Raw genomic sequence first — 57539 nt, forward strand, 5'->3', positions numbered from 1 at the left:
GCGGGCGTCGGCCACTTTCACCTCCCGGCGCAGAGTGGCGTAGCCTGCCAACGGTGCCAAAGCCCCCGCCTCCAGCGCCGCTTCCACGATGCGGTTAGCGCGGCCGGTATGCACCGAGGCGAGCGCCACCTGCCCATCCGCTTGGGGCAGCTCGATAAACTCCCACGTCCAGGCAAGCTTGCGCTTGGGGTTATCGCTGGGTGACAACCACACTCGGCACCCTGGCACGTTCACCGCCTTCATCGAGCCGGTATTGGGGCAGTGGGCGACGACTTCGCGACCATCATCCAAACGCACATCGGCGAGAAAGCGCTTATAACGCTTGATCAGCGTGCCCGGCACCAGCGCCGGATAAGTCAGCATCACAGCCTGCCCACAAAGCGTGTAATCCGCGCCACCGCCTCTTCCAGCCGGGCCACATCATTGGTGAACGCAATGCGCACATGGTGTTCGCCGCCACGTACAGCAAAATCAATACCCGGGGTAATCGCCACGTTTTCTTCCTGCAGCAGGCGCTCACAGAAGGCCTGGCTATCCCGGCTGTAGCGGGAGATATCCAACCACAAATAAAACGCCCCCTGGGGCGGGAGATCCGGTGCCAGCCCCAAGCCTGCAAGGCCCTCCAGCAGCACCTGGCGGCGCTCTTTCAGGGTTTCACGGCGCTGTTCAAGAATACCCCGGCACTCGGGCGTAAACGCCGCCAGGGCGGCATGCTGCGAAGGCGTCGGCGCGGCCAGAAACATGTTCTGCGCCAGCCGCGTTAATGGCTCCACTGCATGCTCTGGCGCCACCAGCCAGCCCAGGCGCCAGCCGGTCATACCAAAATATTTTGAGAAGCTGTTGACCACAAAGGCGTTGGCGGAGAGCGAGGTCGCTGAGAGCGGTGCATTGTCGTAGTTGAGGCCCTGGTAGATCTCATCGACGATGACCTCGCCTTCGCGCTCAGCGACCGCTGCCAGCACTGCAGAGAGCTGTTGCGCGCTCAACGTGTGGCCGGTAGGGTTAGAGGGCGACGCCAACATCGCTAGGCTTGTGTCCTCACGCCAATGCTGGGCGACCAGGGCAGCGTCCAACTGCCAGCCGCTATCTCGCCCCACGGATACCGCATCAATCTCAGCGCCAGCTAGCGCCATAAAGTGACGATTGCAGGGGTAGTTAGGGTCAGCCATCAGCACCCGCGAGCCGGTTTCGACTAATAGCTGGCTTGCCAGCAGCAGTGCCCCTGACGCCCCGGGCGTTACCAAGATACGTGCAGGATCAACCGTAGCGTTAAAGTGCTCTGCATAGTGCCCGGCGATCGCCTCACGCAGCGCGGGCAGCCCAGCTGCTGGGGTGTAGCGGGTATGGCCACTGGCCAACGCCTGCTGCCCGGCAGCGATAATTGGCTCGGGGGTAGCAAAATCCGGCTCGCCTACTTCCAGGTGAATCACATCGTGGCCGGCGGCTTCCCGCGCCTGGGCCATTTCCAGCAAATGCATGACCCGAAAAGGGGCAACGTGATCGACACGCGAATTCCAGGCCATAACGGCTCCTTCATCTAATCATTTTTGAAACTGGACAAATATTGAAAAACTAACTAAAACATGGCGCTAGTCATATTCAAGGCCAAACAATCGTCGACAGCTCACCATTATGCTTGCAACCCAGTCATTTTTCAGCTAAACAAGCATCCCTTTGGCGTGAGATCGTGACAATCGCTCATGGTCGATCAGTAGTCACATATGTAAGGGGCAGTCCCATGCCAGTAGCAGAAAAGAAACCGGAAGCGTCCAAGTCCTTCACTCCGTATGAGCCAGCGCCGGGTGAAGAGTATATGAACGAGCAGCAGCTAGCGCACTTCCGTCAGCTGCTGCTGGATTGGAAACAGGACCTCATGGAAGAGGTGGATCGTACCGTACGCCACCTGCAGGAAGATGCGAACAACTACGCCGACCCCGCCGACCGTGCTACCCAGGAAGAGGGCTTTAGCCTGGAACTGCGTACCCGGGATCGCGAGCGTAAGCTGCTCAAGAAAATTAACGAGACGCTAGATAACATCGATGATGATGATTATGGCTTCTGCGAAGCCTGCGGCGTTGAAATCGGCATTCGTCGTTTAGAAGCTCGCCCCACCGCCACCCTTTGTGTGGATTGCAAAACCCTGGCGGAACTCAAAGAGAAACAGCTAGGCGGCTGAGCGCTAAAAGACCGTGCTACTCGAACGCGGGCACCTTAGGGTGCCCGTTTTTGTGAATGGCTTTTTGTGAATAGCTTTTTGTAAATAACCAGCCCCTCTCAACAATGACGCTACCATGATTGATTTTGCTCGCTACCGGGGGCGCTTTGCCCCTACGCCCTCTGGCCCGCTGCACTTTGGCTCTTTGGTCGCCGCCTTAGGCAGCTATTTAGATGCCCGCGCGGCCGATGGGCAGTGGCTGGTGCGCATTGAAGATATCGACCCACCGCGCTGCCCTGAAGGTGCGGCGAGCACTATCCTTCGCCAGCTGGAAACCTTCGGGCTGGAGTGGGACGAAGCGGTAATGTGGCAGCACACTCGCGGCGATGCTTACCAACAGGCGCTTGACCAGCTTGTCCAACTCGGCCTGGCCTATCCCTGCAGCTGTTCGCGCAAGCAGTGGCAGGCGTTTGTTATCTACCCCGGCTGGTGCCGCGATGGCGTTTGCGATGCGAATAAACCGGTGGCCTGGCGGCTGCGCAGCGACCGTGGCGAACGCCCTATCCGCTGGCAAGACCGGCTGTTCGGCGAGCAGCAGTTTGACCCGGCTGAACTAGGCGATGTGGTATTAAAGCGCAAAGATGACCTATGGGCATATCAGCTCGCCGTGGTAGTGGATGACGCCGAGCAGCAGATTACCGATGTGGTACGCGGGCTCGATTTGCTCGATAACACCCCTTGGCAGCGCCAATTGCAGAGCGCACTTCAGCTACCGCAGCCGCGTTACCTGCATCTGCCACTCATTGTGACCGCTGAAGGGCAAAAGCTCTCCAAGCAAAACCTGGCCCCGGCCCTGGCAGAAGACGAGCAGAAAGTGCGCCAGCAGCTCTTTCAGGCGCTGGAAGCGCTTGATCAAGCGCCGCCACAAGAACTGGCCTCAGAGCCCTCCGCGACTCAGCTACACTGGGCGGTAGCGAACTGGTCGTTGGCACGTTTAAACCCAACGGCACACCGTTTAAATCCCTCTTCACCTCCAGTAGGAGATTGATATGTATGTCTATCGCATCATGCTGTTTTTGGTGTTTGGCGGCTACCTGCTCTCTCCGCTGCTGATGAATGGCTGGAGCGACCCTGAGGCCGCCTGGTACCGACCGTTTGCGATTTGGGGCGGATTGATTGCGTTAACCCTCTGGCTGGAGCAGAAGAGAAAGCTTGATGAACGTTGAGATGCACGTTGAGATAGTCGGCGTCCTACTGCTTGGGCTGGGTTACCTGGCACTGCTGTTTGGCTGCGGTTTTGCGGTAGAGCGCGGCTGGGTGCCGGTGCGTATTACCCGCCACCCGATTGTTTACACCCTTGCCCTGGGTGTTTATGCCAGCGCCTGGGCGATTTACGGCAGCGTGGAAATGGCTGCCCACGCGGGGTTTGGCTTCCTCGCCTACTACCTGGGCGCAGCGGGCGCCTTCTTGCTCGCCCCTGTGCTACTGGTGCCCATCCAGCGCATCACCCGCACCTATCAACTAACGTCATTGGCGGATCTGTTTGCCTTTCGCTTTCGCTCTCGTTGGGCGGGTACGCTGGTCACCATCGTCAGTCTACTGGCGGTGCTGCCACTGCTCGGCATTCAAGTCCAAATCCTGGGCGAAGCCATCAATATCATCACCGCCAGCCAAGCGGGAGGTAGCGTTGCGCTACTTTTTTGCGCCGTAATTGCCGCCTTTGCGGTTATTTTCGGTGCCCGCCACAGCCAGTCTCACGGCCGCCACGACACTCTGCTTAGCGCCATTGCGTTTGAATCCATTGTTAAACTGCTGGCCATGCTGGGGCTCGGCGTGGTGGCGCTATGGATGGTGTTTGACGGCCCAGGCGACCTGCAGCTGTGGCTGGAAGGCCCTGGCGCTCTCCTCCAACAACAGACACCCAAACTTGACCCGGCCCAGTGGCGAACTCTCCTGCTGCTGTTTTTTGCGGCGGCGTTTATGATGCCGCATTTGTTTCATATCAGTTTTTCAGAAAGTCTATCCCGGCATACCCTGCTACAAGCGAGCTGGGCGCTGCCGCTTTTCCTGCTGTTAATGGCGCTACCCGTGCCGTTGATTTGGTGGGCCGCGCAGTCGGTCAATCCCGACATACCCATCGCCGCCTATGCCGCCTACCTAATGACCGAACACTGGTGGGTGGGAGCACTGGCGTTTATCGGCGGGCTAGCCGCCGCCAGCGGCACCATGATTATGATTGCGCTAGCGCTTTCCGGCATGGTGCTTAATCATATTGTACTGGTAGCGAGGCCCCCGGAAGCGCGCAGTGATCTCTACGGCTGGCTGCTGTGGCTGCGCCGTGGGCTAGTGGTCGCTGTGATTATCAGCGGCTGGGTGTTTTACCAGTGGGTAGGTCGCCATCATGGGCTTATCGGTTTGGGATTAGCCGCGTTTGTCGGCATGGCCCAGTGCCTGCCTGGCATGCTGGCGCTGCTCTACTGGCCGGGCGCTAACCGTAAAGGCATGATTATTGGCCTCATCGCAGGCGTCGGCGTATGGCTATGGGGGCTATGGCTGCCGCTCATGTTCTCGCTACCCGTACCGACGCTGCCCTTTACCCCGCTTACCGACGCTGGTGCGCCGGTTTGGTACAACGTCACGCTGCTCTCGTTAGCGGTCAATATCCTGCTGTTGATTGTGATATCGCTGTTTACGCGTATTTCTGAAGGTGAGCAGTCCGCCGCGGAAGCGTGCTCCGTCGATGCCGTTATCCGCTCCAAGCGCTTTCCACTGGAAGCCGCCACGGCAAGCGATTTTTCGACTCACTTAGCCCATGCCCTCGGCGATGAGGCGGCTAGCCGTGAAGTGAAGCGGGCATTGCAAGCACTCAATTTAACGCCCCAGGAGCGCCGGCCCTACGCGCTGCGTCGCTTGCGTGACCGTATTCAGGCCAATCTCTCGGGCCTAATGGGCCCATCGGTGGCACGGGATATTGTTGATCGCTATCTACCCTACCGCCACGACGACACCCCTGAAACCGACGATATTCACTTTGTTGAAAGTCGCCTGGAAGCCTACCGTTCGCGGTTAACGGGGCTAGCCCGGGAACTCGACGGCTTGCGCCGCCACCACCGCCAAACCCTGGCCTATCTACCTGTGGGGCTGTGCGTGCTAGGCGATGACGATGAACTACTAATGTGGAATCAGGCGCTCTCTCAACTCTCGGGTATTAGCGGTGAAAGCGTGATCGGTTCACGCCGCGACAGCCTACCTGCCCCCTGGCCCGGCCTACTCGGTGGCGTGCTGGAAACCACGTCAACACCGCTCTACAAACAGGCGGTCACGCTGCACGGTAAAGACTATTTTTTGACCCTGCACAAAGCGATTCTCAGCGGTAGTGACAGCCGTGGCGGCAGCGTTATTCTGATTGAAGACCATACCGAAATGAAGTGGTTAGAAGATGAGTTGGTACATGCAGCACGCCTTGCCTCCATCGGCCAGTTAGCCGCTGGGGTCGCCCACGAAATTGGCAACCCGATTACCGGCATCTCGTCGCTGGCGCAAAACCTCCGCTACGACACCAACGATCCCGCCCTGCTGGAGACCGCCGACCAAATCCAGCAGCTAACCCAGCGGGTCACCAAAATCGTTAACTCACTGGTTGGTTTTGCCCATGGGGGACGCCAATCGGTACCGCTCCCTGCCTCACCTGTGGCACTTGCATCCATTAGCGAAGATGCACTGCACTTGATCCACCTCGCCCGCTCGGGAGAGGATGTTACCTTAACCAATGAAACGCCTGACGACGTGGTGGTACGCGGCGATGCCCAGCGATTAACGCAAGTGATGGTCAACCTGCTGAGCAATGCCCGGGATGCCTGCGGCCAAGGGGGAGAAGTTCACATGACCGCAGGGCGCCACGAGCAGCTTGCATGGTGGCGAATAACCGATAACGGTCAGGGCATCGACCCACGAGTGCGCGAGCACCTATTCGAGCCCTTTACCACCACCAAACCCGCCGGCGAGGGCACCGGTCTGGGCCTTTCATTGGCCTACCAGATTATCAATGAGCACCAGGGTAAAATAGACGTGGCTTCGCCACCCCCCGGACAGCCTCGCGGCACGGCCATTACGTTATGGCTGCCGCTTTACCAACAGGATGATCAGCCAACCCATGCCCAGGATTCTGATTGTTGAAGATGAAGCGATTATTCGCAGCGCGCTAAAGCGCCTTCTGGAACGCCACGACTATACGGTCAGCGAAGCAGGCAGCGCTGAGGAGGCCAGCCAGCTTGAGCTCGCAGGGTTCGACCTCATCATCAGCGACCTGCGTCTGCCGGGCGAACCGGGCACCTCGCTGATCACCGCCGCAGCCCCCGTGCCGGTATTGATCATGACCAGCTACGCCAGCATGCGCTCTGCGGTGGAAGCGCTCAAACAGGGGGCCGTGGACTACGTTGCCAAGCCCTTTGACCACGCGGAGCTATTGGAGACCGTTGAGCGGATCCTGCACAAGCAGTCGATGCAGCAGAGTCCGCCCCCGGATATCACCGATGCAGGCGGCAGCCGGCAAACCATGATCGGCAACTGCGTTGCCATGCAGAAGGTCTACACCCGCATTAGTAAAACCGCCCCGGCCGATGTCACCGTATTGATTCTTGGCGAGTCAGGTACCGGCAAGGAGCTGGTGGCACGCGCCATTCACCAGCAGAGCAAGCGCGCCAAGGCACCATTGATCTGCGTCAACTGCGCGGCGATTCCTGAAACGCTGATCGAATCAGAGCTGTTTGGCCATGAGAAAGGCGCTTTTACCGGCGCCAGCGCTGCGCGCACCGGGTTAGTCGAAGCCGCTGATGGCGGTACGCTATTTTTGGATGAGATTGGTGAACTACCGCTGGATGCCCAGGCGCGTCTGCTGCGCGTTCTTCAAGAGGGTGAAATCCGTAAAATTGGCTCGGTGGAAACCCGCCACGTCAATGTCCGCCTGATTGCAGCCACCCATCGTGACCTGCGAGCACTGTCAAAAACCGGCGAGTTCCGCCTTGACCTTTACTACCGACTGAACGTGATGCAGATCGAGCTGCCGCCGCTGCGCGAGCGCGAGGATGACGTGCTTGAGATCGCCGACATTCTGCTCGACAAGGCGTGTAAGCGCCACGAACGCACGGGCCTGCGTTTGTCCCGCGCAGCCCGCCAGGATCTGCGCGACTACCCTTGGCCGGGTAACGTTCGCGAGCTGGAGAATGCCCTTGAGCGCGGAGTGATTCTTGCCGAGGGGCATCTGATCCATCCGGATGACCTGGGTCTAGCGCCGACCACCCCACGCCCCCATCCGTCCTCTGGCGCGTCCAGCACACCTGCTGCCAGTGGTGGCGGTGATAAAAGTGCTGAAGAGAATGAAGATGATCTCTCTTTAGAAGATTATTTTCAGCACTTTGTCCTCGAACACCAAGACCAAATGAGTGAAACCGAATTGGCACAAAAACTGGGCATTAGCCGTAAAAACCTTTGGGAACGACGCCAGCGGCTTGGCATACCGCGCAAAAAAACCGCCCGGCGCCCAGGTTAAGCACCTGGGCATTGCTATCCACTCGCGCCTCCACACCACCCCTACGACCATCGTCTAATATACTGATTTAAATAAGAAATATTCTGCCTTTCGCTACCCAGGTACTGTTACCTTCCCACACAACGCCGCGCACAAACGGCCGCGAAAGGGGTAACACTTCTCGCGCCGTAAAGTTCCTCAGCGACTTAAAAAACTCCAACCTTCTGAAATTTATAATTTATTAAATAGGTGGCACAGGGCCTGCAGTATTACTGGGTAAGAAAAACAAACTGGGCATAGCGCCAGGTCACCAACAAAAACAACATGACCTCGCCACAACCTGAGCCACAACAAAAACAACAGGGCCAGGTAGAGATAACGGTACTAACAAGAACAACAGACTTGAATCTCATTACTTGCTTGCGCAGGCAACACAGGCGCAGCGAACAACAACAAAAGTTAGCAAGTGGCCCGAAAGGACGCGACGTACAATGTGACTTGGCATCCTAACAACAACAATAGCTGTCAGTGTGTACACCCCGGCGCCAATAATAATACCCCGGGGGGAGAAAAGTTCGCGGTTGGATTATTGTTTTGAATACGAGGCGGTCGGAACCATCGTGATCCTTACGCCTACCGACTGCGGTGCGTATTCAGGGCGATGTGCCATCATGAAGAAAAATAGCAGCACGGACGCTGATTAATTGCTTGATAGGGGAGGCTCTTTTAGCCTCCCCTTTCCGTGTTTGGAGCCTGGGTTTAAAACCTGTGTTAGCCCCCGCCAGCGTCAAGTGCTTTGCAAGCCGCTACTTTGCAAGCCATGAAGGGTCGGCTACACTCAGCCACTCGTGGTTTATGTTCAGTACTCGTTTGAAGTGTTTTCTAACGACTATTTTTACGACCATTTTTTCGTACCTGCGAGTTGAAATCGTCGCATGTTTAAAGGATTTACCCGTTTCCTACACAGCCCGGGGGAGCAATTGAAAACCTTGCTTGATCCCCAAGAGAGCACCACCAGCGCCCTCACTCCGCGCAACATCCCTCGGTCAGAGCACCCTGTTTCTCGCCAGCATATTAGCGATGCCGCGTTAAAAGTGCTTTATCGCCTTAGCGGCGCGGGTTTCGACGCCTATTTGGTGGGCGGTTGCATTCGTGATGCGCTGCTGGGCAAGATGCCCAAAGATTTTGATGTCGCCACCAACGCCACTCCAGAGCAGGTTCGCGATCTATTTCGTAACTCGCGCCTGATCGGCCGCCGTTTTCGGATTGTCCATGTGCGCTTTGGCCGCGAGGTCATTGAGGTCACCACCTTCCGTGGCAAACCCCAAGACGAGCATGGCGACCACATTGCCCACCAGTCCGATGAAGGGTTACTGCTGCGCGACAATGTATGGGGCAATATCGAAGAAGACGCGCTGCGCCGCGACTTTACCGTTAATGCGCTCTACTACAATATCGCCGACTTCAGCATCACTGATTTTGCCAATGGTGCCGAGGATATTAAGACCCGCACCCTGCGCCTGATTGGCGACCCGGCGACACGCTACCGCGAAGACCCGGTACGGATGCTGCGGGCGGTGCGCTTTGCGGCTAAGCTCGACTTCACGCTAGACCCCGCCACCGAAGCGCCGATGTACGATCAGGCACCGCTGCTGCTGCAGATTCCACCAGCACGGCTATTCGATGAAGTCCTCAAGCTGTTTATGTCGGGCCACGGTTTGGTCACCTTCCGGCTACTCAGCCACTACGGCCTGTTCGGCATGCTGTTCCCCGAGGCCGAAGAAGCCATGGCCGATGCCGCCTGGGCCGAAGAGCTGATTGAGCAGGCGCTGACCAACACCGATAAACGTATTGCCGAAGAGCGCCCCGTCACCCCGGCCTTCCTGCTGGCAGCGTTTTTATGGGCCCCGGTCAAGCATCGCCAGGAAGCGCTGGAGCAAGAGGGCATGCCGCCCATTCCGGCGCTTCAAGCAGCCGCTCAGCAGGTGGTCTCCCGTCAGTTAGAGTTCACATCGATTCCCAAGCGCTTTGGCATCCCGATGCGGGAAATTTGGGAATTACAGCAGCGCCTACCCCAGCGGCGCGGTAAAAAGGCCTTTCAAACCCGCGAACATTCGCGTTTCAGAGCGGGCTATGACCTGCTGCTGCTGCGCGAACAGGCGGGCGAGATACCGAGTGGTTTAGGCGAATGGTGGACGGCGTTTCAGCGCGGCGATGAGCACGAACAGCGCCGCTTACTGCAAAAAGTTGGCGGCGACCCCGCCAGCCAGGGCGACCGTCGTCGTAAACGGCGCCGAAAGCCGAGCGCGCCAGAGTAGTGGGTACTCCTCCCCAGCTCGCCTATATTGGCTTGGGTAGTAATCTAGAGTCGCCTATCGAGCAGGTTCGCGAGGCCCTCAACGAGCTGGCAATACTACCGCTAAGCCGATTGGTGGCAGCATCATCGCTTTACGCCAGTCGCCCGGTGGGGCCGCAGGATCAGCCGGACTTTATCAACGCGGTGGCCGCGCTGGAGACACGGCTCTCGCCGCTGGCGCTACTCGACCAGCTTCAGGCGTTAGAGCAGCAGCATCGCCGCCGCCGCCAGCGCCGCTGGGGGCCCCGAACGCTCGATCTTGACCTGCTGCTCTACGCTAATGACACTATTGATACGCCACGCCTACGCGTGCCGCACCCGCAAATAACTGCCCGGGCCTTTGTACTGCTCCCCCTCGCAGAGATCGCCCCCTCTCTAGACCTTCTCCAACAGCCGCTATCCACGTGGCTTGAGCAAGTTGATAACCAAGGCTTGGAACGCTTACCTAACGCCGAGTGTGCGGCTAACGCTACCATTTGACACAAATCTCGACACCGACACCCCATTCAGGTAACAATTGCCGGTTACGCCACTTCGCGTATGCAGGGATGCAGCATCAATAATGGTCGGCTGCCTATGTCGCAGCGGCCTCACGTAAAACATGAGAGCACGCCATGAAAACCGTCACCCTAAGCACGCTGCAGGCCTATAAGCAGGCTGGCGAGACATTCAGTTGCCTAACCGCTTACGACGCCTCCTTTGCCCATGCGGCAAGCCAAGCAGGCATTGATGTCCTGCTCGTCGGTGATTCGCTGGGCATGGTGCTACAGGGCCATAACAGCACTCTGCCCGTCACTATTGAAGACATCGTTTACCACACCCGCTGCGCTGCGCGTGGTAAAGGCCATAGCCTGTTGATGGTGGATCTACCTTTTATGAGCAACGCTACCACCGAGCGCCTGCTGGAAGATGCCGGTGCCGTGATGCGCGCGGGGGCGGAGCTGGTCAAACTGGAAGGCGAAGCGTGGATGGCCGATGGCATTCGTGAACTCACCCGCCGCGGCGTACCGGTATGTGCCCACCTGGGCTTAACCCCACAAACCGTGCATCAGCTAGGTGGCTATAAAGTGCAGGGACGCGACGCCGCTCACGCTGAGCGCATCATTAATGACGCAAAAGTGCTTGTCGAGGCGGGCGCCTCGGTGATTCTGCTTGAGTGCGTCCCTGCCAGCCTGGGCAAAGCGGTCACCGAAGCGCTGGATGTACCGGTGATTGGCATTGGCGCAGGGCCGGATACCGATGGCCAGATTCTGGTGATGCACGATGTGCTGGGCGTCACCCACGGACGCACACCGCGCTTTGTGAAAAACTTTATGGTTGAGGCGGACAGTATTCAAACTGCGTTTCAGCGCTACCATGAAGCGGTCAAAACACGCACTTTCCCAGCCCAAGAGCACTGCTTTTAAATATGACGGTTAAGACATCTAGTCTATCGACCACCTTTTGTCACTAATACGAAACGACTATGCGCACTTTGCGAGACATTGATCAGCTACGCAGCACGCTGCGAGATTACCGCCAACGCGGCCAGCGTATTGCCCTGGTACCCACCATGGGCAACCTACATGCCGGGCACCTAGCGCTGGTCGCCTGCGCGCGCCAGCACGCCGATATCGTGGTCGCAAGCCTGTTTGTCAATCCGATGCAGTTTGGCCCAGGCGAAGATTTAGACGGTTACCCGCGTACCTTTGATGCCGATCAAGCGCAGCTTATCGAGGCCGGCTGCAACGTGCTGTTCGCCCCGGCGGTGAGCTCGCTCTACCCCAACGGCTTGGACGCCCAGACCCGCGTGCATGTGCCCGTGGTGGGTGAGGGTCTGTGTGGTGGCTCACGCCCCGGGCATTTTGACGGTGTCTCCACCGTGGTTAGCATGCTGTTTAATTTGGTGCAGCCCGACGTCGCCTGCTTTGGGGAGAAGGATTACCAACAGCTTGCGGTGATTCGTAAGCTGGTGTGCGATCTGCACATGCCCATCGAAATTATCGGCGTGCCCATCGTACGCGCAGAAGATGGCCTGGCACTGTCATCACGCAATGGCTATTTAAGTAGCGAGGAGCGTGCAATCGCCCCTGCGCTTTACCGCACGCTGTGTACGCTTCGCGATGCGCTAGAGCGCGGAGAACCTATCGAAAAGGTACTACACCAGGGCAACACCGCGCTGTATGATGCGGGCTTTACGCTGGACTATTTGGAACTGCGCGATGTCACGCTAGGCCCCATTAACCTAGCGACCCGCCATGCGGTACTGCTGGCCGCCGCCAAGCTGGGCCCGGCGCGATTAATCGATAACCTCACTGTTCAACTCCCGGCCAGCGCTGCCACTACTGGCAGAGAATAAACAAACAACGGGTAAAAATAGGAACTCACATGCATACCATCATGCTCAAAGCCAAGCTGCACATGGCACGCGTCACTCACGCGGTACTCAACTACGAAGGCTCCTGCGCCATCGATGGCGACCTGCTGGATATGGCGGGTATTCGTGAAAATGAGCAGATCCAGATTTACAACGTCGAGAATGGCGAACGCTTTACCACTTACGCCATTCGCGGTGAGGAAGGCTCCAAGCTCATTTCGATCAACGGCGCTGCGGCCCACCTCGCCGCCCCTGGCCACCGGATCATTATCTGCAGCTATGCCCACTACTCCGAAGCCGAACTGGAAAACCACCAGCCTGCTCTGGTGTATCTCCAGGAAGGCAACCACGTCAGCCACACCAGCAATATTATTCCGGTACAGTTGGCCTGATCACAACTGGCCTAATCTTAGTGCCTCTAGTACTTTCTTCTGACGGGCCACATGTTGGCCCGTTTTTATTTGCCCATAAAGGTTTATTGCCGCAACGCACCACCTTCCCCTATGCTGAAGAGACGGCTGACAGAGTACGAATAAAAGAGTACGGCTGACAGAGCACGCCTATCGGGCATCTGGTATCAGACTGTCTGTTAATTACTCCAGGAGTCATCTTATGCAAGAAGTAGTCATTGTTGCGGCACGCCGCACCGCTGTGGGCGCTTTCGGCGGCTCCCTCGCAGGTATTCCAGCGAGCGACCTAGGCGCTTTGGTGATCAAGGATATCCTTGCCTCAACCGGCGTTTCTCCCGATCAGGTTGACGAAGTACTGCTGGGCCAGGTGCTCACCGCGGGCGTTGGTCAAAACCCGGCGCGCCAAGCGGCTATTAAAGGCGGCCTACCGGACTCGGTACCGGCCATGACCATCAACAAAGTGTGTGGCTCAGGCCTTAAGGCACTGCATCTCGCTACGCAGGCCATTCGCTGCGGCGATGCCGAGCTGATTCTGGCCGGCGGCCAGGAGAATATGTCCGCTTCGCCCCATGTACTGCCCAATTCTCGCAACGGCCAGCGCATGGGCGATTGGAAGGCAATTGATTCCATGGTGCACGACGGCCTGTGGGATGCGTTCAACAACTACCATATGGGCATTACCGCCGAGAATTTAGCCGAGAAATACGGTATCACCCGCGAAGCGATGGATGAGTTTGCCGCAGCCTCGCAGCAGAAAGCAGCTGCCGCCATCAAAGAAGGTAAGTTCAAAGGCCAAATCGTGCCGGTGGAAATTCCCCAGCGCAAAGGCGACCCGGTGGTGTTTGATACCGACGAGAATCCACGGGAAGTGACCGCGGAGAAGCTTGGCGGCATGCGCCCTGCGTTTAAGAAAGACGGCACCGTTACCGCCGGTAACGCCTCGGCGCTTAACGACGGCGCGGCGGTGGTTATGCTCTGCTCCGCCGAAAAAGCTAAGCAGTTGGGGCTAGAGCCACTGGCACGCATAGCGGCTTACTCCAACGCAGGCGTTGACCCTGCCATTATGGGTATCGGGCCCGCACCGGCCACTCGCCGCTGCTTGGAAAAAGCCGGCTGGAGCCTGGACGACCTGGACTTGGTCGAAGCCAACGAAGCGTTTGCCGCCCAGGCGCTATCTGTCAACAAAGAGCTCGGCTGGGATACGTCTAAAGTGAACGTCAACGGCGGCGCGATCGCTCTAGGCCACCCCATCGGTGCCTCCGGCTGCCGCGTACTGGTCACGCTGCTCCACGAAATGATCGCCCGCGACGCCAAGAAAGGCCTCGCGACGCTGTGTATCGGCGGCGGTCAGGGCGTAGCCTTGGCTATCGAGCGGCCTTAAAAACCCACCCTTCGCTCGCTTAGCTAAGAACTAATATAAGCCCTTGTCAATTGACGAGGGCTTTTTCCGTTCGGGATGCACAAACCTCTTTATCTTGTTCTACTAACATCATCATTACCGAGCTAAATGGCACTAGTCGCCATTGGCCATTGGCCTCTGACGCGACAAGAGAAAATCGTTGTTGAGTCACCCATCTCCCCTCAGTATTCACGATCAACGCAAAATTTTTGCAGTAACACTGAATCGCTCTCTGTTTCGCCATCAACAAACGCACCTCATCTTCTATTCGTTCGAGTGCCTCTGGCTCACTCTCTCTGGCGACGGTGAGGTGAGGTATGCTGCCCGTATGGAGACCACCGTAGGGTGGGTAGTCTGGGAAGGCATCGACGAATGCTTTAATCAGCGAGATAAAAGGAGCGCTAGGGCTTGGCTGAAGATACACCGTGTCCGTGAATCGGCCCACACCCGATAGCCAAAACTCAAAAGCAGTGGCTTGTTTAGCAATCGCTTTAAGCTTGCGAAGATCTTTCTCGACAATCTCGTTAGGTGATACAAAGGGATAAAGTAGTGTTATGTGCGCGGGCACGCCTATAGCCGCTGTGGCGTCATAGCGCTGACGAAGCTCGTCAACCACGGGTTCGGCTTCGCGAACAGGAACGATCAAGGCCGCTTGCGGTGCCACTCGGGTCATGTGCACATCGTCCAGTTAGGCCAGCCCGCAGGGCTGTTAGCGTGAATACCCCGCTCGCAGGCAGCAAGCGCCGCGGTGGCGCCAATAGCAAACGAGGATGGGAAAACGGGATCATGGCCGGTCAACGTGATCTTGTCCAAAGCCTCCGCCGGCAAACCACCCAGTGACCAGAGCGCAGTCAGTGCATCGCGTGCTGTCATCGTATGAAAACTCATGCTAATGCCTCCAACAACGCCCACCCCTGAGGCCACTCCCCCAACTGACTTGCGGCGTTGATATGCCCGCAGGCGCCCACGTCAACAAAGTCGGCTTGCCATGTCGCAGCCTGCTGCCGGGCATAGTCCGTCGTCGCGTAGGGGTCGTCACTGCTGGCTACAACCAGCGCTGGAAATGGCAGAGGCCGAGCAGGAGCGTTGCGGAAATCGCCCGCTTCGGGTGGGAAAGCCTTTGCGCCAGGGTCAGGTACTGCCACCAGCAACGCGCCGCTTACCTGCGCCACTCGATGAGCTCTCTCATCGCTGCTCTTCTTATCGCTAATAGTGACCTCCTGTACCCAGTGCGCCACCAGCAGGCACGCAAGACTGTGAGCAACGAGCAACACCGGTGCCTCAGCTTCATCAATGGCGGTATCCAATGCCTGCAGCCAATCGGTGAGATTCGGCTCATCCCAGGAGCCAGGCTGAAAACGGAGGCTATTAGGCCGCTTTAGCGCCCATAGTGACTGCCAGTGGTCGGCATCAGAATTGCCGAGACCGGGCAGAAATAGCAGCTGGGTCGCTGGCTTGTTAGTTGTCATTGCAGGTCTCCTTACGCGGTCGATAGCGCAGCTCGCCAGGAATAAGTCGTGGGCGGATTACCGGTGCGCAGCCACTCCATGGCAAGTGGCCAGAGCACGTCGCGAAAGCGCTTATGGAAAAAAGCGAAATGACCGATGCTTGGCTGGCCCACCACAGTTGGCGCTAGCCGCAGGTGATAGCGTTCGCTACTACTGTAATACTCTAGAAGGCGATCAAGCGCGGGACGAGTGCCGAAAGGGTCATCATCGATGCCCAGCGCCAAAATCGGTGCCTGCACACGCGCGAAGCCCCGCACCAGCATCTCAGCTTCGGGCTCGCCCTCAGGTGTTTCACGTTTACGCCGCACGTTGTGCTCAAAGCGCGGCCCCATTCGCGCCCAATCCAGTGCTACGCCTTTGGGTGTATCTTCCATCCACCCCAGACGCTTGGCGGGTACGTAGCCGATCAAAAGTGCCAACAGTGGCATCGCTAGATGCCAACGCAAGAACATAGATCGCCGAGCCTCGGGTGCGTAGTCCCGCCAGTAGGCATACTGTGCGCCCATGGTGAAGATGCGACGCACGCGATGGGCGGACTGGGCAAAGCCAATCACGAAACCGCCCGCAGAGTGACCCACCACATCGACAGGCTGACCAGGAAAACGTCTGGCGACGTAGCGTAGAACGCCTTCAAAATCATGCTGCCCCCAGTCGATCCAGTCGGCCTTGAGTTTGCGCAGCGAATGGTGGCGCGAATCGCCGATTCCCCGGTAGTCGTAGGTCACTACGTCCCACCCTTGCTGATACAAATAATCAGCAAAGGGCATGTAATAGCGGCAGCGCACCGAGGTGGCGGTGTTAATGATCACCACGGGGCCAGGGTGAGACGACGAAACACAAGATCGGCGCCATACCCACCCGCGCAGCGCATAACTATCCGCCGCGCTGATATAGACGGGCTCAGGCATCAATGTTCTGTCGCCTTGCAGCTATACCGTTCTTAGCCCCAGTAACCGTAGCATGAAAGTCCGCAATCAGTTGCTGGGTGACAGGGCCCACGGGCCATTCGGTCTTCGCCTTATCTTCCACCAATGCCACAACCGGCTGAAGCTCGACCGAGGTGCCGGCAGTCAACACTTCGGTTGCAGCACGCAGTTCCTCGAGTGTAACCGCTCGCTCCTCTACCGGCAGGCCTCTCTGACGTGCCAAACCCAACACATGGCGCTTGGTGATGCCATCAAGAAAACAGGTCGGCAGTGGGGTTACCAGTACGCCATCACTGACCAAAAGCAGATTAGTGGCTGTCGTTTCAGCGACTAAGCCGTCGTTATCGAGCAGTAACGCATCATCACAACCTACTGCTATGGCCGCATGGCGGGCTAGCGTGCCGATCATATACAGTCCAGAACACTTAGAGGCAGTAGGCGCCGTATTAGGGGGCGGGCGTCGCCAGTTGGCCAGTTGCAGCCGAATACCTACCTCTGCCCGCCCCTGGGACGCCGCCGTAGGCCAATCCCAAGCGGCAATCGCCACATGGACACGTGCTTGAGGCGCCGCGATAGACACACTATCCGCGCCACGCCAGGCGATAGGGCGGATATACGCATCGGTTAGCTGATTGGCCCATAGCACCGCGTCAATCGCTTGGCTGAGCTCGCGGTGCGACCAGGGCAGCCGATAGTCCAGTAGTGCGGCGGAACGCTCTAAACGCTCCAAATGCGCGTCACCCAGAAAAACACGCCGCCCGTAGGCACGCATGCCTTCGAATACCGCTCCCCCCATGTGTAACGCATGGCTAAGCACATGCAGGCGCGCCTCACGCCAAGGAAGCAGCTCACCATCGAGCCAGATCAACCCATCTCGGTCATCAAGAGCGTTTAGCATGGCACCCACCCAGTAGCAGATTATCGATATCGTCAGTCTGTCCCCTGTATGTTTTAAAAACGAGTGAGTAAATCTCAAACTGGGCTGAGTTTTGCTCAGCGATTTTTACAGCGTGGTCAGCGCGGCTTCTTGTATGATCTGTTTATCAACCTTCGAGGGTGGGGGTAGCGATTATGCGGATTCCTGTGCCATTAAATGCTCTACGCGCTTTTGAGGCGACGGCGCGGCATCTTTCAATCAAGGAAGCGGCCATGGAGCTTTCGGTCACTCCTTCGGCCGTCAGTCACCAACTGCGCATACTGGAGGAGTTGTTTGGCGTCGTGCTTCTGCGCCGAACAGGAACGCGTCTTGAGCTGACCGACGCGGGACACAAGCTAACACCCTACCTGCAACAAGGCTTTACGCAGATTGCCAAGGGGGTTGACTCACTTCGCCAAAAACGCCGTGACGGGCCGCTACGTCTCAACATGTTGCCTACTTTTGCAACCAACTGGCTGTCGCCACGGTTAAGCCTGTATCCCTTCGAGCGGCGTGGATTCTCGCTTGAGATATCCACTACGCAGGATGAGGTAGACCTTGCCGCGGGGGTGGCCGATGTGGGCATCTGGTACGGCAACGGGAATTGGCCGGAATTACAGGCCGATCTCCTCTTTGAAGCAACCATCGACCTTTATGCCCGTCCAGGCTTTGCTACCGGCTCCCATCGCGATCGCCTTGACCGTGTCAGCCAGGCCAATCTGTTTGTCTCCCGCCACTGCCTGACATGGCAACGCTGGATGGAGAGCCTTCCCGACGGCCCCTTCAAACCCGCTGTGGTCACGCAGGTGGATTCCGGAGGATTAACCCTGCAGGCCGCCGCCGATGGGGTGGGTGTATCGATAGTGGTCTGCGAGCTGGCCGATAGCGCCGTGCGATTGGGCCGGCTAACGTCGGTATTCGAACATCCAGTCAACGCAGACGTTGGTTTCTGGTTAGTCTACCCAGATGCACTGCGCGAGGATCGCCGTTTGGATAATTTGCGTAGTTGGCTGCGCGAGCAGCCAACATAGCCAGATACTTGCGCATTATTTATCGCTTACTTAACGACGCTTCTCCCCCACGATGCGTGACGGTGTTCGCCAGACCAACAGCGCCCCCAACAGGAATAATCCGGATGCGGCCCACATGGCAATGGGAAGGCTAGTGCCATCGACGATACGCCCGCCTAGCATAGCACCCAGGCCAATGGACATATTGAAGGTAAACGCCATCAACGCCGTGGCGGCTTCGGTATTGGGTGCAGTGCGTATAATCCAGGTTTGAATGCTGACTGATACGCTGCCAAACACCGCGCCCCACATCATGAGCAACATGACGCCGCTGCTCGGCTGAACACCCAGCAGAGGGAAAACAGCCACCACAATGAGCAGCAGGCTGGGAATCGCCAACACCGCGCGGTAAGGGTGGCGCCCGGCAAACATGCCTGCCGCAATATTGCCCACAATGCCTGCCGCGCCGTAAAGCAGCAGCAGGCTGCTCACATGGCGTTGGGAAATACCGCTGATCTCTTGCAGGATGGGGCTAATAAAGGTGTAGGCAGCAAAGTGGCCAACCACCACAAAAGCCGTGGTTAACACCGCCACCCGCACCCCGCGATTGCTAAACTGCTGCGCGAGCACTCGGAGCCGCACCGGTTCCCGTGGAGGTAACGGCGGTAGCCAAAACCACAGCGCAGCGGCCGTTAACAGGCTTAAACCACCCAGCGCTCCAAAGGCGACTCGCCAGTTGCTGAGATCCCCCAGCAGCGTGCCCAGTGGCACACCCAGCACCGAGGCCGCCGCGACGCCACCAAAAATCATCGTCATTGCTTTTGGCACCTGAGCCTCCGGCACTAGGCGTGGGGCAATACTGCCCGCCACCGCCCAAAAGCCACCAATGCTAAGCCCCACCAGCACGCGGGCGGCAAGCAGCAGGATAAAGCTGCTGGCCAATGCCGAGAGCACACTCCCGGCCACCATTACGGCCATCAATGCCGTGAGCATAATGCGCCTGTCCAAGCGCCCCACCGCTACCGGCAACAAAGGGGCTGAAAAGGCAGCGACCACACCGGGCACGGTGACCATTAAGCCTGCCATGCCGGGGGTAACGCCCATTGAATCGGCCACTTGAGAGAGCAACCCAATCGGCAGTTGCTCAGCGGTCACCAGTAAAAAAATGCCGATCATCACGGCCACCACCGCCCACCAACGCGGCGCTTGTTGCTGCTCCATCTGCTGCTCCCTGACTGTCTAAATCCCGGCGAACAAAGCGATACCTAACCACAAAACACTATCTAGCAAAAAAGTACTTAGCAAAAACATTACCTAGCAAAAACAAAGCCCCCGTAGCCAGAGGCTACGAGGGCGGTCTCAGAAACCTAGCTAGCGATTTAAATCGCCGCTTCGGTTTCCGCTGCTTCCGCGGTAAAAGCGGCTTTCTCTTCTTCGCTGATCTCTTTCATCGACAGCTTCACGCGGTTGCGGTTGTCGATATCCAGCACCTTAACGACCACGTCATCGCCTTCGTTCAAGAAGTCGCGCACGTTGTTAACCCGCTCGGCAACGATTTGCGAGATGTGAACTAGGCCATCGGTGCCGGGCATGATGTTAACGAACGCACCGAAGTCAGCAATACGCACGACCTTGCCGTGATATAGCTTGCCGATTTCCGCTTCAGCGGTAATCGCCAGCACGGTGTCGATGGCGCGCTTGGCGGCGGCTTTATCTTCCGCGTAAATACGCACGGTGCCATCGTCGTCGAGATCAATAGAGGCGCCGGTGTCTTCGCAGATTTTGCGAATGGTTGCGCCACCTTTACCGATAACGTCACGGATCTTGTCCGGATCGATTTTGATCGTTGCCATGGACGGCGCGTTGTCGGAGACATCGCTACGGCTCTGGCTGATCACGACATTCATTTGCTCAAGAATACTCAGTCGCGCGGTCAGTGCTTGCTGCAGCGCGAGCTCCATAATCTCTTCGTTGATGCCTTCGATCTTGATGTCCATCTGCAGGGCGGTGACGCCCTCTTCGGAACCGGCAACTTTAAAGTCCATATCGCCAAGGTGATCTTCGTCACCCAGAATATCGGTCAATACCGCAAAACCGTCCGGGTCTTTTACCAAGCCCATGGCAATACCGGCGACCGGTGCTTTTAACGGCACGCCTGCGTCCATCAGGGCCAGCGAAGAGCCACATACAGAGGCCATGGAGCTGGAGCCGTTAGACTCGGTAATTTCAGACACCACACGAATGGTGTAGGGGAAGACGTCTTCTGACGGCAGCATTGCCTGCACACCACGACGCGCTAAGCGGCCATGGCCGATTTCGCGACGCTTCGGGCCACCCATAAAGCCAGCTTCACCCACCGAGTAGGGAGGGAAGTTGTAGTGCAGCATAAAGCGGTCTTTACGCTCACCTTCCAGTGATTCGATTAGCTGTGAATCACGCAGCGTGCCCAGTGTTGCTACGGCAATCGCCTGGGTCTCACCACGCGTAAAGATGGCAGAACCATGAGCTTTCGGCAGCACACCGACTTCAATCGCCAGCGGGCGAACGGTTTGATTGTCACGACCGTCAATACGCGGCTCACCTTTTACCACCCGTGAACGCACAACGCGTTTTTCCAGGCTAGCAAAGGCACCTTTGACGTCATCTTTACTGAACTTGTCGTTAACCGGTTCGCCTTCATCGGCTGCCAGTTGTTCAATCGCCTGATCTTTCAACTCAGCCAATGCATCCTGGCGCTGCATTTTGTCGGTGATGCGGTAAGCATCGCCCACTTTAGCTTCAAACGCATCGGCCATGGCGGCTTTGAGCGCCTGGTTCTCTTCGGCGGCCTGCCACTCCCAACGCGGCTTGCCCGCTTCAGCAACCAGTTCGTTAATGGCACTGATCGCGACCTGCATTTCCTGGTGACCGAACAGAACGGCTCCCAGCATTTCGTCTTCGAGCAGCTCTTTGGCTTCAGACTCAACCATCAGCACGGCTTTTTCAGTACCGGCGACGACCATGTCGAGCTCAGAGGTGGCCAGTTCTTCAACCGTTGGGTTGAGGAAGTAGCCTTTCTCTTCGTTAAAACCAACGCGGGCTGCGCCAATCGGGCCACTAAACGGCACGCCAGAGATGCTCAGCGCTGCGGAAGTACCCAGCAGTGCGGCAATATCCGGATCGTGGTTACGGTCGGTGGAGAGAACGGTACAGACGACCTGCACTTCGTTCATAAAGCCTTTAGGGAACAGCGGACGGATTGGGCGATCAATCAGACGCGAGGTCAGCGTCTCTTTTTCAGTGGGACGACCTTCGCGCTTGAAGAAGCCGCCAGGAATCTTGCCCACTGCGTAGGTTTTCTCTTGGTAGTGTACCGAGAGAGGGAAAAAGGGTTGGCTCGGGTTTGCCTCTTTGCGAGCGACAACGGTACACAGCACGACGGTGTCATCCATGGTAACCATGACAGCGCCGGTAGCTTGGCGAGCAATACGCCCGGTTTCGAGCGTGACGGTGCTACGACCGTACTGGAACGTTTTCTTTACCGGATTCACAGCGACTTCCTTCAGCATTATCAATATCTACTTGTCTATTCGTTTAGGTCGTTTTGACTCGTTACCATTCTAGGCGCTGGAGCGCGATAGGGCTACCAGTTCCCTACTTGCCGTAAACACGAAACATAAAAAAACGGGCAGCTCACAAGGAGCTGCCCGTTTCTAATCGTTGCCGTTAACGCTTAACGACGCAGACCCAGACGCTGAATCAGGGACTGATAGCGTTCGAAATCTTTACGCTTTAGGTAGTCCAGCAGCTTACGACGCTGGTTAACCATGCGGATCAGACCACGACGCGAGTGGTGATCCTGTTTGTTGGTCTTGAAGTGATCCTGCAGGCCATTAATGTTGGCGCTCAGCAGTGCAACCTGCACTTCAGGGGAACCGGTATCGTTGTCGCCGCGGCCGTATTCAGTGACGATCTCGGCCTTCTTCTCAGCGGTTAAAGCCATCTGTCTCTCCAGTAAGCAATATGCCTAAAAATGAATGGGTGAGACCACGCATATTTGCAGTCTCAAGCTACTGTTTTCTACGTACACGTTTCGACGTGTACGTCGGATCTTGCAATTTTCACGTAGACGGTCGCCTCCTTGCAACGCTGTTTACGAGATAGCGACAGTGCTTAACAGTCGCTTAGGCGCCACTTCCTGAGCACCTTTCACTACGCCAAGGCCGATAAACGTCTCGGCGTAATAAAGTCGGGCTACTTCGTCCGCGGCTAATGCGCCGGTTTCGAGAGCAGCGGGCTGGCCATGGGCCAAACGAGAATGCGCGGTGTCGTCTACCGTCAGTAACGGTAAATGGTCCACCAACACATCCACGGGCATGAGCTCAGCTTCCAGTGCCGCTTGGTCGGCCAATGCTTCCAAGGCCTCTAGCGTCCACATCGCGTCGGCTAAAAAGGGCCCCGTTTTGAGCCTCCTTAGTTGACTGATGTGCGCACCACAGCCAAGCGCTTGGCCAATATCTTCGGCTAACGTGCGGATGTAAGTGCCTTTACTGCAGCTTACTTCCAGCTCAAAAGCAGTGCCTTCAAACGATAGCAGGCGCGCATCATACACGCTTACGCGCCGGGCTGCACGCTCTACCTGCTTGCCTTCACGGGCCAACTCGTAAAGTTTTTTGCCCTGATGCTTGAGGGCCGAATACATCGGCGGCACTTGGTCGATCTCACCGCGAAAACGGGTGAGCACAGCTTCCACGTCATCGACGCTTAGGCTGGGAACCTCATGCTGCTCAATAATCGTGCCTTCTGCATCGCCGGTATCCGTGATCACCCCTAGCTCTACCCGGGTGCGATACACCTTGTCGGCTTCCAGCAAGTGCGATGAAAACTTGGTCGCTTCACCTAGGCAAATCGGCAATAAGCCGGTTGCCATCGGGTCTAGCGTGCCGGTGTGCCCGGCTTTTTGAGCCTGGAACAGCCGACGTACACGCTGCAGCGCATGGTTGCTGGAAACGCCCTTGGGCTTATCCAGCAGCAGTACGCCATTAACCGGTAAACCGCGACGTTGACGCGCCACTAGCGAGTTTCCTCACTACCCTGGGCGTCGGCATCTTGGTCACTGCCCTGATCATCATCGCCTTGATAGCGTGCACGATCCGTCGTCACCGCTTCATCAATCAATGAAGAGAGTTGCTGACCGCGCACCACGCTTTCATCGAAATGAAAACGCAGCTCCGGTACGTGACGTAGCTTGATGCGCTTGGCAATCTGGCTTCTTAGAAAACCGGCAGCACGCTTAAGCACCTGCAGATTCTCTTTAATACGCTCGGGCTCTTGCTCACCCAACAGAGTGACGTAGACGTCGGAGTAGCCAAGGTCACGGCTAACGGTAACACCGCTGACCGTGACCATGCCCAAACGCGGGTCTTTCACTTCTCGTTGGATCAACACCGCCAGCTCCTTTTGGAGCTGGTCGGCTACCCGGTCGGTACGCTTAAATTCGCGCATGTTTAGCTCCTCGCAGCCTTACAGGCTACGCTCGACCTTCACTTGGTCGAAGACTTCGATCTTATCGCCGACTTGGACATCGTTGTAGTTCTTCACGCCGATGCCACACTCCATGCCGTTGCGCACTTCCTGCACATCGTCTTTGAAGCGGCGCAGCGATTCGAGTTCGCCTTCGTAGATCACCACGTCATCACGCAACACGCGGATCTTCTTATTACGATGTACGCTGCCTTCAATCACCATACAACCGGCGATGGCACCAATCTTCGGCGCACGGAAGACATCGCGCACTTCGGCAATACCGACGATCTCTTCTTTCCACTCAGGTGCGAGCATACCGCTCATCGCCTGTTTGACCTCGTCGATCAGCTGGTAAATAACGCTGTAGTAACGCAGATCCAGGCCTTCGCGCTCAACGATCTCGCGGGCAGCGGCGTCAGCACGGACGTTAAAGCCGACGACGATGGCTTCCGACGCAAGCGCCAGGTTGGCATCGGTACCGGTGATACCACCGACACCCGAAGAGACCACGGCGACTTCAACTTCACCGGTGGAGAGCTCTTCCAGGGCGCCTTTGATCGCTTCCAGAGAACCTTGAACGTCGGCTTTGAGGACGATGTTGACCTTGGCCACTTCGTCTTGGCCCATCTGGCTGAACATGTTCTCCAGCTTAGCCTTCTGCTGACGTGCCAGGCGCACTTCGCGGTATTTGCCTTGACGGAAGTTAGCCACTTCGCGGGCTTTCTTCTCGTCTGCTACGACCATGAAGTCATCACCGGCATCCGGCGTACCGCCCAAGCCTTGAATCTCTACCGGCATGGCCGGGCCAACCGCATCGACTTGCTGGGCAAGTTCGTTGGTCAGCGCACGCACACGACCGTAGTGCAGGCCAGCCAGGACGATATCGCCCTTTTTCAGCGTACCGTTCTGAACCAGCACGGTAGCGACCGGACCACGACCTTTATCAAGGCGCGATTCAACCACCACGCCTTTACCCGGCGCTTCCGGTACGGCCTTGAGCTCAAGCACTTCAGAGACCAGTTGGATGGCTTCCAACAGTTCTTCGATACCTTCACCGGTCTTGGCGGAAACGTGAACAAACTGGGTATCACCGCCCCACTCTTCGGAGATCACGCCGTGCTGCGAAAGCTCATTCTTGATGCGATCAAGATCGATACCATCTTTATCGATCTTGTTGACCGCGACCACCATGGGCACTTCAGCGGCTTTGGAGTGTTCAATCGCCTCAATCGTCTGAGGCATCACGCCATCGTCGGCAGCCACAACCAGAATAACCACGTCTGTCGCCTTGGCACCACGGGCACGCATTGCGGTAAACGCCGCGTGGCCTGGGGTATCCAGGAAGGTCACGCCACCGTGGTTATCTTCCACGTGGTAGGCACCGATATGCTGGGTAATACCACCGGCTTCACCGGTCGCCACTTTCGCTTTACGGATGTAATCCAGCAGCGAGGTTTTACCGTGGTCAACGTGGCCCATCACCGTAACAACGGGTGAACGCGTGATCTCTTCGCCTTCATAGGAGATGCCTTCGAGCATTTCCGTTTCCAGCGCGTCATCTTTAACCAGCTTCGGTGTATGGCCCATCTCTTCCACCACGATCGCAGCCGTATCCTGATCGATGGTTTGGTTGATGGTAACCGCCGCGCCCATGTTAAACATGGCCTTGATCACTTCATTGGCCTTGATCGACATCTTATCGGCCAATTCCGCCACGCTGATCGATTCAGGGATCGATACTTCACGCACGATCGGCTGAGTCGGCTTCTGGAAAGCGTGCTTGCCATTGCCGGTCTGGTTGCCACCACGGCGACCACCGCGACGCTGTTCGGCACGTTTTACCTTCTTACCGCCGCCGCGCTTGCGCTCTTCGCGATCACCACGATCTTCATCGTCACGGCGACCTTTGTTCTTCGCCGCCGTCTTCTTGGGCGGAGCGGTACGACGGTCAGTGCGGCCCTCTTTCGGCGGCGCTGGCGGCATATCGTCACCGGACGGCGTATCGTCGATTTCAAGATTCGGCACAGGAATGTCTGGCGTAGCCGGTGCTTTGGCTGCCGCAGGCGCTTTCGGCTTGGCTTCAGACTCTTTATTGCTACGCGCCGTGTTACTTTGCGCCGTCGCTTCAGCTTCTTTATTGCTACGCGCGGTGGCTTCCGCTACCTGTGCAGCGCGGGCTTTCTTAGCAGCGGCTTTTTCTTCGGCTTCACGCGCATCAGACACTTTGCGCTCAGCTTCGGCTTCCGCCATATCGCCCACTAGCTGGCGCGGGCCAGTATAGCTAGGCTCCGGCGCTTTCGGCTTCTCATCTTCAGCGCTTTTGACGTAGGTCTTTTTCTTACGTACCTGCACTTCAATGGTTTTGCCGCGCTCGCCGGTATTGATACGGCTACGGGTTTTGCGCGTCAGCGTGATGCGGTTTTTGCCCGCTTCAGGGGTGTCGCTACCGCCGTGGCTCTTCTTCAAGAAACTCAGTAGCTTCTGCTTATCTTCTTCAGACACAGCATCGCTTTCAGAAGCGTGCTTCAAACCCGCTTCTTTCATTTGCTCTAGTAGGCGAGGCACATCACGGCCCACCTTTCCTGCGAAATCTTTAACTGTCATATCTGACATATTGACCCTCCTCAGCCCGTGACCTGTTTACTGTGTGTTCGAATCCGATGCGTCATCGACTTCAAACCAGGGCGCACGGGCAGTCATGATCAGTGCCGCTGCGCGCGCTTCGTCCAACTCCTCGATATCGACCAGATCGTCGACAGACTGCTCGGCGAGATCTTCCATGGTAACGATGCCGCGACTGGCCAGAATGAAGGCCAGGTGGCGCTCCATGCCATCCATCTCCAGCAGATCTGCTGCTGGCTGGGCACCGTCTAGCGCTTCTTCCGTGGCAATTGCCATCGTCAGCAGCTCGTCTTTCGCACGTGCACGAAGCGCTTCGACTAAATCTTCATCGAACTCTTCGATTTCGAGCATCTCTTCCATCGGCACGTAGGCGACTTCTTCCAGGGTAGTGAACCCCTCATCCACCAACAGGCGAGCGACATCTTCATCCACATCGAGGTGCTGGATAAAAGAGTCCACCAGGCTATCAATCTCTTGATCGCGCTTAGACTCCGCTTCCTCTTCGGTCATGACATTAATGCGCCAGCCGGTAAGTTCAGAAGCCAAACGCACGTTCTGACCGCTCCGACCAATCGCCTGAGCAAGGTTATCCTGCGCCACGGCCACGTCCATTGCGTGGGCGTCCTCGTCCACAAGGATAGACCCAACATCGGCAGGTGCCATGGCGTTAATCACCAATTGGGCGGGATTGTCATCCCACAGCACGATATCAACGCGTTCGTTTTGCAGCTCCGAAGAGACCGCCTGAACGCGCGAACCGCGCATACCCACACAGGCACCGACCGGGTCGATGCGGCGATCATTGGTTTTTACCGCAATTTTGGCCCGTGAACCGGGGTCACGCGCAGCACCTTTGATCTCAATCAACTGCTCTGCGATCTCTGGCACTTCAATTTTGAACAGCTCGATGATCAGCTCGGGACACGTCCGCGATAGCTGAAGCTGGGCACCGCGTGCATCGGGATCCACTTTGACCAACAGGGCGCGCACCCGCTCGTTCATGCGGTAACGCTCGCCGTGAATCATTTCATTGCGCGGCAAAAACGCCTCAGCGTTTTCGCCCAAATCAATGATCAGGCCATCACGTGTGGTCTTTTTAACGATGCCCGCAACCAGTTCACCTTCGCGATCGGCATATTGGCGCACGACTTCAGCCCGCTCGGCTTCGCGTACTTTCTGTACGATCACCTGTTTGGCGGTTTGTGCAGCAATACGGCCAAACGACGCATTTTCGATGCTTTTTTCGACCACATCGCCTAATTTCAGCGGCGGATCGCGCTGCTCGGCGATGCTCTCTTTAATTTCATAATCTGGCGTTTCGAATTCGTCATCTTCCACAACGGTCCAGGTGCGGAAGGTTTCGTATTCACCAGTGCGGCGGTCAATATGCACGCGCACATTGGCTTCTTCTCTTTCAAAACGCTTGCGTGACGCACTCGCAAGAGCGGCTTCTACCGCCTCGAAGATGACATCACGTGGGACGCCCTTCTCATTGGAGATCGCGTCAACGACCATTAAAATTTCTTTACTCATGCGTATGCCTCGCCAGAAAACCTATCCTTATGTGCATCACCCCGGCAGCCTGCCGGCAGCGCCGCCACCCGGTCAATCGTCGAACTGCGGTACAATGTGAGCAGAATCAATACTCTCAATTGGAAAGCAGTACTCTTCGCCATCCAGTTGTAGCAGTACTTCATCCCCCTCAACACCGACCAAAAGCCCTTGATACTTGCGCCGCCCGTCAAAGGCAGTGCGCAATTTCAGCGCGACGTGATGACCTTGAAAGCGGGTAAACTGATCCAGGGAATACAAGGGACGTGCCATGCCTGGCGAGGAGACTTCCAACCGGTACTCACCGGGAATGGGGTCTTCTACATCCATAACGGCACTGACTTGGCGGCTAATATCTGCGCAGTCTTCCACGCTGACACCACTCTCGCGCTCGATATAGATCACCAGCCGCGAATTTTTGCCCTGGGAAAGATGGTCGATGCCCCATAGCTCAAAGCCCATGGCAGCAACAACAGGTTCGATCAGCGCGTGAAGCGCAGCGTGTTTAGTGGCCACAGACAAAGCTCCTATAGCCGTTGCATCAGGCACCTGGCCAGGAGTTATTAGAAAAGCTAGGTGGCTGATTGGCGTTACTTGGGAATGTGTCTCCGGTTTTCCGGACGACATCCGCTATTAAGATATTCGTGCTAACGATATTCTGGCTAACAAAGCGGGGGCGCCAATAAAACAGCGACCAGGCGCGCTTGCTAGCCAAAAGCTGCTAACAAAAAGCCCCTTCACTGGAAGGGGCTTTTTGAAAGAAACCTTGTGTACCATTTCTTAAGTACTACTTCCAGTACCGTCTTAGCAACATGTAACAGGCTGTACCTGAAATGACCGTTATTTCCAATACGTCTTAAAAATAACAATCTAGAACATGCTACTAGAAAATGGTAGCGGGGACCGGATTTGAACCGATGACCTTCGGGTTATGAGCCCGACGAGCTACCAGACTGCTCCACCCCGCATCAATCTAGGTCGACGATAATAGACACTAAAGCCACTTACGTCAAGAACTACTTGCTTCAAGAACCACTTACTTAAAGCTGTCTTTTTCGCCTCAGGTGCCAATGGGCATTCTGGTAACAAAAGAAACGTTCTGGGAAGCTGGCGTGCCAGCAAAACAGATGGTGCCGAAGGCGGGACTTGAACCCGCACGACCATACGGTCACTACCCCCTCAAGATAGCGTGTCTACCAATTCCACCACTTCGGCATCAGGGGAGGCTAAAAAACAGCAGCTGCTTACTCGCTGCTTTCCTCTAGCACTGGCGCGGTATTATCCACGTCCGCAGGCCTGTCGTCAAGCGTCGGGACGCTTTGCTGCTGCTCGATCAAGCGCGAATCGGGAATACCTGCTTCCGGTGCCTGGCCCGCCTGGGTGGCAAAGTAAGCTAGCGCCATTGAGGTGACGAAGAAACCCGCCGCCAAAATAGCCGTTGTGCGCGACAGGAAGTTACCACTGCCCCGCGAACCAAATACCGTTTGTGATGCACCGCCTCCGAAAGCGGCACCGGCTTCGGCACCTTTACCCTGCTGAAGCAGAATGAGTACCACCAGGGCGACCGCAATCACCACATGAATCATAAGAATTGCAACTTGCATGGCGTTATCCTGCTGACTGACAAATGGCATAAAAATCATCGATCTTGAGTGAGGCTCCGCCCACTAGACCGCCGTCGATATCTGGCTGAGCAAGCAGCTCAGCCGCATTGCTTGCGTTCATACTGCCGCCGTAAAGCAAACGCAGTTGCTCGGCGAGGCCCTTATCGAAACCCGCCTGGTAGGCACGGATGCCTGCCATAACGTCCTGGGCTTGCTCAGGCGTTGCCGTGCGCCCAGTGCCAATGGCCCAAACAGGCTCATAGGCAATCACGACCTGCTTACGCTGGTCGGGCTCTAAGCGGGACATTACATAGCCCACTTGACGAAGCACCACATCCATCGTGCGCCCTGCGTCGCGCTCCTCCAGGGACTCACCCACACAGAGGATCGGCGTGATATCCACGCTCAATGCTGCTAGCAGGCGTGCAAAGATCTGTTCATCGCTCTCTTTGTAGAGCTGACGTCGTTCAGAGTGCCCCACCAATACGTAAGAGACCGCAAACTCTTTTAGCATGCGACCACTTACTTCGCCGGTATGCGCCCCAGAGTGAATAGGGTTCAACGTTTGCGCGCCCAATGAAAGCACCGTACCTTCAAACGCGTGGCGCGCCGCATCCAAATAGGGGAACGGCGGAATGATAACGACATCCACGCTCGTTGGCGATACGGCGGCGGAGAAGGCCTGGCCGAATTCATTGATTAACGCCACGGAACCGTTCATTTTCCAGTTACCGGCGATTAAAGGCGTACGCATCGACTCTCCTCACTCAAGGTGGAGCGAAATGGTATAGGAGCGGCCTTGTCAAGACAACCGCTGTTATAACCACAAGCTGGGTTTACCAAACCAGTTTACCGAACCGGTTAGCTGAACACATTTAATTAAGTAGCGCCTGAACCTGATCGGCCAAGCTATGCGCCAATTGATCGACATCTAAATGGGCACGTCCTTCCACCATTACTCGAATAAGCGGCTCAGTACCTGAGGGACGTAGCAACACTCGCCCCTCATCACCTAACTCATGCTCTAACGCAGCCACTGCCTGCTGAAGCGGCGCAGATGCCATCACCTCTTTGGCGCTGGCATGAGCGGGCAAACGTACATTAACCAGCGCCTGGGGCACTTTCTCCAACTCTTTTAACAGTGTCGGGAGGCTTTTTTGCTCGCGCATCATCAGCGCCAATACCTGCAACGCGGAGACAATGCCGTCGCCGGTGGTCTGCACGTGGGCGCACACAATATGCCCCGACGACTCACCGCCCAGCTCCCAACCATTGGCGGCCATACGCTCCATCACAAAGCGGTCACCCACCTTTGCGCGCTCAAAGGGGATTCCCAGCTTATCCAGCGCCATCGACAGGCCAAAGTTTGACATCAGGGTGCCCACCACGCCGCCTTGAAGCAAGCCACGCTCGTGGCGATCTCGGGCAATCAGATAGAGAATATCGTCGCCGTCGACTTCCCGCCCGTCGCCATCTACCAGCAGCACGCGGTCGCCATCGCCATCAAAGGCGATCCCCAAATCCGCATTTTGCTGAATAACGGCAGCGCGTAGAGCCGCGGGGTGCGTTGAGCCCACCTGCTGGTTAATGTTTAACCCGTCAGGCGCAGAGCCAATGGTGGTGACATCAGCCCCCAGCTCGCGGAACACATTGGGTGCGATATGGTAAGTGGCACCGTGAGCACAGTCTAAGACGATTTTAAGGCCGTGCAGGCTAAGCCGGTCAGGCAAGGTCGATTTACAGAACTCGATGTAACGGCCTGCGGCGTCGTCGATACGCGTTGCCTTACCCAGCTGCGCGGCCTCGGCCGTGGTCAGCGGCGCTTCCAGCATCGCTTCGATACGATCTTCCGTGTCATCGGGAAGCTTCTTGCCCTCAGCGGAGAAGAACTTGATGCCGTTATCATCAAAGGGGTTGTGCGATGCCGAAATGACGATGCCTGCATCGGCACGGAAGGTGCGCGTTAAATAGGCAATACCCGGCGTGGGCATTGGCCCCAGCAGTGATACATCGACACCCGCTGCCGAGAGCCCCGCCTCTAGGGCGGATTCAAACATATAGCCAGAGATCCGGGTATCTTTGCCGATCAGTACCCGCGTTCGACCTTTATCACGGCGCAGCACCTGACCCGCCGCCCAGCCCAGCTTGAGCATAAAATCAGCGGTAATCGGTGATTTACCCACCGTGCCGCGAATACCATCCGTCCCAAAATAGCGCCTTGTCATGCGTCAAACTCCTTATTTAGCGGCGGCTCGCAGCCTTCTTGTAGTACCGCCCACGCCATATTGACTGCATCGACCGTTGCAGCCACGTCATGCACGCGCAAAATATTTGCCCCTCGCTCAACCGCCATGGCAGCGAGCGCCAAACCACCGGAGAGACGCTCCTCCACTGGTCGACCCAACACTTTTCCAATCATACTTTTGCGTGACATACCCACTAGCAGCGGGAGCTCCAGCGATTGCAGAGACTCCATGTATTTGAGTAAGCGTAGATTGTGTTCGACGGTTTTGCCGAAGCCAAAACCAGGGTCAACCAATAGACGATTGCGGCGCAGACCGGCCGCCTCGCACTCAGCAATCCGACGGGCCAAATAATCCGCCACCTCTTCTTCAATCGGGCGCTGATAAGTGGGCGACTGCTGCATATCCTGCGGCTCGCCCTGGCGGTGCATCAAACAGACGGGCAGCCCGCTACCCACCGCGGCCAGCAGGGCTCCCTCGCGCTCTAACGCACGCACATCATTAATCATACCAGCGCCCAGTTCGCTCGCCTCGCGTATAACCGTCGGGCAACTGGTATCCACCGACACCAACGCATCCAGCTCGCGTACCAGGACTTCCACCACTGGCGCCACCCGGTCTAGCTCCTCCTGGGGGCTGACGGGGGTAGCCCCAGGGCGGGTCGATTCGCCGCCCACATCTATCATCGCCGCCCCTTCGGCCAGCATCCGCTCAGCGTGGCGCAAAGCGTCATCCAATGCCACGTGCTGGCCACCGTCAGAAAAAGAGTCCGGGGTCACATTAAGAATACCCATTACCCTGGGAAAGGAGAGATCCAACAGATGGCGCCCGCAACGCAGTTGGAGAGCATTTTCTGCGTTTCGTGAAGAGGACGTGTCCAGAATTGATTTCATGCTGCAGCCTGATCAAGAAATGAAACATTGCTGTTATGTATACAGCATATCAAAAAAGGCGCCCCATGACGGGGCGCCTTTGGCTCATACGGCAGTGCTGGCTTATGAGCCTGCAGGGCCACCTAGCGGGTCTGAGGGACGGCGACGCGGCCCGTCGTCATCTTCTTCACTGTCACCACCGGACGCATCGCCTCCAGAAGCGTTTGAAGAAGCATCGTCTTCAGCCTTCGCTTGCGGCTTGTCATCGTTGACAGGCGTACCGCCACCGGATGAGTCACCGTCATCCCAACCTTCCGGCGGGCGCGGCTCACGACCTTCCATGATGTCCTTCAACTGCGTGGCATCAATGGTCTCGTACTTCATCAAGGCCTCGGCCATGGCGTCCAGCTTATCGCGATTATCGGTCAGGATTTGGCGTGCCTGCTCGTAGCAACCGTCGATGATTTTGCGGACTTCCTTATCAAGGCGCGTGGTGGTGTCACCAGACTTCATCTTGCCACCACCCTGACCCGGGCCGCCGAGGAACTGATGCGACTCATCCTCGTCGTACATGATCGGGCCCATTTCGTCCGACAAGCCCCACTTGGCAACCATGTTATGGGCCAGCTCAGTAGCACGCTTGATGTCGTTTGAGGCGCCGGTCGTTACACCATTCGGGCCTAACGTCATTTCTTCGGCAATACGGCCACCAAACAGCGAGCAGATCTGCCCCAGAATTTGCTGACGGGAGAGGCTGTAGCGATCCTCTTCCGGCAGGAACATGGTGACACCCAGCGCACGGCCACGGGGAATAATCGTTACCTTATAGACCGGATCATGGGAAGGCACGACCAGACCGATAATGGCGTGACCCGACTCATGGTAAGCGGTATTGAGCTTCTCTTTGTCGGTCATGACCATCGATTTGCGCTCAGCGCCCATCATGATCTTATCCTTCGCGAGCTCAAGCTCTTCCATGCTGACCAGGCGCTTATTGCGGCGCGCGGCAAACAGAGCGGCTTCGTTGACTAGGTTGGCCAAATCCGCACCAGAGAAACCAGGCGTACCACGTGCGATCAGCTGCGGTTTTACGTCATCACCCAGCGGCACTTTACGTAGGTGAACGCCCAGAATATGCTCACGGCCACGGATATCCGGCAAGCCGACCGTTACCTGACGGTCAAAGCGGCCTGGGCGCATTAACGCAGGGTCAAGTACGTCAGGACGGTTGGTCGCAGCAATAACGATGATGCCTTCGTTGGCTTCAAAGCCATCCATCTCGACCAGCAGTTGATTCAACGTCTGCTCGCGCTCGTCGTTACCGCCACCCATACCGGTGCCACGTGAACGGCCCACGGCGTCAATCTCATCGATAAAGATAATGCACGGCGCCTGCTTTTTGGCCTGCTCGAACATGTCGCGCACACGCGATGCACCGACACCGACAAACATTTCAACGAAGTCAGAACCCGAAATAGAGAAGAACGGCACTTTGGCTTCGCCCGCAATGGACTTCGCCAGCAGCGTTTTACCGGTACCCGGGGGCCCTACCATCAGCACGCCGCGGGGAATCATACCGCCCAGGCGCTGGAATTTGGTTGGGTCACGCAGGAAGTCGACCAGCTCTTCTACTTCCTCCTTGGCTTCATCACAGCCTGCCACATCGGCAAAGGTGGTTTTGATCTGATCTTGAGAGAGCAGTTTGGCCTTCGATTTACCAAAGCTCATCGGGCCGCCTTTACCGCCACCGGCTCCGCCCTGCATTTGGCGCATGAAGAACATAAAGATGCCCAAAATCAGCAGAATCGGGAAGCTGGCGATCAGTAGCCGCGTCCAGATACTTTGCTGCTCTGGCTCTTTGCCCACCACCGTCACATTGTTGCTCAACAGGTCGTCCATCAGCTTTGGATCTTCCGCTGCTGGGCGGATGGTCTGGAACTGAGTGCCGTCCGTGCGCTCACCGCTGATGGTGTAACCATCAATCGTTACGCTACGTACCTGCTGATTTTGCACCTGCTGCACAAACTGGGAATAGTTTGTGTTTTGCGGTGCGCTTTCCGTACTGAAATTGTTGAACACTGTCAGTAGGACGGCCGCGATGACCAACCACAGAATCAGGTTCTTCGCCATATCATTCAAGGGGCTACCCTCATTACAAGAATCCGTCAGTTAAACCCTGGTGCTTCATAAAGTCTTTTACCAATAAGCTTAGTAATACGACATTACATCAGCATCAAGCGTTCAACCATTGCCAAAGCGTCTTATGCCTCGGGCCATCTGTGTCACGCGCACTTATGGCGACTAATGTGACACACGTTGCGCTTGCCTGTCTGGCAATCGCGCTGATAAATCTTGGCTATGAACCACACGGGCAGCCTCTCATGTTAAGGAGAGTCACCCGCGAAACCCTTCGGCCAGAAAATAGACTTCACGGGAACGCGCCCGGGAGGCGTCTGGCTTACGGGTTACTACCTTGTTAAAGCTGCCGCGCAATTCTTTCAAATAGGCGTCAAACCCTTCCCCCTGGAATACTTTAGCTAAAAACCGGCCACCAGGTGACAACGTTTCGCGGGCAAGTTCTAACGCTAGCTCCACTAAATACATCGCCTGGGGCTGATCAATCGCCGCCATACCACTCATATTGGGGGCCATATCCGACATCACAAGGTCTACACGGCGATTATCCAGGCATTTTAGTATCGCCTCCAGCACCGCCTCTTCAGTGAAATCACCTTGGATAAAATCCACCCCGGCCAGTGCATCCATCTCCAGAATATCAGAGGCAATCACCACACCTTCAGGCCCTACCCTTTCCGCTGCAATTTGACTCCACCCGCCGGGGGCGGCGCCCAGATCAATCACCGTCATACCGGGACGCAGCAGTTTATCTTTTTCATCCAACTCAATCAGCTTATAGCTGGCACGGGAACGGTAGCTATCTTGCCAGCTCTGCTTCACGTACTGGTCGTCAAAATGCTCCTTCTTCCAGTTATTGCTGGTCTTGCTAACGGAATGTTTTCGGTTCGGGGGCTTTTGCTGCATGTGGGAATCTAACACTGGAATAAGAGATGGGCGCATTCACGCGATCGCTTTCACTCGGTGACGTTTCACCGTAAGATGGAGCGTTAAGCGCTAACCGGGATACCGCAAGATACCATGAGCTTGTCACAGGCACAAAAGAAAGCATTTCGTAGCATTGGCCACCATCTTAACCCAGTGGTCACCGTTTCTGAGAACGGCGTCTCCGAAAATTTGCTCGCAGAACTCAACCGCGCACTCACTGATCACGAACTGATCAAAGTGAAACTTGCCCTTCCTGAGAGGGATGATCGTGCTGCCATGATAGCCGAACTGATCGCCAACAGCCGTGCCGACTTGGTGCAAACCATTGGCAAAATGGCGCTGCTCTATCGCAGAAATCCGCAGGTGAACCCGAAGCTTTCTAACGTTACCCGCTTTGAGAACCACCACGGCCGCCATTAAGCGTTAAATTCAACGCGTGCAATAGAGTGTCGACGTACGAAAGCGCCCCTTCAACCGACTCCAGAGTCAATCGAAGGGGCGTTTTTTGTCATACGTGTTCGACGCTACCTACTTCGTACTCCACGTCACCGCCAGGTGTTTTGACCACCACGACATCACCCTCTTCTTTGCCGATCAGGGCACGGGCAATCGGTGAAGTAACCGAGATACGGCCAGACTTAATGTCCGCCTCATCTTCGCCGACGATACGGTAAGTGACTTCCGCATCAGTATCCAGATTCATTAGCGATACGGTAACGCCGAAAATCACTTTGCCGGTTTTGGGCAGCTTGGTGACATCAATCACTTGAGCGACGGAGAGCTTACTTTCGATCTCCTGAATCCGCCCTTCGATAAACCCTTGCTGCTCGCGAGCGGCGTGATACTCGGCGTTCTCTTTAAGATCACCGTGTTCACGTGCTTCGGCGATGGCCGCGATCACCTGCGGACGAGCTTCGCTTTTAAGGTGGTCGAGCTCTTCACGAAGGCTTCTTTCTCCCGCAACTGTCATCGGGACCTTGTTCATTGACTTGCTCCTGCATGCAGATCCTGAAGGCGCCGCACCGTAATCTCCCTACCGTACTCAAGCGCCATGCAAACAGCATTAGCGCCCGCCAAGGTGGTCGCATAGGGCACCTTGCGCGAGAGAGCAGTACGGCGAATGACCGAAGAGTCGTTAATAGCCTGACGACCTTCAGTAGTGTTCACAATGTAGGCGATTTCGTCGTTCTTAAGCAGATCGACAATATGGGGACGGCCTTCGTAGACTTTATTGACGTGTTCCACGGCAAGCCCGGCAGCTTCCAAAGCAGCCGCTGTTCCCCGTGTAGCACATAGCGTAAAGCCTAATGCTAACAGAGAACGCCCCACTTCGATAATCCCCGCCTTGTCCGGTTCGCGCACGGAAAGGAATGCCTTACGCTCACCGGTAAGCCCAGGAATGGCCTCACCTGCCCCCAGTTGCGCCTTGAAGAAGGCTTCTGCAAAGGTGTCGCCAGAGCCCATCACTTCACCGGTGGACTTCATTTCCGGCGAGAGAATCGGGTCGACACCGGGGAATTTATTGAACGGGAAGACCGCCTCTTTAACACTATAGAAGTGCGGTACGATTTCCTGCTCAAAGCCCTGCTCAGCCAGGGTTTTACCGGCCATGCAGCGCGCTGCGATCTGCGCCAGCGAGGTGCCAATGCACTTGGACACAAAGGGCACCGTACGCGAAGCGCGGGGATTCACCTCGATCACATAGATCTCGCCATCCTGCCAGGCCAACTGCACGTTCATTAAGCCTTTAACGCCCAGCTCAACCGCCATCTGCTTCACTTGATGGCGCATCTCGTCCTGCACATCCGCAGGCAGCGAGTAAGGCGGCAGCGCGCAGGCAGAGTCGCCGGAGTGAACGCCCGCTTGCTCTACGTGCTGCATGATGCCGCCGATCACCACCTGCTGGCCATCCGACACCGCATCGATATCGATCTCGATTGCAGCGCTCAGGAAGTGATCCAGCAGTACCGGGGAGTCGTTTGAGACCTTCACCGCGTGGGTCATGTAGTTTTCAAGCTCGGAGGCGTCGTAGACGATCTCCATCGCCCGGCCACCCAATACGTAGCTGGGGCGAACTACCAGCGGGTAACCAATCGCTTCGGCTTTATCGAAGGCTTCGGCAAAGCTGCGTGCGGTCGCGTTGGGCGGCTGCTTCAGGCCCAGCTTGTCGATCATCACCTGGAAGCGTTCACGGTCTTCTGCGCGGTCGATAGCATCCGGCGTGGTACCAATGATCGGCACACCGGCAGCTTCTAGCTCACGGGCCAGTTTCAGCGGCGTTTGACCACCGAACTGAACGATCACACCCACCGGCTTCTCTTTGTCGGCGATTTCCAGCACGTCTTCCAGCGTTACCGGCTCGAAGTAGAGACGATCAGAGGTGTCGTAATCGGTCGAGACGGTTTCCGGGTTGCAGTTGACCATGATGGTTTCATAGCCGTCGTCGCGCATGGCGAAGGCGGCGTGAACGCAGCAGTAATCAAACTCGATGCCCTGACCGATCCGGTTAGGGCCACCGCCCAGTACCATGATCTTCTGACGGTCAGAGACATCCGCCTCGCACTCCTCTTCGTAAGTGGAGTACATATAGGCGGTATCAGAGGCGAACTCCGCGGCACAGGTATCAACGCGCTTATAAACCGGGCGAATACCGGCTGCTTGGCGGGTTTGACGGAACTCTTTTTCGCTGACATTCAGCAATTTGGCTAGGCGTGCATCGCCGAAACCTTTGCGCTTGAGCTGATAGAGCTCACGGGCAGAGAAGTCAGCCAGCGTACGTTTGGCGACGGCGTTTTCAGTCAGCACCAAATCTTCCAACTGCACCAGGAACCAAGGGTCGATATTGGTCAGGGCAAAGACGTCATCGACGCTCATGCCGGAACGCATGGCGTCTGCCACGTAGAAAATACGCTCGGCACCGGCGGCCTGCAGCTCGCCCTGGATAATTGCCATGTTGTCCGGCGTGAAATCGGTAATGATCGGATCGAGACCATCGTTACCGGTTTCCAGGCCACGCAGGGCTTTCTGCAGTGACTCCTGGAAAGTACGCCCAATCGCCATCACCTCACCCACCGACTTCATCTGGGTGGTCAGGCGGTCGTTAGCCTGGGGGAATTTCTCGAAGGTGAAGCGCGGAATTTTGGTGACCACGTAATCGATAGACGGCTCGAACGATGCCGGCGTTTGACCACCGGTAATATCGTTCTGCAGCTCGTCCAGGGTATAGCCAATCGCCAATTTCGCGGCGATTTTAGCAATCGGGAAACCGGTCGCTTTAGAGGCCAGCGCCGAAGAGCGCGACACCCGCGGGTTCATCTCGATAACTACCAAACGGCCGGTTTTGGGATCCATACCAAACTGGACGTTAGAGCCACCGGTCTCTACGCCAATCTCGCGCAGTACCGCGAGGCTGGCGTCACGCATGATCTGATACTCTTTATCGGTCAGCGTTTGCGCCGGTGCCACGGTGATGGAGTCACCGGTGTGCACGCCCATGGGGTCGAAGTTTTCAATCGCGCAGACGATGATGCAGTTGTCGTTTTTGTCACGCACAACTTCCATCTCGTACTCTTTCCAACCCAGCAGCGACTCATCGATGAGTAGCTCGTGGTTGTTGGAGAGCTCGAAACCGCGGGTACAGATTTCTTCGAACTCTTCCTTGTTGTACGCCACGCCGCCGCCAGAGCCGCCCATGGTGTAGGAAGGACGAATAATGGTCGGAAAACCCAGTTCAGCCTGAATCTCCCAGGCTTCATCCATGGTGTGGGCGACTTTCGCTTTCGGGCACTCCAAGCCAATGCGCTTCATGGCCTGATCGAACAGATCGCGGTCTTCGGCCATGTTAATCGCATCGGCGTTGGCACCGATCATCTCCACGCCGAACTTCTCCAGCACGCCATGCTTTTCAAGCTCGAGGGCGCAATTCAGCGCCGTCTGACCACCCATGGTCGGCAGAATGGCATCAGGGCGCTCGGCTTCGATGATCTTCTCCACCGCCTGCCAGGTAATTGGCTCGATGTAGGTGGCATCGGCCATGGCCGGGTCAGTCATGATGGTGGCGGGGTTGGAGTTAACCAAAATAACCCGGTAACCCTCCTCGCGCAGCGCTTTACACGCCTGGGCGCCGGAGTAGTCGAATTCGCAGGCCTGGCCGATCACAATCGGGCCAGCGCCAATGATCAAGATACTGTTGATGTCGGTACGCTTAGGCATAACGGTTCCCGCAAAAAATGGTGACGATGAGCGACAAAAGACGGCAATACTAGGGACGCGTTAACGGCGTGCCTGCATCATAGCCACGAAGCGATCAAACAGCGGCGCCACATCACGCGGACCGGGGCTCGCTTCCGGGTGGCCTTGAAAGCTGAACGCCGGTCGGTCGGTAAGCTCGATTCCCTGCAAGGTGCCGTCGAACAGCGAACGGTGCGTGGCGCGCACGTTAGCGGGTAGGGTCGCTTCATCCGCCGCAAAGCCGTGGTTCTGGCTGGTGATCATCACAGTGCCACTATCCAGATCCTGCACCGGGTGGTTGGCACCGTGGTGGCCGTGGCTCATTTTGACCGTCTTCGCCCCGGCGGCGAGCGCCAGCAGTTGGTGGCCCAGGCAGATACCAAACACCGGAATATTGGTTTCCAGCACGTCCTGAATTGCCTTGATGGCGTAATCGCAGGGCTCCGGATCACCAGGGCCGTTGGCTAAAAACACGCCATCCGGATTCATCGCCAGCACCTCAGCAGCAGGCGTTTGCGCGGGCACGACTGTCAAGCGGCAGCCGCGAGCGGCCAGCATGCGCAGGATGTTGAATTTCACACCGTAGTCGTACGCCACCACATGGTAGGGGCGCTCGCTTTTGGAAGCATCTGCGTAGCCTTCACCCAACGTCCACTCACCTTCCGACCACTCGTAGGCTTGTTTACACGACACCTCTTTGGCCAGATCCATCCCCTTCAGGCCAGGGAAAGCCTTGGCGGCTTCCAGCGCCCGTGTGACCGCATCATCGCCCTCAGCATCTACCCCGGCCAGAATCGCCCCGTTCTGCGCACCTTTATCACGCAAAATGCGCGTTAGGCGGCGGGTATCGATATCGGCAATACCCAGCACGTTCTGGCTTTTCAGGTAGTCCGACAGCGACTGCTCAGAGCGGAAGCTGCTGGCCATTAGCGGTAAATCGCGAATCACCAAACCTGCTGCGGCAATAGAAGCTGACTCAATGTCTTCAGCGTTAATGCCAGTATTGCCGATATGGGGATAGGTGAGGGTAACGATTTGGCGGGTGTAGGAAGGGTCGGTGAGGATTTCTTGATAGCCGGTCATGGCCGTATTGAACACCACCTCACCGCTTGTTAATCCGTCCGCGCCAATGGCGATGCCGTGGAACACGCTGCCATCTTCCAGGGCCAATATTGCGGGTTTGCTCAATGCGGGGTTATTCAAAACAAGATCCTCCCATGCTGGTGGGAGCCTGTGGGGCGCAGGCTCAGCAATTTCTTGATTATCCGCGACGTAACACTATCGCTAATAAAAACTATCACTAGTAAAACTGGGGTCGTAAAAAAGCGGGACGAAGCCGATAAAAAGAATCGGTTTCATCCCGCTTGTTGTTCGATGCCTTTCTGATTCGCTTAGCCTTTAGCGTTACGCTTAACAGCAGCACCGCTTTATAGCAGCAAACCCTGAGGAGGCAGGCTTTGGGTTGACCAACGCAACAAGCGCGCCGTTTAAGATTTCCAGGCCACCCGGCCAAAATTTTTGAAATGTTACAGGAATTCTTGGCCTAAGACTACCCCTTAATGACCGGGCTGTTCTAGCGCTGGCTCTCTGTAAGAATTGGAAAAGGTCGCCTTGCAGTGAATCACCGCCTAAATAGTGTGGTTTTAAATCACCAAACGCTTATTCAGCGCGTATTGACACCCATCACCAAGAAGTCGACCATAGGTACCTGCCATAGGTTTCGTCAAGGAAACTAAAAATGAGTACCCATCTCAGTATCGAAGATGCCGCAGTAATGCTTGGAGTAAGCCCTCAACATACTAGATCCTTATGTCGAAAAAAGGTGCTCCAAGCAGAAAGGATTGGCAACACATGGATTGTCGATTCCAACAGCGTCAAAAATCATAAAATAAAAGCAGAGAACACTGTTGCAGAAGATCATCCGGCCTACCTTGACACATCAGGCGATATGGACGCACCCGTAGCACTGAGCTTTTTTTCAGGCGCTATGGGGCTTGACCTGGGCATCGAAAAAGCAGGATTCGATATTCGTCTAGCTTGTGAATTCGATAAATACTGCCGCCAAACGATTCTGCTTAATCGTCCCAATACAGCCTTGCTTGGCGATATTAACGAATACTCAGCCGCACAAATTTTAGCAGCGGCGCAGCTAGAGGCAGAGAGTGTCGACTTGATGGTCGGCGGCCCGCCCTGCCAAGCGTTTAGCACCGCGGGCAAACGAAAGGCATTCAATGATGATCGCGGCAACGCCTTTCTAAAGTTTATCGACCTGGCCATCGAAATACGGCCGCGTTTTCTGGTCATTGAGAACGTGCGTGGACTGCTCTCATGCCCGATGGATCACAGGCCACATAACCAACGCGGCCCTGGTTTCCCCGACCTCTCGCTGGACGAGATGAAAGGCGGGGCGCTTAATTTTGTGTTGTGCCTATTAAAAAAAGCCGGTTACTCATGCACATTCAATCTATATAACTCGGCGAATTTTGGCACCCCGCAAACCCGCGAAAGAGTCATCATCGTTTGCTCACGAGATGGCGGCGCGGCGCCCTTTTTACAGCCAACCCACTCAGAGCACGGAAGCCATGGGCTACCTAAGTGGAAAACCTTTATAGAAGCAGTCGCTGGCCTGCAAAGCCACACTCACCTTAACTTTCCAGAAAAACGCTTGAAATATTATCGACAGCTGAAGGCCGGACAGAATTGGCGCGCGCTACCCCCTGCCATGCAGCAAGAAGCCTTAGGAAAGTCTTATTTTTCCGGTGGCGGCAAAACAGGCTTTTTGAGACGCCTAAGCTGGGATAAACCATCTCCCACCCTGGTTACCCACCCTGCCATGCCTGCCACAGACCTTGCTCATCCAGAAGAAGACCGGCCCTTATCCATAGAAGAATACAAAAGAATCCAAGAATTCCCCGATAGCTGGCAATTAGCGGGGCCGTTAGTGCAGCAATATAAACAAGTGGGCAACGCCGTACCTGCCAGCTTAGGTTACGCGGTAGGCAAACTGATAAAAGATCTTCTCGAAGACAAAGCCATCTCACCACCTGTAGACTTTAAGTTTTCGAGGTATCGAGAAACTTCCCATCACGAGTGGAGCCACGCCTTCAAACAGCAGCAAAAAGCTCCTCAGCCCACCCTGTCCTTGTTTTAAATTAGCAGAGGGGCTTTCGCCCCTTGTCTAACCTGCTAAAGAGGAATTTAATTTTATCAACCGCGCCCAGTCGATAGCACCGTTTTCCATACAAAATTCAGCAATGAATTCCTGAGTGAATTTGTTAACCATACGCCCGTAAGACTCTTGAAACTCATCATTACGTTCCCGGGACTTACTGCCAAGAGGCTCAATCAACTCAACGTATAATTCAGGATCACCAGATATAAACTCCCAAAACCGTTGTCCGCAATACTTAAAATAATCCCCCTTATCAGGGTTATTATCCCTTCCGTAGCAGCAACCATTGACAGCAACAATATTCAAGCCCGACTGACTGGTTCTTAATGTTTTCTGTGCCGTCTTAAAATTCGTTTTCATCTGACCGATTTGAGAACTATTTCCCCAATTAGGGCCTGACTTGATCGCAACAATATGGCGACGACCGTCATGATCAAATTCGAGGTCTACACCGGCAATACCCGATTTCCACCCACCATATGTCTGCCCATTAATGAAAATAGCTAACCCCTCAAGCCAATCACCAAATAGGGTTTCTTCATTCGATGAAATATGGGCTTCAAGTATCCCCCGAACGATTTGCTCAGCAGTTTGAACGTTTTTTGCTTTAAATAAATAAGGATTTTTCCGCTTCAAAACGTCTTTAAGCTTGAGGCTAGCCAGACGATCAATTCGTTTTTGATGGAATATCCCAATATTTTCAGACACATATTCTGTAACGTCATCCAGACATAAAGGCTTCATCACCTCACTCCAGTGAATAATTTTAGATAAGCCCCAACACATCCTGCATATCGTAACGGCCGTTCTCTTTACCCGCGACCCAGCGCGCAGCGCGTACAGCACCTTTGGCAAAGGTCATGCGGCTGGAGGCTTTATGGGTGATTTCGATGCGCTCGCCTTCGGTGGCAAACATCACCGTGTGTTCGCCGACGATATCCCCCGCACGCACGGTGGCAAAACCGATCTCTTTATCGCTGCGCGGACCGCACTGCCCGACTCGCTCAAACACGCCGTGCTCTTTAAGGTTACGCCCCAGGCTGTCGGCAATTACTTCGCCCATTTTGATCGCGGTGCCGGAAGGCGCATCAACCTTATGGCGGTGGTGAGACTCGATCACTTCAATATCGTAGCCTTCATCGCCCAGCGCTTTGGCAGCGGTTTCGAGCAGTTTCAGGGTCAAATTAACCCCGACGCTCATATTGGGCGCGAACACCATGGCTACCTTGTCGCGGTAGCTATCGAGCTGAGCCAACTCATCATCGCTCATGCCAGTAGTACCAATCACGATACGTTTGCCGTGCTCTGCGCAGAACGCCAGATTACCAAGCGTGACCTGAGGGGCCGTGAAGTCGATCAGCACATCAAATTCATCGACAATCGACGTGAGCGAATCGACCGCGACAACACCGCGCTTCCCGACACCCGCAAGCTCGCCAATATCAGCGCCCGCCAAGGAGCTACCTGGCTCCACGATCCCGCCGGCTAGTGTCGCCTCAGCATCTTGCTCTACAGCATCTACCAACGTACGGCCCATGCGGCCAGCCACGCCTACAATGGCAATTCGGGTCATGCGAACTCCTGAGCTCTAGGTTTCAGTGCGTAAGACTTATGTTTCAAAATCAGCGCGATTATAGCAGACCCATCGATGCCTTCGACGCTCTCCGTTTATGGCTGACCAGTCGTTATCTAGTTCTCCCACACAATCGCCAACTCTTCATCACCGGCCATACGCATTAGGTGGCGCTCGACGACCCCCTCCAACTCATCCAGATGCTCCTCTTCAAGGGTTTCGAGGGCCACCACCAGTTTATCGGCCTCAGCAACCATTAAGCAGGTGCCAGTGGCAAACGTAATGGTGGCCTGCTGATCGCTTTGCTCGACCTCCAGCTTATGCGCCCAGTGTTTACAGAGCCGATTAATTAAACGCTCGGCGGAAGGCGTGGCAACTTCGACTCGAGATAAAGGCATAGCGGCCTCTCCAAAAAATGTAAGTACTTACAAACCAAGTAATCCTTCAACAATGTCTTGCCGTTAGAGCCAAATATGTGAAGCCATCACCGTAGGATAAATGCTCAGTGTAAAGCGTAGCATGTTGACCATTAAGCGCGGCACCCCAATAATGCCGCCCAAACGCTAATCAGTTACAATAGCAATTGCATCTCTGTGCTATCACCGTTAATGCGCATCAGCGATGCCGCCCTGTTAACCAATATCGACCAACGAGTTAAAAAATGCTCAATTCTCCGCGCTTAAAAATCCTGCTTGGTACGCTTATCACGTTTGCTTGCGGCGCCACTGCTATGGCTGACGCTATCACCGTCACCGATGTCGCTGGCCGCGAAATCACTCTGGATGGCCCTGCCGAGCGGGTTATTTTAGGCGAAGGGCGGCAAATTTATCTGCTCGGTTTACTCGAACCTGAAGCTCCTTTTGCCCACGTGGTCGGTTGGCGCGAAGACTTTTCTCAGGCGGATCCCGACAACTATGCCCGTTACGCCGAACGCTTCCCAGAGATTGAAGCGATCCCCACCTTTGGCGGCTTTAAAGACGGCACTTTTGACGTAGAGCAGGCCGCTTCGCTTAATCCTGACGTAGTGCTGATGAACATCGAGGCCAAAGCTGCCACAGAAGACGCCGCCTACGACGACAAGCTGGCACAACTCGGCATTCCCATCGTCTATGTGGATTTTCGCGAAGACCCGATTGAACACACCATTCCCTCCATGCGCATCATCGGCCAGATCATGGACGATGAAGAGGCGGCGGAAGAGTTCATCGAGTTTGCCGAGACACAGTTGGCACGGGTAACCGATGTCATCGCCGAAGCGAACCCAGAGCGCCCCAGCGTGTTTATTGACCGGGCCGGTGGCTACTCCGACGAGTGCTGCATGAGCTTTGGCCCTGCCAACTTTGGCGACTATGTCACCCTGGCTGGCGGTAGCAATATTGCCGATGGCATCATTCCTAACAGTTTCGGCAACCTGAACCCTGAACAGATTATTGCTGCCAACCCTGATCATGTGGTTGTCACCGGCGGCAACTGGGACGCCTACGTGCCGGGTGGCAACTGGGTCGGCGTAGGCCCAGGGTCTGATTTGCAAAGCGCTCGCGCTAAGCTTGAAGCACTGACCGAGCGCACCGCGATGACCGGCATCAAGGCGGTGGAATCAGGTAACTTCCACGCCATTTGGCACCAGTTTTACAATAGCCCCTACTACTTTGTGGCCGTGCAACAGCTAGCCAAATGGCTACACCCAGAGCTATTTGAAGACCTGGATCCCAACGCCACGATGGAAGAACTACACGAGCGCTTCTTACCCATCGACTATGAAACCGGCTACTGGATATCACTCCATGACGACTGATACGAGGATGACGGAAACGGCGGTAACAGAACGCCTTTCACAGGGGCGCGCCTTCTACCATAGCCAGGTTTTCCGCCGCCAAATGATATTGGCGGCACTGGTTCTAGCGCTGTTTTTTAGCCTTTGCGTTGATCTGGCGCTGGGGCCTGCCCGCTATAGTCTGGGTGAAGTGGTCGCAGCGCTATTCACACCAGACAGCGTCAGCCAGCAGGCCCGAGTTATTGTTTGGGAAATCCGCATGCCGGTAGCGCTGATGGCGCTAGTGGTGGGCGCCAGCTTGTCGGTGGCCGGGGCACAGATGCAAACCATTCTGAGCAACCCGCTAGCCAGCCCGTTTACCCTGGGGATCTCCGCCGGAGCCAGTTTTGGCGCCGCGTTGGGGCTTGCTTTTGGTGTCGCCATTGTTCCCGCAGCCATTGAGTTTGTGGTGCCCATCAATGCCTTCGTGATGGCCATGTTCACCGCGTTCTTAATTCATGCTTTAAGCCTTAAGCGCGGCGTGACGGTAGAGACGATTGTGCTGCTCGGCATCGCCATGGTGTTTATCTTCAACTCGCTGATGGCGCTGATTCAGTTCTTTGCCAGCCAGGAAGCGGTCTCCGCGGTGGTGTTTTGGACGATGGGCAGCTTAACCAAAGCCACCTGGCCCAAGTTCTGGATCGCCCTTAGCATTCTTGCCTTATCCATGCCGCTGCTTGCCCGGCATGGTTGGGCGCTGACGGCCATGCGCCTGGGCGACGCCAAAGCCGAGAGCATGGGCGTCAATCCCCGCGCGCTGCGTTTGGAAGTGCTGGTGCTGGTGTCACTACTTGCCGCCATCGCGGTGGCGTTCGTGGGCACCATTGGGTTTATTGGCTTGGTGGGGCCGCATATTGCGCGCATTTTGCTGGGTGAAGATCAGCGCTTCTTCCTGCCCGGTTCGGCGCTGTGCGGCGCGCTCATCCTCTCCGTTGGCTCAGTTATCTCCAAGGTCATTATCCCCGGCACTATAATCCCCATTGGCATTATCACCTCGCTGGTGGGCATTCCCTTCTTTCTGTTTCTGGTGCTTAACCACAAGAAGGCCTCATGGTAACCCTACAACTGAACCGTGTATCCGCCCGCTATGGGCGTCGCCCCATTCTGGAAGATATCACCACGCCCTGCTTTCAAGGGGGGCAAGTCGTCGCTCTGCTAGGGCCCAACGCAGCGGGTAAATCGACGCTTTTTCGCCGCGTGTTAGGACTATTGAAAGGCGAAGGCGAAGTGATTATCAGCGGCACCAGCGCCGAACGCCCCGTGGGCTATATGCCCCAGGACACCGGCGCCAAGGCCGTGCTGACGGTATATGAATCAGTGCTTTTGGCACGTATGCAGGGGCGCGGATTAAAAGTGCAGCCTGAGGATTTAGCGCAGGTTGATCGCGCGCTGGAGGAGCTCAGCATTACGGCCCTTGGCGAACGGGATATTGGCGACCTTAGCGGCGGGCAGCGCCAGTTGGTCAGCGCTGCCCAGGCCCTGGTGCAAGAGCCCGAGATTCTGATGCTGGATGAGCCCACCTCGGCACTCGATTTGAACCGCCAGATCAGCCTGCTGACGGTGCTGCGCCGGTTAGCCGATGAGCGCCAGATGCTGATTCTGGTGGCGCTCCATGACCTGGGGCATGCACTACGTTTCGCCGATGCCGCCATGATGCTCGAAAATGGCCGCTTGATCGCCTGCGGCTCCACTGCTGAAGTGATTACCCCTGCGCTGCTACGTCAGGTTTATCGGGTATCTACGCGCATCGAGTCCTGCTCGAAAGGCCAGCCGCAGCTTATCGTCGAAGCCGCTATCTAGCCCTTTGCCTAAGCCGCCGCCCTTCCATCGCCGCTAGCGCTACCCCACTTAACATCAGCGGTAGCGCTAGCAGGAAGCCGCTGGAGACCGGTATTCCAAACAGCACCCAATCGGCGAGCACAGGCCACACCAGGGCAATATATTCAAAAGGTGCCAAACGCGACGCCTCGGCGTAGCGTAGAGCTAATGTCATCGCGATATGCGCAGCACCGCCAAACAGACCCGAGAGCACCAACAACGAAAACTCTACCCGGTTGAGTGCTGCCCAGCCCAGTGGGAGCGTTGCCAGCCCGGCTAGCGCGGCCACCAAAATAAAGTAGAAGGCGATTGAAGCCGCTGTCTCGGTGCGTGAAATACGCCTGACGGTTAATAAAGCACCTGCCGTTAGCAGCGCACCCAACGCCCCTAGCGCATACCCGGCCACTTGGCCGTTACTGGAACTGGCATTGAGCCCAGGCAAAATCAGCACGGCCACCCCGGCAAGCGCCAGCACCACACCACCCGCGCGATTAAGCGAGCAGCGCTCCCCCAGCAGCAGAACACCACCAATCGCCATAAAGACCGGGGTAAGCTGAGCGAGCAATGTTGCCTCGGCCACTGGCAACAGCGCCACCGCGGCAAAGGAGGCAAACATTGCCGCCGCCCCCATCCCAGAGCGCAGCGCATGCCCCAGCGGACGGCGCGTAGCCAGCCCACGGGGAAACTCCCGCCGCAGCAAAAGGAAAACGACGATAGGCAGCAGCGCAAACAGCGAGCGGTAAAACACCGACTGCCCCACAGGCACTTCGTCACTGACTGCCTTAATACACACCAGCATCCCGGTAAACAGGGCGCCTGACAGTATCCGCAGCAAAATACCCATGGTGGGCCGTTCTTCAAGGTGATCCATTGCGTGCAGCATTTCCTAAACAGCAAAAACCCCCGGTGAACCGAGGGTTTTTGGACTAAACACCTAACTGCTTACTATTATCTCAGACTTACGGCTTCATATCTTCAAAGAAGCTTTTCACGCTGTCAAAGAAGCCGGTTTTCTTCGGCGAGTGGTTGTGGCTATTGCTGTCGTCGAAGCTTTGTTGCAGCTTGCGCAACAGATCGCGCTGCTCGTCGTTAAGCTTCACCGGTGTTTCCACTACCACCTTGCACAGCAGGTCGCCGGGCATACCACCGCGCACGGGCTTCACGCCTTTACCGCGCAGGCGGAACAGCTTGCCTGTTTGGGTTTCCGGCGGAATCTTCAGCTTCACGCGGCCATCTAGCGTCGGCACTTCAAGCTCGCCACCTAGCGCTGCATCAACAAAGTTGATCGGCACATCGCACTGCAGGTGCTTGCCGTCACGCTGGAAGATGTGGTGCGGCTTGATCGCCACCTGCACATACAGATCCCCTGGCGGGCCACCGTTCACGCCGCTTTCGCCTTCGCCATTCAAGCGAATACGGTCGCCGGTATCCACACCGGGCGGAATCTTAACGGACAGCGTGCGCGTCTCACGTACACGGCCTTCGCCATTACACTTATGGCACGGCACTTTAATGTGCTGGCCAGAGCCATGACAGGTCGGACAAGTCTGCTGCACGGCAAAGAAGCCTTGCTGCATACGTACTTGACCGTGACCGTGGCAGGTAGGGCACGTCTCTTTAGAAGAGCCGGGCTCAGCGCCGCCGCCATCACAACGATCACACTCGATATGCCGCGGCACACGAATGTCCACCGTGGTACCTGAAACGGCGTTTTCCAAATCCAGCTCTAGGTTATAACGCAGGTCGGAACCGCGTGCCGGGGCATTGGGGCCACGGCGGCGACCGCCACCTCCGCCAAAAATATCGCCAAACACATCGCCGAAAATGTCGCTGAAATCACCAGCGCCAGCACCGCCGAAACCGCCGCCACCTTGGCCATCAACGCCCGCATGGCCGAACTGGTCATAAGCAGCGCGTTTTTCGCCGTCGCTAAGCACTTCATACGCTTCGGACACTTCGCGGAATTTTTCCGCGGAGGTGGTATCGTCCGGGTTTCGATCAGGGTGGAATTTTTGCGCCAGACGGCGATAGGCCTTCTTGATCTCTTTCTGATCGGCCCCTTTTTCGACACCCAGGACTTCGTAATAATCGCGTTTGGACATAGGCCCTACGCCTCCTGGTTAGCTACGCACTCAACTGCACATTTAGCTATGTATTCAACTGTATATTTAACTACGTGATACTTAACTACGTGCGTCTTGGCCGCGGAAACAGCAACGCGGGAGTAAGCTCCCGCGTCACCGCTTTCCTTGGCAGAAAGAGGATGTTACTGCTTTTTCTGATCGTCGTTGACTTCTTCGTACTCGGCGTCAACTACGTCTTCTTCCGGCTTGGTGCCCGCGTTTTCGGCACCTTCACCGCCCTCTTGCTGCGCCGCTTCGGCCTGCTCGGCGTACATCTTCTGGGCTAGCTGGCCAGAGGCTTCGGTCAGTGCATCCAGTTTCTTCTGAATGTTATCGACGTCGTCACCTTTAACCGCTTCTTCCAGCTCGCTGATGGCCGTTTCAATCGCCTGCTTCTCGTCGTCAGTCGCTTTGTCGCCAGCTTCTTCCAACGTTTTGCGCGTAGCGTGAATCATACCGTCAGCTTGGTTACGCAGCTGCACCAGCTCTTCGAACTTTTTGTCCTCTTCGGCGTGAGCTTCGGCATCACGTACCATTTGCTCGACTTCTTCCTCGGACAGACCGCTAGACGCCTTGATGACAATCGACTGCTCTTTGCCAGTGGCCTTGTCTTTTGCCGATACGTTCAGAATACCGTTGGCATCCAAGTCGAAGGCGACTTCGATCTGCGGCACACCGCGCGGTGCAGGCGGAATGTCAGCAAGATCAAAACGACCCAGCGACTTATTCTGCGACACTTGCTTGCGCTCACCCTGCACGGCGTGAATGGTCACCGCCGTTTGGTTGTCATCCGCCGTTGAGAAGGTTTGTGTCTTCTTGGTCGGGATGGTGGTGTTCTTTTCGATCAGCGGCGTCATCACGCCACCCAGGGTTTCGATACCCAGGGTAAGCGGGGTAACGTCGAGCAGCAGAACGTCTTTAACGTCGCCACCCAGTACGCCGCCCTGAATCGCGGCACCAACGGCAACCGCTTCGTCCGGGTTAACGTCTTTACGTGCTTCTTTGCCGAAGAAGTCAGCGGCTTTCTTCTGCACCATCGGCATACGTGTCTGGCCACCGACCAGGATCACTTCGTCGATTTCAGAGGCAGATAGGCCTGCATCTTTCAGGGCCATTTTGCACGGCTCGAGCGAGCGCTGAACCAGCTCTTCGACCAGTGACTCCAGCTTGGCACGAGTCACCTTAACGTTAAGGTGTTTCGGGCCAGTGTTGTCGGCGGTGATGTAAGGCAGGTTCACATCGGTCTGCTGAGCGCTAGACAGCTCAATTTTGGCTTTTTCGGCAGCTTCTTTCAGACGCTGCATGGCCAGGTTGTCGCCAGACAGATCAATGCCGCTGTCAGACTTGAACTGGTCTACCAGGTAGTTGATCAGCGCCAAGTCAAAGTCTTCGCCGCCCAAGAAGGTATCACCGTTGGTGGCCAACACTTCAAACTGGGTTTCGCCGTCGACATCGGCAATTTCGATGATCGAGATATCGAAGGTGCCGCCACCCAGGTCGTAGACCGCGATGGTTTTGTCGCCGCGGGATTTGTCCATACCGTAGGCCAGTGCGGCAGCGGTCGGCTCGTTAATAATGCGCTTAACGTCCAGACCGGCAATGCGGCCGGCGTCTTTGGTCGCCTGACGCTGGCTGTCGTTGAAGTAGGCCGGTACGGTAATGACCGCTTCGGTGACTGCTTCGCCCAGGTAGTCTTCGGCAGTCTTCTTCATTTTCTTCAGCACTTCCGCGCTTACCTGCGGCGGTGCCATTTTTTTGCCTTTTACTTCAACCCAGGCATCACCGTTATCAGCTTCACTGATTTTGTACGGCACCATCTTGATGTCTTTCTGGACAACGTCGTCTTTAAAGCGACGGCCAATTAGACGCTTGATGGCGTACAGGGTGTTTTCTGGGTTAGTAACGGCCTGACGTTTAGCCGCCTGACCTACCAGCGTTTCACCATCATCGGTGTAGGCGATGATAGAAGGCGTCGTACGACCGCCTTCGGCGTTTTCGATAACTTTAGCGCTGTCACCATCGAGCACGGCCACACAAGAGTTAGTGGTGCCCAGGTCGATACCAATTATACGTCCCATAGCAATACCTCGAATTCGGTTGTTACAAAACTGAAAATTTAGTTTTTAAAGCTTGTCTGCGGGTTTCCCCGCGGGGTTGCCCTTTATTTGGGGGCCGCCGCTGACATTTCAAGGGCTTTTTTTCACACACTTTTTTCAAACTCTGTGCCGCCAGTGGCTTAATCGGCTTTTTTACTCACTACAACCATCGCTGGGCGCACCAAGCGTCCATTGAGTAAATAACCTTTCTGCATAACGTCCATCACGGTGTTCGGATCGAGATCCGGGTTAGGCACCATGGTCATGGCTTCGTGCACTTGCGGGTCGAAGGGCTCACCATGGGGTTCAATGCTTTCAACGCCGAACTTGTTGAGTACATCCAGCTGCATTTTCAAGGTCATGGAGACACCTTCACGGTGAACTTCCGATGCACCCTCTTCCATGGTCTCAAGCGCTTTTTCCAGGCTATCCACCACTGGCAGCAGCTCTTTAACGAACTTCTCCAGGGCAAACTTGCGGGCTTTTTCCGCTTCCTGCTCCGCACGACGGCGCACGTTTTGCGCTTCAGCGGCGGCGCGAAGGGCTTGATCCTTGGCTTCGGCCAAGCTCTGCTCTAACTCACCTACTTGGGCTGCCAGCATTTCCGCTTCCGGGTTGTCGACGCTGTCTTCTAGCGCCTCTTCGTCATTGATCAATCCTTCCAGTTCGCCCTCCATCAAGCGCTCTTCAGCAACCTTCTCAGCTGCTTGCTCGGCGCCATCGGCGTCTTGCTCGTGGCGGGCCAGCTCATCGTCCATTGGTGTTTGCGGTTCTTTCGCCATGTTGTGCTCCTAAAAAGTAGAGCGCGGCCACGCGGGCGGCGCGCAAAGAAGTAAGCTTTAAGTCACTAGCTTTGACTGATCATGCACGCTATATGGGGGCCATAAATTCCATCTCAAGAGGTGCATTGAAGTGAGTTATTAACTACTGTATAAATCAACAACTATTGGATAAGTATCCAGCTTCTATGCTGTACCGCCTCAGGAGGCGCCATGCTTACTCAGCTAGCTATTCAAGATTTCGCCATTGTCGATCACTTGGAACTCGACTTGACCGGCGGTATGACCGCGATTACCGGGGAAACCGGCGCGGGCAAATCGATCCTGTTAGGCGCCCTTGGGCTCTGCCTGGGTGAGCGTGCCGACGCCGGAAGCGTGCGTCACGGCCGCGAGCGTACGGATCTCTCCGCGCGTTTCGACATTCAGCACCTGCCCGCCGCCGTCGAGTGGCTAACGGCGCGGGAGCTCCCCGCTGAGGAATGCTTGCTGCGCCGTGTGGTCACCGCCAACGGCCGTTCCAAAGCCTGGATTAACGGCCAACCCGCGACTATCTCGGATCTAAAATCCCTCGGCGAGCAGCTGATTCAAATTCATGGACAGCATGCTCACCATGCGCTGATGCGCGAAGAGACCCACCTTGCCCTGCTGGACGATTACGCAGGCCTAAACGATGCCACCACTCAATTAGCCGAAACGTTCCGCGAGTGGCGCAGTGCGCGTCGGCAGTTGAAGAAGCTAAGCGAAGAAGGCAGTGAAGTTGAGGCCAAACGGCAGTTGCTGCGTTACCAAGTAGAAGAGCTGGATCAGCTCGGTTTAGCGGAAGGTGAATTAGCCACGTTAGAGGAAGAGCAGCACACCCTGGCTCACGCGGAAGAGACCCTGCGCGAAACCCAGTTTGCTGCCGACTGCTGCGCCAGCGACGAGGGCGGCGCACTCTCTTTGCTCAACCAAGCGTTTGCCCACTTAAGCGCCCTGCCAGGTAGCGACAAAGGCACCCTGGCGAACACGCTTGCCATGCTGAGCGATGCGCGCATTCAAGTGGAAGAGGCCTCCAGCGAGCTTAATCGCCTCGCCAGCACCACCGAATTAGACCCTGAGCGGCTCGCCTGGGTTGAAGAACGAATGACCGACGTACACCGGATTGCCCGCAAGCATCACGTTGCTCCTGATGAGCTATGCGCCCTGCATGCTGACCTACAGCGGGAAGTCGCGCAGTTAGAAGAGGGTGGCAATGACCTGGAGGCACTCAGTGCGCGGGTCGTCGAGCTACGCGAAGACTATCGCCAAGAGGCGAAAAAACTCAGCGAGAGCCGTCAAAAAGCCGCGCTTCGCTTGGGCAAAGAGGTGCAGCAGCAACTGGGCTTTTTGGCCATGGGCAAAGCCCGTTTTGAAGTGGAGGTCACCGCTAAAGACGCGCCCTCCCCTGAAGGTCTCGATCGCGTGCAGTTTTTGATTAGCGCCAACCCCGGCCAACCCGCTCGCCCATTGACCAAAGTCGCCTCCGGCGGTGAATTGTCGCGGATTAGCCTGGCGATTCAAGTGGTCGCGGCGACGCACTCAACCGTGCCCAGCCTGGTGTTTGACGAAGTGGATGTGGGTATCTCGGGGGCCACCGCAGAGATCGTTGGCCAACTGCTGCGCAAACTGGGCGAAAACGGCCAGGTCATGACCGTGACCCACCTACCCCAGGTGGCAGCACAGGCGCACCAGCACCTGCATATCGAGAAACAGGCGAAGCGCGATACAACGCTGACCCAGATGGCGCTACTCGACGAACAGGGCCGCATCAGCGAACTGGCGCGCATGCTGGGCGGCGTCACGCTTTCTGACCAAACCCTCGCCCACGCTCGGGAGATGCTGCACGCCAGCCAACGCCCGCCGCACTGATTGAGCGGGCGCCCTGCGCCGTTTCTGTGCATTTCTATAGCGCACAGCTATACAGCACATCTGCACATAGCAAAACAAACGCCCCTGATCCACTTGGCGAATCCAGTTAACAGCTTCTGCTAACCAGGAATTCGGCCAAATGGCTCAGGGGCGCTTATATTTCGAACCGCGATTAACGGCCTGCGACTAACAGCGACCTACGAACACTATTTCTTGTTCGTCGGCCCGCTGTCCTGGCGCGTCACGTCGGAACCGCGCGGACGTACATATAGCACCAGAGCATGATCCACTAGTTCGTAGCCGTGCTCTTCAGCGATTTCTTGCTGACGGCGTTCAATGATTTCATCAACGAACTCAATGATTTCGCCGCTTTCTAGGCACACCATGTGGTCATGGTGATCCTCTTGGGTCATCTCGAATACCGCATGGCCTCCGTCGAAATTATGACGAATTACCAAGCCCGCTGACTCGAACTGAGTCAATACGCGGTATACGGTTGCCAAGCCAACATCTTCGCCCGCATCAATCAGTGTTTTGTACACTTCTTCCGCGCTAAGGTGGTGCTGACCCGAAACATTTTCGAGAATTTGAAGTATCTTGACGCGCGGCAGGGTCACTTTTAGACCGGCTTTGCGCAATTCATGGTTCTGATCGGCCATGGTCGCTCTTCGCAGTAACTGGTTAGGTCGGGTATGATCAACCGAAACCACGATAGTGAAGAATAGGCCCAAATGCAAAAATTGACTCAAATCATCACGCTCTCCGTTGCCCTTACTGTCATTAGCGGCTGCAGCTACGTAGGCGTGTACAAGCGCGATATTCCCCAAGGCAACCTGGTCACTCAGGAAATGGTCAGCCAGCTTCAGCCAGGCATGACCCAAGAGCAGGTGACTTACGTAATGGGCAGGCCATTGCTGGAAGCGCCCTTTGACGCCAGCCAGTGGGATTATGTGTTTCGTTTAGATAAAGCGTATGGCGATGTAGAGCAGCGTCGCGTAACGCTCACCTTCGATCCCCAGGGCCGCCTGGTGAACATTGAGCAAGAAGGGGATCTATCCAAAGAGCTACCGTTTGAAGGCGATAGCAGCATGGGGCCTGCAACGGAAGGCGTTGATCCAATGGATGCCCTCCCTACAGAGAGCACCCAGACGCGGCCACCTGAGGGCACACAGCCTGTTCAACAGCCTTAAAAGCGGTTAACGCTTCGGGTCGCTCGCTTGACGCTTAGCGCGCTCTAGGCGAGCGGCCTTGGGGTCGATCGCCAACGGCCGGTAAACTTCGACCCGATCCCCGTCGCGTAATAGATGGGTATCGGGTTCACGTAGCGCTTTACCGAAAATGCCCAGCGGCGCCTGAGCAAAGGTTTCGCCGGGCACATCAGGAAAGAGCGTGGGCAAATCGGCCAAGGCAACGGCCTGACGTGCCGTAGTGCCCTCAGGCACGCGCAGAGCCACTATGCGCTGTTTGGAAGGCAACGCGAAGGCTACCTCAACCGCAAGCGCTTCAGCGCCCATACAGTTCGTTTGCGCGCTTGGTAAAGGCATCGACTAGCTGGCCAGCGATTTGCTGAAAGAGTTTGCCGAACGCCATACTGAGCAGCCGGTTGGCGAACTCAAACTCCATCTCAAGGCTCACCTTGCAGGCATCCTCCCCCATGGGGATAAACAGCCAGCGACCTTTAAGCCGCTTGAACGGCCCTTTTACCAGCGACAGCTCAATACGCTCGGGCGCAAAAAGTTCGTTGCGCGTGGTGATGGTTTGCTCAACACCGGCACGACCCAGGGTCATTTCGCCGATCAGATGCACATCATCATGTTCGAGCAAACGCGCCTGGCGGCAGCCTGGCAAAAACTCCGGGTAGCGTTCGAAGTCGTTAACCAGATCGAACATTTTCTGGGGGGTGTGCCGCACTAAGGCGGAACGATTGACGGTTGGCATTGACCTCTCCGCTGACTTCACAGTGCCCAAAGCGTATCATGGGAAACATTTTTCAGACCCTAAATGGTATCACGCCTCCCCAAATAA

The 57539-nt window shown here is 56.2% G+C and carries 52 protein-coding genes, 2 tRNA genes and 1 pseudogene; 19 read left to right on the forward strand and 36 right to left on the reverse strand.

Annotation, left to right across the window (positions count from 1 at the left end; all coding sequences use genetic code 11):
- Together HALA3H3_RS05875 and HALA3H3_RS05880 are read right to left on the reverse strand one after the other, a co-directional pair.
- A pseudogene (locus tag HALA3H3_RS05875) lies at positions 1–363 on the reverse strand (DNA/RNA nuclease SfsA); the annotation flags it as partial.
- Positions 363–1523 (reverse strand): aminotransferase class I/II-fold pyridoxal phosphate-dependent enzyme, encoded by a 1161-nt coding sequence (locus HALA3H3_RS05880; RefSeq protein ID WP_022520689.1) that lies wholly within the window; start codon positions 1521–1523, stop codon positions 363–365. The pseudogene HALA3H3_RS05875 and the gene HALA3H3_RS05880, both read right to left, overlap by 1 nt.
- Before the next feature lie 215 nt (positions 1524–1738).
- Between HALA3H3_RS05880 and dksA the strand changes: the two genes are divergently transcribed.
- From dksA to HALA3H3_RS05935, 11 genes are all read left to right on the forward strand, one after another.
- On the forward strand, positions 1739–2176 hold the full coding sequence (gene dksA / locus HALA3H3_RS05885) for an RNA polymerase-binding protein DksA (RefSeq protein ID WP_007111809.1): 438 nt from the start codon (positions 1739–1741) through the stop codon (positions 2174–2176).
- Between the two features lie 115 nt (positions 2177–2291).
- Complete coding sequence (gene gluQRS / locus HALA3H3_RS05890) at positions 2292–3203, forward strand: tRNA glutamyl-Q(34) synthetase GluQRS (protein WP_022520690.1); 912 nt, start codon at positions 2292–2294, stop codon at positions 3201–3203.
- Between the two features lies 1 nt (position 3204).
- On the forward strand, positions 3205–3381 hold the full coding sequence (locus HALA3H3_RS27070; RefSeq protein ID WP_007111811.1) for a hypothetical protein: 177 nt from the start codon (positions 3205–3207) through the stop codon (positions 3379–3381).
- A 1-nt stretch (position 3382) separates the two neighbouring features.
- On the forward strand, positions 3383–6331 hold the full coding sequence (locus tag HALA3H3_RS05900) for an ATP-binding protein (RefSeq protein ID WP_053857141.1): 2949 nt from the start codon (positions 3383–3385) through the stop codon (positions 6329–6331).
- The gene (locus HALA3H3_RS05905; protein WP_022520692.1) at positions 6309–7703 is read left to right on the forward strand and encodes a sigma-54-dependent transcriptional regulator; all 1395 of its coding nucleotides are present in this window, start codon (positions 6309–6311) and stop codon (positions 7701–7703) included. Before HALA3H3_RS05900 ends, HALA3H3_RS05905 begins: the two co-directional genes overlap by 23 nt.
- A 914-nt stretch (positions 7704–8617) precedes the next feature.
- Entirely contained in the window at positions 8618–10000 is a 1383-nt protein-coding gene (gene pcnB, locus HALA3H3_RS05910) for a polynucleotide adenylyltransferase PcnB (RefSeq protein WP_009287938.1), read from the forward strand.
- A complete protein-coding gene (gene folK / locus HALA3H3_RS05915; protein ID WP_022520693.1) occupies positions 10000–10518 on the forward strand; it encodes a 2-amino-4-hydroxy-6-hydroxymethyldihydropteridine diphosphokinase in 519 nt (172 codons plus the stop codon). Before pcnB ends, folK begins: the two co-directional genes overlap by 1 nt.
- A 134-nt stretch (positions 10519–10652) precedes the next feature.
- Entirely contained in the window at positions 10653–11444 is a 792-nt protein-coding gene (panB, locus tag HALA3H3_RS05920; protein WP_022520694.1) for a 3-methyl-2-oxobutanoate hydroxymethyltransferase, read from the forward strand.
- Positions 11445–11503: 59 nt separating this feature from the next.
- A complete protein-coding gene (gene panC, locus HALA3H3_RS05925; protein WP_022520695.1) occupies positions 11504–12376 on the forward strand; it encodes a pantoate--beta-alanine ligase in 873 nt (290 codons plus the stop codon).
- Positions 12377–12405: 29 nt separating this feature from the next.
- The gene (gene panD / locus HALA3H3_RS05930; protein WP_007111819.1) at positions 12406–12786 is read left to right on the forward strand and encodes an aspartate 1-decarboxylase; all 381 of its coding nucleotides are present in this window, start codon (positions 12406–12408) and stop codon (positions 12784–12786) included.
- A 220-nt stretch (positions 12787–13006) separates the two neighbouring features.
- Positions 13007–14185: an acetyl-CoA C-acetyltransferase gene (locus HALA3H3_RS05935; protein WP_022520696.1), complete on the forward strand. Its 1179-nt coding sequence runs from the start codon at positions 13007–13009 to the stop codon at positions 14183–14185.
- Between the two features lie 46 nt (positions 14186–14231).
- Here HALA3H3_RS05935 and HALA3H3_RS05940 read toward each other — a convergent pair whose 3' ends face one another.
- Genes HALA3H3_RS05940 through HALA3H3_RS05960 form a run of 5 tightly spaced genes read right to left on the reverse strand, consistent with a single transcriptional unit; the run spans position 14232 to position 17535 of the window.
- On the reverse strand, positions 14232–14876 hold the full coding sequence (locus HALA3H3_RS05940; RefSeq protein WP_022520697.1) for a 2'-5' RNA ligase family protein: 645 nt from the start codon (positions 14874–14876) through the stop codon (positions 14232–14234).
- The gene (locus HALA3H3_RS05945; RefSeq protein ID WP_022520698.1) at positions 14873–15091 is read right to left on the reverse strand and encodes a hypothetical protein; all 219 of its coding nucleotides are present in this window, start codon (positions 15089–15091) and stop codon (positions 14873–14875) included. Before HALA3H3_RS05945 ends, HALA3H3_RS05940 begins: the two co-directional genes overlap by 4 nt.
- The gene (locus HALA3H3_RS05950; protein WP_022520699.1) at positions 15088–15672 is read right to left on the reverse strand and encodes an RBBP9/YdeN family alpha/beta hydrolase; all 585 of its coding nucleotides are present in this window, start codon (positions 15670–15672) and stop codon (positions 15088–15090) included. The genes HALA3H3_RS05945 and HALA3H3_RS05950 overlap by 4 nt, the downstream gene beginning before the upstream one ends.
- An 11-nt stretch (positions 15673–15683) precedes the next feature.
- Positions 15684–16619, reverse strand: a complete 936-nt coding sequence (locus HALA3H3_RS05955; protein ID WP_022520700.1) for an alpha/beta hydrolase family protein — start codon at positions 16617–16619, stop codon at positions 15684–15686.
- Entirely contained in the window at positions 16612–17535 is a 924-nt protein-coding gene (locus HALA3H3_RS05960) for an aminotransferase class IV (protein ID WP_022520701.1), read from the reverse strand. Before HALA3H3_RS05960 ends, HALA3H3_RS05955 begins: the two co-directional genes overlap by 8 nt.
- A 173-nt stretch (positions 17536–17708) precedes the next feature.
- Between HALA3H3_RS05960 and HALA3H3_RS05965 the strand changes: the two genes are divergently transcribed.
- Positions 17709–18584, forward strand: coding sequence for a LysR substrate-binding domain-containing protein (locus HALA3H3_RS05965; RefSeq protein WP_027958251.1), 876 nt, complete (start codon positions 17709–17711; stop codon positions 18582–18584).
- Positions 18585–18614: 30 nt separating this feature from the next.
- Here the strand turns inward: HALA3H3_RS05965 and HALA3H3_RS05970 are convergent, their stop codons facing one another.
- From HALA3H3_RS05970 to rlmE, 16 genes are all read right to left on the reverse strand, one after another.
- On the reverse strand, positions 18615–19784 hold the full coding sequence (locus HALA3H3_RS05970; protein WP_022520703.1) for an MFS transporter: 1170 nt from the start codon (positions 19782–19784) through the stop codon (positions 18615–18617).
- A 158-nt stretch (positions 19785–19942) separates the two neighbouring features.
- The gene (gene pnp / locus HALA3H3_RS05975) at positions 19943–22111 is read right to left on the reverse strand and encodes a polyribonucleotide nucleotidyltransferase (protein ID WP_022520704.1); all 2169 of its coding nucleotides are present in this window, start codon (positions 22109–22111) and stop codon (positions 19943–19945) included.
- A 164-nt stretch (positions 22112–22275) separates the two neighbouring features.
- Entirely contained in the window at positions 22276–22545 is a 270-nt protein-coding gene (gene rpsO / locus HALA3H3_RS05980; protein WP_007111823.1) for a 30S ribosomal protein S15, read from the reverse strand.
- Between the two features lie 150 nt (positions 22546–22695).
- Positions 22696–23616 carry a tRNA pseudouridine(55) synthase TruB gene (gene truB / locus HALA3H3_RS05985; RefSeq protein ID WP_009287928.1) on the reverse strand — a complete coding sequence of 307 codons (921 nt, stop codon included), beginning with the start codon at positions 23614–23616 and terminating at the stop codon, positions 22696–22698.
- Positions 23616–24047 carry a 30S ribosome-binding factor RbfA gene (gene rbfA, locus HALA3H3_RS05990; protein ID WP_022520705.1) on the reverse strand — a complete coding sequence of 144 codons (432 nt, stop codon included), beginning with the start codon at positions 24045–24047 and terminating at the stop codon, positions 23616–23618. The genes truB and rbfA overlap by 1 nt, the downstream gene beginning before the upstream one ends.
- Before the next feature lie 18 nt (positions 24048–24065).
- Entirely contained in the window at positions 24066–26681 is a 2616-nt protein-coding gene (gene infB / locus HALA3H3_RS05995; protein WP_022520706.1) for a translation initiation factor IF-2, read from the reverse strand.
- Positions 26682–26708: 27 nt separating this feature from the next.
- Positions 26709–28223, reverse strand: coding sequence for a transcription termination factor NusA (gene nusA, locus HALA3H3_RS06000; RefSeq protein WP_009287927.1), 1515 nt, complete (start codon positions 28221–28223; stop codon positions 26709–26711).
- 72 nt (positions 28224–28295) lie between these two features.
- Positions 28296–28757, reverse strand: a complete 462-nt coding sequence (gene rimP / locus HALA3H3_RS06005) for a ribosome maturation factor RimP (RefSeq protein WP_022520707.1) — start codon at positions 28755–28757, stop codon at positions 28296–28298.
- Positions 28758–29132: 375 nt separating this feature from the next.
- Positions 29133–29209 (reverse strand) — tRNA-Met (locus HALA3H3_RS06010).
- Positions 29210–29369: 160 nt separating this feature from the next.
- Positions 29370–29456, reverse strand: a tRNA-Leu gene (locus tag HALA3H3_RS06015).
- A gap of 29 nt (positions 29457–29485) precedes the next feature.
- Positions 29486–29845 carry a preprotein translocase subunit SecG gene (secG, locus tag HALA3H3_RS06020; protein ID WP_022520708.1) on the reverse strand — a complete coding sequence of 120 codons (360 nt, stop codon included), beginning with the start codon at positions 29843–29845 and terminating at the stop codon, positions 29486–29488.
- Positions 29846–29849: 4 nt separating this feature from the next.
- Positions 29850–30599: a triose-phosphate isomerase gene (gene tpiA / locus HALA3H3_RS06025; protein ID WP_009287925.1), complete on the reverse strand. Its 750-nt coding sequence runs from the start codon at positions 30597–30599 to the stop codon at positions 29850–29852.
- Between the two features lie 121 nt (positions 30600–30720).
- Complete coding sequence (gene glmM, locus HALA3H3_RS06030; protein WP_022520709.1) at positions 30721–32070, reverse strand: phosphoglucosamine mutase; 1350 nt, start codon at positions 32068–32070, stop codon at positions 30721–30723.
- Positions 32067–32981, reverse strand: a complete 915-nt coding sequence (gene folP / locus HALA3H3_RS06035; RefSeq protein ID WP_022520710.1) for a dihydropteroate synthase — start codon at positions 32979–32981, stop codon at positions 32067–32069. Before folP ends, glmM begins: the two co-directional genes overlap by 4 nt.
- A gap of 102 nt (positions 32982–33083) precedes the next feature.
- Positions 33084–35099, reverse strand: coding sequence for an ATP-dependent zinc metalloprotease FtsH (gene ftsH, locus HALA3H3_RS06040; protein WP_022520711.1), 2016 nt, complete (start codon positions 35097–35099; stop codon positions 33084–33086).
- A gap of 255 nt (positions 35100–35354) precedes the next feature.
- Positions 35355–36002 carry a 23S rRNA (uridine(2552)-2'-O)-methyltransferase RlmE gene (gene rlmE / locus HALA3H3_RS06045; RefSeq protein ID WP_053856914.1) on the reverse strand — a complete coding sequence of 216 codons (648 nt, stop codon included), beginning with the start codon at positions 36000–36002 and terminating at the stop codon, positions 35355–35357.
- Positions 36003–36116: 114 nt separating this feature from the next.
- Between rlmE and yhbY the strand changes: the two genes are divergently transcribed.
- Positions 36117–36443 carry a ribosome assembly RNA-binding protein YhbY gene (gene yhbY / locus HALA3H3_RS06050; RefSeq protein WP_022520713.1) on the forward strand — a complete coding sequence of 109 codons (327 nt, stop codon included), beginning with the start codon at positions 36117–36119 and terminating at the stop codon, positions 36441–36443.
- 88 nt (positions 36444–36531) lie between these two features.
- Here yhbY and greA read toward each other — a convergent pair whose 3' ends face one another.
- From greA to carA, 3 genes are read right to left on the reverse strand one after another with little or no spacing between them, the layout of a single operon-like run.
- The gene (gene greA / locus HALA3H3_RS06055) at positions 36532–37008 is read right to left on the reverse strand and encodes a transcription elongation factor GreA (RefSeq protein ID WP_009287920.1); all 477 of its coding nucleotides are present in this window, start codon (positions 37006–37008) and stop codon (positions 36532–36534) included.
- Positions 37005–40235, reverse strand: a complete 3231-nt coding sequence (carB, locus tag HALA3H3_RS06060; protein WP_022520714.1) for a carbamoyl-phosphate synthase large subunit — start codon at positions 40233–40235, stop codon at positions 37005–37007. The genes greA and carB overlap by 4 nt, the downstream gene beginning before the upstream one ends.
- A gap of 60 nt (positions 40236–40295) precedes the next feature.
- Positions 40296–41441, reverse strand: a complete 1146-nt coding sequence (gene carA, locus HALA3H3_RS06065; protein WP_170834124.1) for a glutamine-hydrolyzing carbamoyl-phosphate synthase small subunit — start codon at positions 41439–41441, stop codon at positions 40296–40298.
- A 550-nt stretch (positions 41442–41991) separates the two neighbouring features.
- On the opposite strand from carA, the gene HALA3H3_RS06070 reads away from it, so the two are divergent.
- Positions 41992–43404, forward strand: coding sequence for a DNA cytosine methyltransferase (locus HALA3H3_RS06070; RefSeq protein ID WP_022520716.1), 1413 nt, complete (start codon positions 41992–41994; stop codon positions 43402–43404).
- 27 nt (positions 43405–43431) lie between these two features.
- Here HALA3H3_RS06070 and HALA3H3_RS06075 read toward each other — a convergent pair whose 3' ends face one another.
- The 3 genes from HALA3H3_RS06075 to HALA3H3_RS06085 all read right to left on the reverse strand — a co-directional run bounded on the left by HALA3H3_RS06075 (position 43432) and on the right by HALA3H3_RS06085 (position 45396).
- A complete protein-coding gene (locus tag HALA3H3_RS06075; RefSeq protein WP_022520717.1) occupies positions 43432–44169 on the reverse strand; it encodes a PmeII family type II restriction endonuclease in 738 nt (245 codons plus the stop codon).
- A 22-nt stretch (positions 44170–44191) separates the two neighbouring features.
- Positions 44192–44998, reverse strand: coding sequence for a 4-hydroxy-tetrahydrodipicolinate reductase (gene dapB / locus HALA3H3_RS06080; RefSeq protein WP_022520718.1), 807 nt, complete (start codon positions 44996–44998; stop codon positions 44192–44194).
- Between the two features lie 116 nt (positions 44999–45114).
- On the reverse strand, positions 45115–45396 hold the full coding sequence (locus HALA3H3_RS06085; protein WP_022520719.1) for a DUF2218 domain-containing protein: 282 nt from the start codon (positions 45394–45396) through the stop codon (positions 45115–45117).
- A 263-nt stretch (positions 45397–45659) separates the two neighbouring features.
- On the opposite strand from HALA3H3_RS06085, the gene HALA3H3_RS06090 reads away from it, so the two are divergent.
- The 3 genes from HALA3H3_RS06090 to HALA3H3_RS06100 are packed head-to-tail and all read left to right on the forward strand — an operon-like array spanning position 45660 to position 48611.
- The gene (locus tag HALA3H3_RS06090; RefSeq protein ID WP_022520720.1) at positions 45660–46793 is read left to right on the forward strand and encodes an ABC transporter substrate-binding protein; all 1134 of its coding nucleotides are present in this window, start codon (positions 45660–45662) and stop codon (positions 46791–46793) included.
- On the forward strand, positions 46783–47868 hold the full coding sequence (locus tag HALA3H3_RS06095) for a FecCD family ABC transporter permease (protein ID WP_022520721.1): 1086 nt from the start codon (positions 46783–46785) through the stop codon (positions 47866–47868). Before HALA3H3_RS06090 ends, HALA3H3_RS06095 begins: the two co-directional genes overlap by 11 nt.
- Positions 47862–48611, forward strand: coding sequence for an ABC transporter ATP-binding protein (locus tag HALA3H3_RS06100; RefSeq protein ID WP_022520722.1), 750 nt, complete (start codon positions 47862–47864; stop codon positions 48609–48611). The genes HALA3H3_RS06095 and HALA3H3_RS06100 overlap by 7 nt, the downstream gene beginning before the upstream one ends.
- Here the strand turns inward: HALA3H3_RS06100 and HALA3H3_RS06105 are convergent.
- From HALA3H3_RS06105 to grpE, 4 genes are all read right to left on the reverse strand, one after another.
- The gene (locus HALA3H3_RS06105; RefSeq protein ID WP_022520723.1) at positions 48604–49500 is read right to left on the reverse strand and encodes a DMT family transporter; all 897 of its coding nucleotides are present in this window, start codon (positions 49498–49500) and stop codon (positions 48604–48606) included. The genes HALA3H3_RS06100 and HALA3H3_RS06105 overlap by 8 nt on opposite strands.
- A gap of 88 nt (positions 49501–49588) precedes the next feature.
- Positions 49589–50731 carry a molecular chaperone DnaJ gene (gene dnaJ, locus HALA3H3_RS06110; protein ID WP_022520724.1) on the reverse strand — a complete coding sequence of 381 codons (1143 nt, stop codon included), beginning with the start codon at positions 50729–50731 and terminating at the stop codon, positions 49589–49591.
- Between the two features lie 164 nt (positions 50732–50895).
- A complete protein-coding gene (dnaK, locus tag HALA3H3_RS06115; protein ID WP_009287914.1) occupies positions 50896–52830 on the reverse strand; it encodes a molecular chaperone DnaK in 1935 nt (644 codons plus the stop codon).
- Between the two features lie 158 nt (positions 52831–52988).
- Positions 52989–53630, reverse strand: a complete 642-nt coding sequence (gene grpE, locus HALA3H3_RS06120) for a nucleotide exchange factor GrpE (protein ID WP_009287913.1) — start codon at positions 53628–53630, stop codon at positions 52989–52991.
- Between the two features lie 210 nt (positions 53631–53840).
- On the opposite strand from grpE, the gene recN reads away from it, so the two are divergent.
- Positions 53841–55514, forward strand: coding sequence for a DNA repair protein RecN (recN, locus tag HALA3H3_RS06125; protein WP_022520725.1), 1674 nt, complete (start codon positions 53841–53843; stop codon positions 55512–55514).
- Between the two features lie 206 nt (positions 55515–55720).
- Here the strand turns inward: recN and fur are convergent, their stop codons facing one another.
- Positions 55721–56173 (reverse strand): ferric iron uptake transcriptional regulator, encoded by a 453-nt coding sequence (gene fur / locus HALA3H3_RS06130; protein WP_007111850.1) that lies wholly within the window; start codon positions 56171–56173, stop codon positions 55721–55723.
- A 72-nt stretch (positions 56174–56245) separates the two neighbouring features.
- Between fur and bamE the strand changes: the two genes are divergently transcribed.
- Positions 56246–56704, forward strand: coding sequence for an outer membrane protein assembly factor BamE (bamE, locus tag HALA3H3_RS06135; RefSeq protein WP_022520726.1), 459 nt, complete (start codon positions 56246–56248; stop codon positions 56702–56704).
- Positions 56705–56710: 6 nt separating this feature from the next.
- Here bamE and HALA3H3_RS06140 read toward each other — a convergent pair whose 3' ends face one another.
- Together HALA3H3_RS06140 and HALA3H3_RS06145 are read right to left on the reverse strand one after the other, a co-directional pair.
- On the reverse strand, positions 56711–57028 hold the full coding sequence (locus HALA3H3_RS06140) for an RnfH family protein (RefSeq protein ID WP_022520727.1): 318 nt from the start codon (positions 57026–57028) through the stop codon (positions 56711–56713).
- Positions 57018–57452 carry a type II toxin-antitoxin system RatA family toxin gene (locus HALA3H3_RS06145; RefSeq protein WP_022520728.1) on the reverse strand — a complete coding sequence of 145 codons (435 nt, stop codon included), beginning with the start codon at positions 57450–57452 and terminating at the stop codon, positions 57018–57020. Before HALA3H3_RS06145 ends, HALA3H3_RS06140 begins: the two co-directional genes overlap by 11 nt.
- Positions 57453–57539: the final 87 nt, after the last annotated feature.

The organism is Halomonas sp. A3H3 (assembly GCF_000982975.1).
Classification (GTDB): Bacteria; Pseudomonadota; Gammaproteobacteria; order Pseudomonadales; family Halomonadaceae; genus Vreelandella; species Vreelandella titanicae.

Bases quoted from the DNA above. Each gene is read 5' to 3' on its own strand.
- tpiA (WP_009287925.1), bottom strand. From the start codon at position 30,599: ATGCGTACGCCTTTAATCGCCGGTAACTGGAAAATGAACGGTTCCGTG.
- HALA3H3_RS05900 (WP_053857141.1), top strand. From the start codon at position 3,383: ATGCACGTTGAGATAGTCGGCGTCCTACTGCTTGGGCTGGGTTACCTG.
- gluQRS (WP_022520690.1), top strand. From the start codon at position 2,292: ATGATTGATTTTGCTCGCTACCGGGGGCGCTTTGCCCCTACGCCCTCT.
- HALA3H3_RS06070 (WP_022520716.1), top strand. From the start codon at position 41,992: ATGAGTACCCATCTCAGTATCGAAGATGCCGCAGTAATGCTTGGAGTA.
- glmM (WP_022520709.1), bottom strand. From the start codon at position 32,070: ATGACAAGGCGCTATTTTGGGACGGATGGTATTCGCGGCACGGTGGGT.
- fur (WP_007111850.1), bottom strand. From the start codon at position 56,173: ATGGCCGATCAGAACCATGAATTGCGCAAAGCCGGTCTAAAAGTGACC.
- panD (WP_007111819.1), top strand. From the start codon at position 12,406: ATGCATACCATCATGCTCAAAGCCAAGCTGCACATGGCACGCGTCACT.
- dnaJ (WP_022520724.1), bottom strand. From the start codon at position 50,731: ATGTCCAAACGCGATTATTACGAAGTCCTGGGTGTCGAAAAAGGGGCC.
- HALA3H3_RS05955 (WP_022520700.1), bottom strand. From the start codon at position 16,619: ATGCCTGAGCCCGTCTATATCAGCGCGGCGGATAGTTATGCGCTGCGC.
- recN (WP_022520725.1), top strand. From the start codon at position 53,841: ATGCTTACTCAGCTAGCTATTCAAGATTTCGCCATTGTCGATCACTTG.
- pnp (WP_022520704.1), bottom strand. From the start codon at position 22,111: ATGCTGAAGGAAGTCGCTGTGAATCCGGTAAAGAAAACGTTCCAGTAC.
- infB (WP_022520706.1), bottom strand. From the start codon at position 26,681: ATGTCAGATATGACAGTTAAAGATTTCGCAGGAAAGGTGGGCCGTGAT.
- HALA3H3_RS05950 (WP_022520699.1), bottom strand. From the start codon at position 15,672: ATGACAACTAACAAGCCAGCGACCCAGCTGCTATTTCTGCCCGGTCTC.
- folP (WP_022520710.1), bottom strand. From the start codon at position 32,981: ATGAAATCAATTCTGGACACGTCCTCTTCACGAAACGCAGAAAATGCT.
- HALA3H3_RS06085 (WP_022520719.1), bottom strand. From the start codon at position 45,396: ATGCCTTTATCTCGAGTCGAAGTTGCCACGCCTTCCGCCGAGCGTTTA.
- panC (WP_022520695.1), top strand. From the start codon at position 11,504: ATGCGCACTTTGCGAGACATTGATCAGCTACGCAGCACGCTGCGAGAT.
- rpsO (WP_007111823.1), bottom strand. From the start codon at position 22,545: ATGGCTTTAACCGCTGAGAAGAAGGCCGAGATCGTCACTGAATACGGC.
- HALA3H3_RS06140 (WP_022520727.1), bottom strand. From the start codon at position 57,028: ATGGGCGCTGAAGCGCTTGCGGTTGAGGTAGCCTTCGCGTTGCCTTCC.
- HALA3H3_RS06105 (WP_022520723.1), bottom strand. From the start codon at position 49,500: ATGGATCACCTTGAAGAACGGCCCACCATGGGTATTTTGCTGCGGATA.
- HALA3H3_RS05970 (WP_022520703.1), bottom strand. From the start codon at position 19,784: ATGGAGCAGCAACAAGCGCCGCGTTGGTGGGCGGTGGTGGCCGTGATG.
- grpE (WP_009287913.1), bottom strand. From the start codon at position 53,630: ATGGCGAAAGAACCGCAAACACCAATGGACGATGAGCTGGCCCGCCAC.
- yhbY (WP_022520713.1), top strand. From the start codon at position 36,117: ATGAGCTTGTCACAGGCACAAAAGAAAGCATTTCGTAGCATTGGCCAC.
- rbfA (WP_022520705.1), bottom strand. From the start codon at position 24,047: ATGCGCGAATTTAAGCGTACCGACCGGGTAGCCGACCAGCTCCAAAAG.
- panB (WP_022520694.1), top strand. From the start codon at position 10,653: ATGAAAACCGTCACCCTAAGCACGCTGCAGGCCTATAAGCAGGCTGGC.
- HALA3H3_RS06095 (WP_022520721.1), top strand. From the start codon at position 46,783: ATGACGACTGATACGAGGATGACGGAAACGGCGGTAACAGAACGCCTT.
- HALA3H3_RS27070 (WP_007111811.1), top strand. From the start codon at position 3,205: ATGTATGTCTATCGCATCATGCTGTTTTTGGTGTTTGGCGGCTACCTG.
- greA (WP_009287920.1), bottom strand. From the start codon at position 37,008: ATGAACAAGGTCCCGATGACAGTTGCGGGAGAAAGAAGCCTTCGTGAA.
- pcnB (WP_009287938.1), top strand. From the start codon at position 8,618: ATGTTTAAAGGATTTACCCGTTTCCTACACAGCCCGGGGGAGCAATTG.
- HALA3H3_RS05960 (WP_022520701.1), bottom strand. From the start codon at position 17,535: ATGCTAAACGCTCTTGATGACCGAGATGGGTTGATCTGGCTCGATGGT.
- HALA3H3_RS06100 (WP_022520722.1), top strand. From the start codon at position 47,862: ATGGTAACCCTACAACTGAACCGTGTATCCGCCCGCTATGGGCGTCGC.
- secG (WP_022520708.1), bottom strand. From the start codon at position 29,845: ATGCAAGTTGCAATTCTTATGATTCATGTGGTGATTGCGGTCGCCCTG.
- rlmE (WP_053856914.1), bottom strand. From the start codon at position 36,002: ATGCAGCAAAAGCCCCCGAACCGAAAACATTCCGTTAGCAAGACCAGC.
- HALA3H3_RS05935 (WP_022520696.1), top strand. From the start codon at position 13,007: ATGCAAGAAGTAGTCATTGTTGCGGCACGCCGCACCGCTGTGGGCGCT.
- HALA3H3_RS05905 (WP_022520692.1), top strand. From the start codon at position 6,309: ATGCCCAGGATTCTGATTGTTGAAGATGAAGCGATTATTCGCAGCGCG.
- HALA3H3_RS06145 (WP_022520728.1), bottom strand. From the start codon at position 57,452: ATGCCAACCGTCAATCGTTCCGCCTTAGTGCGGCACACCCCCCAGAAA.
- dnaK (WP_009287914.1), bottom strand. From the start codon at position 52,830: ATGGGACGTATAATTGGTATCGACCTGGGCACCACTAACTCTTGTGTG.
- HALA3H3_RS06090 (WP_022520720.1), top strand. From the start codon at position 45,660: ATGCTCAATTCTCCGCGCTTAAAAATCCTGCTTGGTACGCTTATCACG.
- HALA3H3_RS05940 (WP_022520697.1), bottom strand. From the start codon at position 14,876: ATGACCCGAGTGGCACCGCAAGCGGCCTTGATCGTTCCTGTTCGCGAA.
- carB (WP_022520714.1), bottom strand. From the start codon at position 40,235: ATGCCTAAGCGTACCGACATCAACAGTATCTTGATCATTGGCGCTGGC.
- bamE (WP_022520726.1), top strand. From the start codon at position 56,246: ATGCAAAAATTGACTCAAATCATCACGCTCTCCGTTGCCCTTACTGTC.
- dapB (WP_022520718.1), bottom strand. From the start codon at position 44,998: ATGACCCGAATTGCCATTGTAGGCGTGGCTGGCCGCATGGGCCGTACG.
- HALA3H3_RS05880 (WP_022520689.1), bottom strand. From the start codon at position 1,523: ATGGCCTGGAATTCGCGTGTCGATCACGTTGCCCCTTTTCGGGTCATG.
- nusA (WP_009287927.1), bottom strand. From the start codon at position 28,223: ATGAGTAAAGAAATTTTAATGGTCGTTGACGCGATCTCCAATGAGAAG.
- HALA3H3_RS06075 (WP_022520717.1), bottom strand. From the start codon at position 44,169: ATGAAGCCTTTATGTCTGGATGACGTTACAGAATATGTGTCTGAAAAT.
- HALA3H3_RS05965 (WP_027958251.1), top strand. From the start codon at position 17,709: ATGCGGATTCCTGTGCCATTAAATGCTCTACGCGCTTTTGAGGCGACG.
- dksA (WP_007111809.1), top strand. From the start codon at position 1,739: ATGCCAGTAGCAGAAAAGAAACCGGAAGCGTCCAAGTCCTTCACTCCG.
- HALA3H3_RS05945 (WP_022520698.1), bottom strand. From the start codon at position 15,091: ATGAGTTTTCATACGATGACAGCACGCGATGCACTGACTGCGCTCTGG.